The sequence below is a fragment of the Clostridium sardiniense genome, assembly GCF_016907995.1.
GTDB lineage: Bacteria > Bacillota > Clostridia > Clostridiales > Clostridiaceae > Clostridium > Clostridium sardiniense.
Map to the genome: position 1 here is coordinate 1 of NZ_JAFBDA010000016.1, position 57,671 is coordinate 57,671.

General features: G+C 25.2%; 52 protein-coding genes and 2 pseudogenes. 9 read left to right on the plus strand and 45 right to left on the minus strand.

The window, feature by feature from the left end; translation table 11 throughout:
- Positions 1–160: hypothetical protein (locus tag JOC62_RS19475; RefSeq protein WP_423883052.1), on the minus strand; the 160-nt coding region annotated here is incomplete at its 3' end.
- A gap of 270 nt (positions 161–430) precedes the next feature.
- On the opposite strand from JOC62_RS19475, the gene JOC62_RS12835 reads away from it, so the two are divergent.
- From JOC62_RS12835 to JOC62_RS12845, 3 genes are all read left to right on the plus strand, one after another.
- Positions 431–1,342: a hypothetical protein gene (locus tag JOC62_RS12835; protein ID WP_204595681.1), complete on the plus strand. Its 912-nt coding sequence runs from the start codon at positions 431–433 to the stop codon at positions 1,340–1,342.
- A gap of 11 nt (positions 1,343–1,353) precedes the next feature.
- Positions 1,354–1,851 carry a hypothetical protein gene (locus JOC62_RS12840; RefSeq protein ID WP_204595682.1) on the plus strand — a complete coding sequence of 166 codons (498 nt, stop codon included), beginning with the start codon at positions 1,354–1,356 and terminating at the stop codon, positions 1,849–1,851.
- A gap of 483 nt (positions 1,852–2,334) precedes the next feature.
- Positions 2,335–3,207, plus strand: coding sequence for an Rpn family recombination-promoting nuclease/putative transposase (locus tag JOC62_RS12845; protein WP_204595683.1), 873 nt, complete (start codon positions 2,335–2,337; stop codon positions 3,205–3,207).
- Between the two features lie 221 nt (positions 3,208–3,428).
- On the opposite strand, the gene JOC62_RS12850 is transcribed toward JOC62_RS12845, so the two are convergent.
- The 3 genes from JOC62_RS12850 to JOC62_RS19370 all read right to left on the minus strand — a co-directional run bounded on the left by JOC62_RS12850 (position 3,429) and on the right by JOC62_RS19370 (position 7,002).
- Positions 3,429–5,453 carry an FtsX-like permease family protein gene (locus JOC62_RS12850; protein ID WP_204595684.1) on the minus strand — a complete coding sequence of 675 codons (2,025 nt, stop codon included), beginning with the start codon at positions 5,451–5,453 and terminating at the stop codon, positions 3,429–3,431.
- Entirely contained in the window at positions 5,443–6,210 is a 768-nt protein-coding gene (locus JOC62_RS12855; protein WP_204595685.1) for an ABC transporter ATP-binding protein, read from the minus strand. The genes JOC62_RS12850 and JOC62_RS12855 overlap by 11 nt, the downstream gene beginning before the upstream one ends.
- Before the next feature lie 666 nt (positions 6,211–6,876).
- Complete coding sequence (locus tag JOC62_RS19370; RefSeq protein ID WP_279381519.1) at positions 6,877–7,002, minus strand: hypothetical protein; 126 nt, start codon at positions 7,000–7,002, stop codon at positions 6,877–6,879.
- A gap of 435 nt (positions 7,003–7,437) precedes the next feature.
- On the opposite strand from JOC62_RS19370, the gene JOC62_RS12860 reads away from it, so the two are divergent.
- The gene (locus JOC62_RS12860; protein ID WP_204595686.1) at positions 7,438–7,689 is read left to right on the plus strand and encodes an AbrB/MazE/SpoVT family DNA-binding domain-containing protein; all 252 of its coding nucleotides are present in this window, start codon (positions 7,438–7,440) and stop codon (positions 7,687–7,689) included.
- A gap of 611 nt (positions 7,690–8,300) precedes the next feature.
- Here JOC62_RS12860 and JOC62_RS12865 read toward each other — a convergent pair.
- The 7 genes and pseudogenes from JOC62_RS12865 to glmU form a co-directional block, all read right to left on the minus strand.
- Positions 8,301–8,513, minus strand: a complete 213-nt coding sequence (locus JOC62_RS12865; protein ID WP_204595687.1) for a hypothetical protein — start codon at positions 8,511–8,513, stop codon at positions 8,301–8,303.
- Positions 8,514–9,158: 645 nt separating this feature from the next.
- On the minus strand, positions 9,159–9,536 hold the full coding sequence (locus JOC62_RS12870) for a YxeA family protein (RefSeq protein WP_204595688.1): 378 nt from the start codon (positions 9,534–9,536) through the stop codon (positions 9,159–9,161).
- A gap of 286 nt (positions 9,537–9,822) precedes the next feature.
- Complete coding sequence (locus JOC62_RS12875; RefSeq protein ID WP_204595689.1) at positions 9,823–10,017, minus strand: hypothetical protein; 195 nt, start codon at positions 10,015–10,017, stop codon at positions 9,823–9,825.
- Positions 10,018–10,110: 93 nt separating this feature from the next.
- A complete protein-coding gene (locus JOC62_RS12880) occupies positions 10,111–10,323 on the minus strand; it encodes a hypothetical protein (RefSeq protein WP_204595690.1) in 213 nt (70 codons plus the stop codon).
- Entirely contained in the window at positions 10,313–11,458 is a 1,146-nt protein-coding gene (locus JOC62_RS12885) for a leucine-rich repeat domain-containing protein (RefSeq protein WP_204595691.1), read from the minus strand. Before JOC62_RS12885 ends, JOC62_RS12880 begins: the two co-directional genes overlap by 11 nt.
- 1,235 nt (positions 11,459–12,693) lie before the next feature.
- On the minus strand, positions 12,694–13,458 hold the full coding sequence (locus JOC62_RS12890) for an EAL domain-containing protein (RefSeq protein ID WP_204595692.1): 765 nt from the start codon (positions 13,456–13,458) through the stop codon (positions 12,694–12,696).
- 123 nt (positions 13,459–13,581) lie between these two features.
- Positions 13,582–14,879 (minus strand): annotated as a pseudogene (glmU, locus tag JOC62_RS12895) (bifunctional UDP-N-acetylglucosamine diphosphorylase/glucosamine-1-phosphate N-acetyltransferase GlmU).
- Positions 14,880–15,125: 246 nt separating this feature from the next.
- On the opposite strand from glmU, the gene JOC62_RS12900 reads away from it, so the two are divergent.
- Positions 15,126–15,497: a hypothetical protein gene (locus tag JOC62_RS12900; protein ID WP_204595693.1), complete on the plus strand. Its 372-nt coding sequence runs from the start codon at positions 15,126–15,128 to the stop codon at positions 15,495–15,497.
- A gap of 37 nt (positions 15,498–15,534) precedes the next feature.
- On the opposite strand, the gene JOC62_RS12905 is transcribed toward JOC62_RS12900, so the two are convergent.
- The 6 genes from JOC62_RS12905 to JOC62_RS12930 all read right to left on the minus strand — a co-directional run bounded on the left by JOC62_RS12905 (position 15,535) and on the right by JOC62_RS12930 (position 23,781).
- Positions 15,535–18,441 carry an RCC1 domain-containing protein gene (locus JOC62_RS12905; protein WP_204595694.1) on the minus strand — a complete coding sequence of 969 codons (2,907 nt, stop codon included), beginning with the start codon at positions 18,439–18,441 and terminating at the stop codon, positions 15,535–15,537.
- A 254-nt stretch (positions 18,442–18,695) separates the two neighbouring features.
- Complete coding sequence (locus JOC62_RS12910; protein WP_204595695.1) at positions 18,696–19,130, minus strand: hypothetical protein; 435 nt, start codon at positions 19,128–19,130, stop codon at positions 18,696–18,698.
- Between the two features lie 168 nt (positions 19,131–19,298).
- Positions 19,299–20,615, minus strand: coding sequence for a glycosyltransferase family 2 protein (locus tag JOC62_RS12915; protein WP_204595696.1), 1,317 nt, complete (start codon positions 20,613–20,615; stop codon positions 19,299–19,301).
- A gap of 306 nt (positions 20,616–20,921) precedes the next feature.
- Complete coding sequence (locus JOC62_RS12920) at positions 20,922–21,293, minus strand: RrF2 family transcriptional regulator (protein ID WP_204595697.1); 372 nt, start codon at positions 21,291–21,293, stop codon at positions 20,922–20,924.
- 889 nt (positions 21,294–22,182) lie between these two features.
- Complete coding sequence (locus JOC62_RS12925; RefSeq protein ID WP_204595698.1) at positions 22,183–23,073, minus strand: LysR family transcriptional regulator; 891 nt, start codon at positions 23,071–23,073, stop codon at positions 22,183–22,185.
- A 549-nt stretch (positions 23,074–23,622) separates the two neighbouring features.
- The gene (locus JOC62_RS12930) at positions 23,623–23,781 is read right to left on the minus strand and encodes a hypothetical protein (RefSeq protein WP_204595699.1); all 159 of its coding nucleotides are present in this window, start codon (positions 23,779–23,781) and stop codon (positions 23,623–23,625) included.
- 301 nt (positions 23,782–24,082) lie between these two features.
- Here JOC62_RS12930 and lepB point away from each other — a divergent pair, with 301 nt between their 5' ends.
- Together lepB and JOC62_RS12940 are read left to right on the plus strand one after the other, a co-directional pair.
- Positions 24,083–24,631 (plus strand): signal peptidase I, encoded by a 549-nt coding sequence (gene lepB / locus JOC62_RS12935; RefSeq protein ID WP_204595700.1) that lies wholly within the window; start codon positions 24,083–24,085, stop codon positions 24,629–24,631.
- 151 nt (positions 24,632–24,782) lie between these two features.
- Positions 24,783–24,965: a peptidoglycan-binding domain-containing protein gene (locus tag JOC62_RS12940; RefSeq protein ID WP_204595701.1), complete on the plus strand. Its 183-nt coding sequence runs from the start codon at positions 24,783–24,785 to the stop codon at positions 24,963–24,965.
- Positions 24,966–25,894: 929 nt separating this feature from the next.
- On the opposite strand, the pseudogene tnpA reads toward JOC62_RS12940, so the two are convergent.
- The 5 genes and pseudogenes from tnpA to JOC62_RS19195 form a co-directional block, all read right to left on the minus strand.
- Positions 25,895–26,293: pseudogene (tnpA, locus tag JOC62_RS12945) on the minus strand (IS200/IS605 family transposase).
- 57 nt (positions 26,294–26,350) lie between these two features.
- Positions 26,351–26,668, minus strand: a complete 318-nt coding sequence (locus JOC62_RS12950) for a hypothetical protein (RefSeq protein WP_204595702.1) — start codon at positions 26,666–26,668, stop codon at positions 26,351–26,353.
- 297 nt (positions 26,669–26,965) lie between these two features.
- Positions 26,966–27,880 (minus strand): polysaccharide deacetylase family protein, encoded by a 915-nt coding sequence (locus JOC62_RS12955; RefSeq protein ID WP_204595703.1) that lies wholly within the window; start codon positions 27,878–27,880, stop codon positions 26,966–26,968.
- Positions 27,881–28,269: 389 nt separating this feature from the next.
- Positions 28,270–31,107: an RCC1 domain-containing protein gene (locus JOC62_RS12960; protein WP_204595704.1), complete on the minus strand. Its 2,838-nt coding sequence runs from the start codon at positions 31,105–31,107 to the stop codon at positions 28,270–28,272.
- A 606-nt stretch (positions 31,108–31,713) separates the two neighbouring features.
- A complete protein-coding gene (locus tag JOC62_RS19195; RefSeq protein ID WP_341534811.1) occupies positions 31,714–31,989 on the minus strand; it encodes a tyrosine-type recombinase/integrase in 276 nt (91 codons plus the stop codon).
- Between the two features lie 526 nt (positions 31,990–32,515).
- On the opposite strand from JOC62_RS19195, the gene JOC62_RS12970 reads away from it, so the two are divergent.
- Positions 32,516–33,067: a recombinase family protein gene (locus JOC62_RS12970; protein ID WP_204595705.1), complete on the plus strand. Its 552-nt coding sequence runs from the start codon at positions 32,516–32,518 to the stop codon at positions 33,065–33,067.
- A 232-nt stretch (positions 33,068–33,299) separates the two neighbouring features.
- Here JOC62_RS12970 and JOC62_RS12975 read toward each other — a convergent pair whose 3' ends face one another.
- From JOC62_RS12975 to JOC62_RS12985, 3 genes are all read right to left on the minus strand, one after another.
- On the minus strand, positions 33,300–34,046 hold the full coding sequence (locus tag JOC62_RS12975; RefSeq protein WP_204595706.1) for an ABC transporter ATP-binding protein: 747 nt from the start codon (positions 34,044–34,046) through the stop codon (positions 33,300–33,302).
- A 437-nt stretch (positions 34,047–34,483) separates the two neighbouring features.
- Positions 34,484–34,792: a hypothetical protein gene (locus tag JOC62_RS12980; protein ID WP_204595707.1), complete on the minus strand. Its 309-nt coding sequence runs from the start codon at positions 34,790–34,792 to the stop codon at positions 34,484–34,486.
- On the minus strand, positions 34,792–35,157 hold the full coding sequence (locus JOC62_RS12985) for a YtxH domain-containing protein (protein ID WP_204595708.1): 366 nt from the start codon (positions 35,155–35,157) through the stop codon (positions 34,792–34,794). The genes JOC62_RS12980 and JOC62_RS12985 overlap by 1 nt, the downstream gene beginning before the upstream one ends.
- Before the next feature lie 2,451 nt (positions 35,158–37,608).
- Between JOC62_RS12985 and JOC62_RS12990 the strand changes: the two genes are divergently transcribed.
- Positions 37,609–38,139, plus strand: coding sequence for a VanZ family protein (locus JOC62_RS12990; protein ID WP_204595709.1), 531 nt, complete (start codon positions 37,609–37,611; stop codon positions 38,137–38,139).
- A gap of 223 nt (positions 38,140–38,362) precedes the next feature.
- On the opposite strand, the gene JOC62_RS12995 is transcribed toward JOC62_RS12990, so the two are convergent.
- The 20 genes from JOC62_RS12995 to JOC62_RS19375 form a co-directional block, all read right to left on the minus strand.
- Entirely contained in the window at positions 38,363–40,561 is a 2,199-nt protein-coding gene (locus JOC62_RS12995) for an ImmA/IrrE family metallo-endopeptidase (protein WP_204595710.1), read from the minus strand.
- A 169-nt stretch (positions 40,562–40,730) separates the two neighbouring features.
- Complete coding sequence (locus tag JOC62_RS13000; RefSeq protein ID WP_204595711.1) at positions 40,731–40,937, minus strand: hypothetical protein; 207 nt, start codon at positions 40,935–40,937, stop codon at positions 40,731–40,733.
- A 187-nt stretch (positions 40,938–41,124) separates the two neighbouring features.
- Entirely contained in the window at positions 41,125–41,226 is a 102-nt protein-coding gene (locus JOC62_RS13005) for a putative holin-like toxin (protein WP_204595712.1), read from the minus strand.
- Between the two features lie 101 nt (positions 41,227–41,327).
- Positions 41,328–43,076 (minus strand): MobP2 family relaxase, encoded by a 1,749-nt coding sequence (gene mobP2 / locus JOC62_RS13010; RefSeq protein WP_204595713.1) that lies wholly within the window; start codon positions 43,074–43,076, stop codon positions 41,328–41,330.
- Positions 43,069–43,488: a hypothetical protein gene (locus tag JOC62_RS13015; protein WP_204595714.1), complete on the minus strand. Its 420-nt coding sequence runs from the start codon at positions 43,486–43,488 to the stop codon at positions 43,069–43,071. The genes mobP2 and JOC62_RS13015 overlap by 8 nt, the downstream gene beginning before the upstream one ends.
- On the minus strand, positions 43,481–44,116 hold the full coding sequence (locus JOC62_RS13020) for a hypothetical protein (protein ID WP_207758193.1): 636 nt from the start codon (positions 44,114–44,116) through the stop codon (positions 43,481–43,483). The genes JOC62_RS13015 and JOC62_RS13020 overlap by 8 nt, the downstream gene beginning before the upstream one ends.
- Positions 44,117–44,388: 272 nt before the next feature.
- The gene (locus tag JOC62_RS13025) at positions 44,389–45,249 is read right to left on the minus strand and encodes a hypothetical protein (RefSeq protein WP_204595715.1); all 861 of its coding nucleotides are present in this window, start codon (positions 45,247–45,249) and stop codon (positions 44,389–44,391) included.
- Positions 45,250–45,310: 61 nt separating this feature from the next.
- On the minus strand, positions 45,311–45,466 hold the full coding sequence (locus tag JOC62_RS13030; protein ID WP_204595716.1) for a hypothetical protein: 156 nt from the start codon (positions 45,464–45,466) through the stop codon (positions 45,311–45,313).
- A 54-nt stretch (positions 45,467–45,520) separates the two neighbouring features.
- Positions 45,521–46,711, minus strand: a complete 1,191-nt coding sequence (locus JOC62_RS13035; RefSeq protein ID WP_204595717.1) for a C40 family peptidase — start codon at positions 46,709–46,711, stop codon at positions 45,521–45,523.
- A 13-nt stretch (positions 46,712–46,724) separates the two neighbouring features.
- Positions 46,725–47,357, minus strand: a complete 633-nt coding sequence (locus tag JOC62_RS13040; protein ID WP_204595718.1) for a hypothetical protein — start codon at positions 47,355–47,357, stop codon at positions 46,725–46,727.
- A gap of 4 nt (positions 47,358–47,361) precedes the next feature.
- A complete protein-coding gene (locus tag JOC62_RS13045) occupies positions 47,362–49,260 on the minus strand; it encodes a VirB4 family type IV secretion system protein (protein WP_204595719.1) in 1,899 nt (632 codons plus the stop codon).
- Between the two features lie 19 nt (positions 49,261–49,279).
- Positions 49,280–49,885, minus strand: a complete 606-nt coding sequence (locus JOC62_RS13050; RefSeq protein WP_204595720.1) for a hypothetical protein — start codon at positions 49,883–49,885, stop codon at positions 49,280–49,282.
- Between the two features lie 41 nt (positions 49,886–49,926).
- On the minus strand, positions 49,927–50,214 hold the full coding sequence (locus JOC62_RS13055) for a DUF5592 family protein (RefSeq protein WP_204595721.1): 288 nt from the start codon (positions 50,212–50,214) through the stop codon (positions 49,927–49,929).
- Complete coding sequence (locus tag JOC62_RS13060) at positions 50,214–52,358, minus strand: pLS20_p028 family conjugation system transmembrane protein (RefSeq protein WP_204595722.1); 2,145 nt, start codon at positions 52,356–52,358, stop codon at positions 50,214–50,216. Before JOC62_RS13060 ends, JOC62_RS13055 begins: the two co-directional genes overlap by 1 nt.
- Before the next feature lie 2 nt (positions 52,359–52,360).
- Positions 52,361–54,988 (minus strand): VirD4-like conjugal transfer protein, CD1115 family, encoded by a 2,628-nt coding sequence (locus JOC62_RS13065; protein ID WP_207758194.1) that lies wholly within the window; start codon positions 54,986–54,988, stop codon positions 52,361–52,363.
- 42 nt (positions 54,989–55,030) lie between these two features.
- Positions 55,031–55,255, minus strand: a complete 225-nt coding sequence (locus JOC62_RS13070) for a hypothetical protein (protein WP_204595723.1) — start codon at positions 55,253–55,255, stop codon at positions 55,031–55,033.
- A gap of 29 nt (positions 55,256–55,284) precedes the next feature.
- Positions 55,285–55,461: a hypothetical protein gene (locus JOC62_RS13075; RefSeq protein WP_204595724.1), complete on the minus strand. Its 177-nt coding sequence runs from the start codon at positions 55,459–55,461 to the stop codon at positions 55,285–55,287.
- Between the two features lie 330 nt (positions 55,462–55,791).
- The gene (locus tag JOC62_RS13080) at positions 55,792–56,331 is read right to left on the minus strand and encodes a hypothetical protein (RefSeq protein WP_204595725.1); all 540 of its coding nucleotides are present in this window, start codon (positions 56,329–56,331) and stop codon (positions 55,792–55,794) included.
- Positions 56,332–56,410: 79 nt separating this feature from the next.
- Positions 56,411–56,956: a hypothetical protein gene (locus JOC62_RS13085; protein ID WP_204595726.1), complete on the minus strand. Its 546-nt coding sequence runs from the start codon at positions 56,954–56,956 to the stop codon at positions 56,411–56,413.
- Positions 56,957–57,177: 221 nt separating this feature from the next.
- A complete protein-coding gene (locus JOC62_RS19375) occupies positions 57,178–57,300 on the minus strand; it encodes a hypothetical protein (protein ID WP_279381520.1) in 123 nt (40 codons plus the stop codon).
- Between the last annotated feature and the right edge of the window lie 371 nt (positions 57,301–57,671).

The window sequence follows — 57,671 nt, forward strand, 5'->3', positions numbered from 1 at the left end:
CTCCCATAGAACTAGCTATAATTTTTGTATTTTCTCCGATTTCTCCTTTTCCATTTATTTTTGTTGGAGTATTTCTATCAGTTCCAGTTCCATCTCCTAATTGTCCATAAGCATTATGTCCCCACGTATATAGATTTCCTTCACTATCTACTGCTGAAATAGTCTCACTTCTACAAAGTTTTGATACCTTTTACTTATGGTTGATTATATTTTAATTAAGTAATATTTATAATTTTTCCATTAATATAAATAATTATTAAAATTTACCTTGTAAACGTTTGATGATATAATCATTATATTAAGAGGTTGTCCTATAAATATAGTTTATTATAGCTATTTGAAAAATATTTTCCATAAAATCACCTCTTAAAATAATTGTATATGGGAGGAATTTAAAATTAAACAAATATTAAATTAAGGGGGAATTGATATGAAGAATTTTATAAAAAAATTAAGTTTACTAACTTTAATTCTAAGTTTTGCTTTATTGTTCAATGGTATTACTACTTTTGCAGATAACATAAATACCGATATAAATACTATTAAAAAAGTTTATGATGATGGAGTTAATAAGGGAAAAGTTAATCCAAATAAATATACTTTTAATGCTTTTGAAGAAAATTATAAATTGGGAATTAATACATATAATGAAATGAAAAATACAGTTGGACAGGGATTAAATTATAATGATTGGTTTGATCAAGTATTAAATTTTGGAGCTTTTCCAGATGGAGAAGGTCATGCTCCAAGTGAGAAGAAAAAACCAAGGAGAGTAAAACGTAGTCAAGAGGATAATGCAGAAAGATTTGAACGTGATTTAAGAAAAGGAGACATAATAATAGTCCAAGGAAGTCCAGGACATGCAGCAATAGCAACAACGGATAATTATATATTAGAAATGACTGGTGGAGGGAATATTCTAAATTGGACAGCGACAGGAATAAGCAACAATAATAATCAATTTAGTAAGCATAATTGGTTATGGGGTATTGAGGAGCAAGGGGTTAAAAAATCTGAACCAGAAATAAAGAATTGGTTGCAGATATGGCGTATACCAGATAGAGATATAGCTAATAAGTGTGCTAATTATGCTGATAGAACATTTTGGAATTCTTCAGGAGGTTATCATAAAAATAGATATATAGATTACAGAGTTACTTCAGGATTAAGCACTAAAAATCCTAATTATTGTTCAAAATTAGTTTTTCAATCATACTACTGGGGAAGTGGTGATGAACCTGTTATGAAGCCTAATATGATAAATTTAACTTGGGTATTGCCATGGGCATTACCTAATGTATTTGCAAGTAAATATGAACCTTATAAAGTTGGAACGTATTAGGAGTATAAAATATGAAAAAAAAATTATTAAGACTTAGCATAATAATTGTTACCATTATAGTTTATTTTTGTGGTAAGTATCATTTTAATATGATTGATATGGAGAAAAAAATAGATAAATTTATTACTGAAAAAGCTGGAATCCCTTCAAGTGAAATATTAGTGATTGGACAAATAGAAGCATTTGGAATGATTGGAGAGTCTGATTCTAATAAGAATTATGTAAAAACTTTTACAACAAAAAAAGATTTTGAAAAATGGAAGGAAAATTTAAAAAAGGAAGGTAAAAATTATAAAGATGTAAAAGTTAAAGATTGCGAAATAAAATATTATTGCACGTATACGCCAAAAGTTCCTAAATATAATCAAACAAATGTATATGATTTTCAGTATAGTTTATATGGAGGTAGTGTTTTTAGCTTTAAAAAAATAGAAAATAATTTTGCATATCCTCCAAATGAATTTATAAAAAAAATTTTAGAAAAAATGCATCCACCTGAATATAAATAAAGTCAATGGCTGAAAGTGATGTTATAGATACAAAAATTTAGATAAATAAAAAGAGTTCTAAAAATTTTCTTTAGAACTCTTTTTAAAGTGACAAAACTATCAACACCTAAAAAGGTTGCTTAAATATATTTTAAAAGAAAAATTTAGTAATAACAACCAAAGTTTTAATAATTAACAATTCAACATCTTAAATGAAAATAAACAATATAAAAAGAATCGTCAAGTCATTAATCGGGATTGTCTATAATGGAGGCTTGTTTCACGACATGGTATATCTTTATATAGATTTTTTGATTTGGTATTTATATATTGATTGTAAGAGTTTTAATGGAGTTTCCCCATCCATTGTACTATAATTTTTATAAAGTCTTTATTTGGAGTTAAATAGGGAAAAGGATATATTGTTTTTTTGAATAAGACAATACAAATATTGATTATAGTATATAATTAATATAAAGAATAAAAAATTAAGAGGTGTTGTATATGGTAATTAGAACGTTATTAAATCCACAAATAGATTTTATATTTAAGAAAATATTTGGAACAGAAAAGAATAAACCTATACTTATAGATTTCTTAAATGCAGTAATAAAGCCAATAAGTCCAATAAAAGAAGTTGAAATAAAAAATAATGATATAGATAAAGAATTTATAGAAGATAAATTTAGTAGATTAGATATAAAGGCAATAACAAATAATAAAGAGCATATAAACATAGAGATACAAGTTAAGAATGAATATAATATGATACAAAGGACTTTATATTACTGGAGTAAGATGTATTCAGAGCAAATACAGAATAGAGAAAACTATAATAAGTTAGAAAGAACAGTATGTATAAATATATTAAACTTTAAGTATTTAGATAATGACAGATATCATAATGCATATAGGTTAAAAGAAATAACGACAAATGAAGAATTAACAGATATAGAAGAAATACATTTTATAGAGTTACCTAAGTTCAATGAAATAGGAAATAAAAATAATGTAGATGATATAGAAAAAATAGACGCCTTAGAAAAATGGCTAGAGTTCTTAAAAGAACCCGAAAGCAATGTCGTAAGACAATTGGAACTAAATGATGAAGGAATAAGATTAGCCAAGACAGAGTTATATAGATTAAGCATGGATAGTAAAGAAAGAGAAAGATATAACATGAGAGAAAAAGCTATATATGATGAAATATCAGCTTTGGAAAATGCGGAGCTAAAAGGATTAAAACAAGGATTAGAACAAGGCGAGAAAAAGAAAAGTGTTGAAGTTGCAAGGAAGCTTTTAATTGCAGGAGTTGATATAAGGACAATAAGTGAATCTACTGGATTAAATGAAGATGAAATTAAAAAATTTAGATGAAAAATAGGAGTTCTAAAATTTTTTTAGAACTCCTATTTTATTTTTAGTTATATAATAATTTAAATAGGGAGTAACTCCAACAGGCTCATAGCCTATTTTCTATGGATTCAGGTTTGGATTTAATCCAATGTATAGATCGATAACAAAGATTTCAGTTTGATACAAAAGAAAGTAGTATTCTAATATAAGAAAAGTAACTTATAATAGAAAGGTAGTTATTTTTATTTTAAAGAATTTTTTACTATTGTTTTATATCCAGTATATGTTGAATAAAAATATCCTCCATAAACAATTACTAGCATTAAAGCTGTTACTAAGGATGATGACACTATATCAGGTTTATTAAACATAATCAAGAATTTATTTACAACTTTTATAGCAACCGCTGAGTGTATTAGGGATATAATTAATGGTAATCCAAAATAGATACTTATTTGTGTAAATATTGATTTATTTATACTTTTTTGAGATACACCAATCTTTTTTAACAATTTATATCTTTCAATACTATCGCTAGCATCTGATAATTGTTGGAGTGCAAGTATAGCAGCACTTGATATTAAGAATATTATTCCTAAATATGTACCTATGAATATTATTAGAGCTATAAGACCAGTAGTTTCTTCATATAATCCGTTTCTAGTATTTATTGTTAAATAACCATAATCGCTAGTATTATCTAACCTATTATATAATCCAAATATATCATTTAAATTCTGTTGATTTTCATTTGAATTCTTAGAAAAATTCACATCTAGTTTATTTGCATAAGGCTCTAAATTAGCAACTATATTATCAGGAACTATTAAAGTTATTGTATTAGTTTTTAAAACATCATTTTCATGTGCCTCACTTATTATTTTTTCGTTTCCAATTAATGAATTATTTGCAACTTCAAATTCTTTATTATTAAACTTTATTTTACTATTATTTTTAATGATTTTTTTTAATGCAGATTTTAGTTCATCGGTATTTGAGGATATTAATACTTGGTTATCAGACAAAGTTAATTTTTTAGCTCCAGTTAAAGCTCGTATATTATTATATGAACTAATACTTATCATTGGAATATCACTTACATAAGATGATAGTTTTTTATTTTTAAGATTTTCTTCTAACAATTCTTCAAGATTAGAATTTGATAAAGTATATTCATTATAAGAAACAGTTTCTGCATCAGAATTAAATTTAAATCCTAATGAATTTAATACTTCATCAATATTTTTAATTTTACTGTTTTTTTCAAATTCATAAGAGATTGAAGCATCAAATGGAGTTGTAGTCTCTAAGTTTTTTTCTAAGGTGTTTTTTAAACTTAAATCGGTTGATAATGTGCTTATTGTTAAGAATAACATAAGACATATAACTGTCATTGATAAGAAGTTAGTATTTATCTTACTACATATTTGTCTTACTACAAATATGTTTAATCCTTTTAAGTAAATATTATTATTTTTTTGAATAATATATATAACAAATCCTGCTAAACTAAAGAATAAAAGTAATGTCCCTAGAATGCCTAATACTATTGAATATAAAAACATTATATCTGTAGGTTTAAGTCCAACTTTAATTACTAAAACATAAGAACCTACTAGTAATCCTAAAGATAGTAAGAATATTATTGTTGTTATTATAGGATTTTTGATTTTCATAGTTTCATTCTTTTTAGATGCTGTTAACATGTCTATAAGTTTATACTTTGAAATTATACTAGCATTAAAAAGCATGACTAAAATAAATATTATACCAAAATATAACACAGTTTTTACGATAGCATTAGATGAAAATAAGAATTTATAGTTGCTTAGTGGAACTTCAAATAATTTAGCTGAAAAAGCAGATATTACTTGAGAAAATATTATACCTACTCCTAGACCTACGATTAAAGATATAGATCCTACTAAAGTTGTTTCATATGTAAGTATCTTTGAAATATTATTTTTCCCTATACCAAGTGTCATATAAATACCTAATTCTTTTTTACGTTTTTTAACTATGAAATTATTAGCATAAAGAATTAATCCACCTAAGATACAAGATATAAATACAGAAATTCCTGATATTAAATTTTGCAACATTTTTATATATTCTGCCTGACTTAACCCTAATTCTGTAAAAGCTTTTTGATCCCCTATGGAGTTAAATGCATAGAATATACACACTCCAAAAGTTAATGTTAAAAAGTATATTGAGTAATCTTTAAAGCTTTTCCTAACATTATTAAAAGCAATTTTAAAATACATCTGTATTATCACCTCCAAGAAGTGCTATAATATTAATAATTTTGTCAAAGAATTTTTTCCTTGAATCTTTTCCCTTAACTAATTCATTGAATATCTTTCCATCTTTTATAAATAGAATTCTATGAGCGTAACTTGCCGTAAAGGCATCATGAGTTACCATAAGTATTGTAGCTTCTAAATTTTTATTTAAGCTTTCAAATGAGTCAAGAAGTATACTTGCTGACTTTGAGTCTAAGGAACCTGTTGGTTCATCTGCTAATATTAATGAGGGATCTGTTATTATAGCTCTAGCTGAGGTCACTTTTTGTTTTTGACCACCTGATATTTGATATGGAAATTTAGTTAATATTTTTTCAATGCCTAAACTTTTTGCAACATTTTTAATAAGAGTATCTATTTCCTTCGGTTTTCTATCTTGTATAGTTAGTGCTAATGCTATATTTTCATATACTGTTAAGGTATCTAGTAGATTAAAGTCTTGAAATATAAATCCCAATTCATTTCTTCTGAACGTTTCTAATTGTTTTGACTTTAATTTTGTAATATCTTTTCCACTAATAATAATGGTTCCGTTAGTAACAGTATCTATAGTTGATATACAATTAAGCAATGTTGTTTTACCGCTTCCGGATGCTCCCATTATTCCAACAAACTCACCTTTAGCAACTTTAAAATTAATATTATCTAGTACTTTTGTTATATTATCTTTATTTCCATAATATTTTTCTATATTTTCGACACTTAAAATGTTTTGCATATTTTAGACCTCCTTATTTTATCTTATAATGTTACTTTATTCCATTTAAGATAAATCACATATTTATTTATCTTTCATATAGATTACAAAATTGTAAGGTTTCTATATCAAAAACAAGAAAATAGCATTAAAAGAAAAATAAATAGTTTATTAAGAAATAGAACTAAATATAGTAATTGTTAAAGAGATAAAAGAAAGGTAAAACTAAATAATTTTTTAAGATGGTAGTTAATGAATTATTTAGTAATAACAATTAAATTTTTAAAAATTAACATCTTAAGTACTATCCTCGTAAATGAAAATAAATAATATAAAAAGCCGCTCCAAAATCACTAAGAAGGATTATCTCTAATGGGGGCTTGTTTCACGACATGGTATACTTTATATGTATTGGTTGATTAGGTAATCTATAAATTGATTATTAAGAACTTTAATGGAGTTCCCCCACCATTTTACTATAATTTTTATAAAGTCTTTATTTGGAGTTAAATAGAGGGAAGTTTAGCCCCTTGAGGGGTTGGGGTGATTGTTTTTTGAATTCTTTAGAATTCTCCTTTGTTTTTTAGGTTATTAATAATCATTTACGAGGATATTGTTTAAGAGTATTAATATATTTTCTTTATTTCTTTTTAAATGTATCTCCTAGTTTTATCGGAACTAAAATCTTTACACCTTGTTTACTTGAAGTTCTTTTGACTTCCAAAATACATAAAAACCTACTGCGATAGCTCCTTTAAATTGTTTATCTATAAGCGTTGAATTTCTAATTGAATAATTATAAAACTTACTCATAAATTCACTCAGATCTTTTATTTCCTCTGACGTATCAAAACTTCTCTATTTTCTTTTCAGCATTTTCTATTAATATATCTACTTCTTTTTTCTTTCTATAATTTTTCATGAAAAATCCCTCCTTATAAATAAAAAAACACCAGGATTAAAATCCTGGTGAAATTGATTTCTTAATCTATCTATATTTAGAATCCTACTAAGGCTAAAAGCCTTGATACATCTAGCTTCATAATATTATATTTGCAATGAGGTTTGTTTTAGGTATTTAATAATCATTTACGATAATATTACTTAAGTATATTCTTCTAGACTTTTATCTTATTGAGGTTTTTTATTCATATTTTTATAAGAATTTATTAATAATTCCTTTGTACGATATAAATATATTATTACTACAATTAATATTATCTACTTACAACTAAGGAGGTTTTTCAGATGAAAAGCAACAAAATTATTAAACGCGTTGATCTATTAGGACGGATCTATTTACCTATGACTTTCAGAAGCTTATTGGATATCCCTCCAGGAGAAGCAGCTCAATTAGCATTTTTTATAGATAATAACAACCTTATTTTAACTAAATATGATGTAAGTTGTATTTTTTGTGGAGAGTGTAAATCTCTAATAATTTTCGAAGATAAAAATATTTGTTCAAATTGTATTGATAAATTAATATCTACTATCTAAATAATAAAGTCTATCATCTTCATTTTCCTATCCCTATGGAGACAAACTTTACTGTCTCTTTTAATTTTTATTTAGGCTTTATGAAATACTTTATATGTTATATATTTTAATCCCTATAAATGTACTATTTGCGCTTATATTAATTATGCTTCGTAAATCACTAAAAGATATTAGATTTTTCTTCCCAATCATTTATCTAATATCTTTTATTTGTTCAAATTTTTGTAATAATTTATTTAACAGTAATTGTACTCTATATTTTATAATTTAATTAACTATTTTATAATTTAGCAATTTTCTATTATTAATTTTAAAACCTGTATTTTTGAATAATTTTATAATAGTTCTTATAAAAAACCTCACAAATTATTACGTGAGGTTTTTTACTTTATATATAGATTTATTTGATGAAAACCATATATTTTTTTAATATTAGTTTTCTATTCTCTAAAAATATATCTTTTTCGTTTGGATTTATATCTACTCCTATTAAACCAAGTAATTTTTTTGTTTTGTAAGTTCTATTCAATACTCCTTATACTTCTAATAAGTCAAATTTCAAATGCAATAAGCATATTTTATTCCTATAGACGCTCCTAATACCTTATGGATCATACCTTCTTTAATCTATGATATAGAATAACCCAACCTTTAACCATAATCATAATAATACCCATAACAAAAAATATAAGGCCGCTAGCTGAATACCCAAAACCTTGTTCTATAACATCTCCATTAACAAGTACTATATCAGGTACACCTCCTCTTATCATAAATAAAGAAACTCCTAATATAAATGGTAAAATATATATTATCTTTTTCATATTGCTACTCCTTTCTAGTTTATTAAAATTATATTATCATATAGTTTTAACAAAAACAATTTTATTTTATCGAAAAACAATATATAATTATTCTTTTTAAATAAATTATTGAAGTTTAAATACTAAAAATATTACTTTCTTTTTAATATTTAGGTACTTATTTTTTTAAGAACTATAACATAAACTAATATTTTATTAAATAACAATTAAAGTATTACTAAAATATAACTATTTAAAAATAATCTAAAAAGCCTCTTCTATAGAAAATAGAGTCACAGATTTTTATTTTTATAGCATCATATATAAAATAATTTTTTTCTTATAGTTCTAATTTTTGTATTAAAAAATATTTATTAATGAATACCTTTATTATTTATATCACAATTCTTCATTCTTATTTTTTTACATATTGATTTCCGGTTTATTTTTGTATGCAAGTTTTACTTAAAATAATTAAAAAATATGGCAAAATCATTATAAATATACAATACTTTAGTAATTTATTAATAAAAGAATAAAGCAATTTTATATATTTATAAAAAATCAACAAAGCTAATGAGCCCTGCTGATTTTTAATTAACCTTAAATTTAAATAAATATTTTATATATTTGAACATTTCTAATTGTAGTACTGTACCTTTAATTTTAAAATTTATTTTTTGCTTTTTCAGGGATTTTTGATATATCTACTTCCTCAAATCCTTGAATATCATTAGTGTTTTCAGTAGACGGATTTCTTACACTAACTTTTAAATATGCGTCTTTTTTTAATTCCTTATCTACTAATGTATTAATATTAACTAATATTTTTTCTCCATTACTATTATATGCTGGCACATTTTTATATTCATAATAATAATCAACAATTTTTGTATTATTATCTAAGCTTTCTTTTTTTATACCACCTCCATCTATTTTCACATAATATTTCTCAGTTCCTATTTCTCTAAATTTAATTGAACATCCATTTGTTATAAATACAATTGATACTAGTAAAAAACACATTATTCCTACTTTTCTCATAGCTATTCCTCCTGAAACTTTCAATTTTATAAATACTATATATTAAATCTATTTAATTATTATTCTAAAGACCTTCTACAAATCAAAATTTTATAAGATACCCTTCAAACTCATTTACTCCAATCATTACTATTACTAAACTGTTTCTCATAACTTCTGATTTAATTGATACTATATATTCATCTGTACTAAACTCTCTTGGAACTATAACTTCTTACAATACGCGAAGACTTTTACTTACTAGATAGCTTTAAAAACTTACTCAATTCACCCCATTTCTTTTTATTTATAAATATTTATCTTTATCACTAATTAAAATTATTGTACTATCCATATAAATAAAATGAAGTATCATAACAAAATTAGCAATATTATCTATTACTACTACACTATTATCATCATAATCTAAAATCAGTTCCTTACTGTCTAGCTTTAATGTTTTTTTTAAATATTTAACTATTTTTTTTTGATTATTTGTCATATACTATTCCTCCAAGCAATAACAATCTCATTTACAAATAATATTTATTTCTATACTTTGAAAGTTTATACAAATTCAATTTATTTTTAATATTTAATTATTTAAAAAATTATATCTCCATACTTCATAAATTCTTAAAGCATCATATTCATTCAATAAAAACATATCTATAATAATATCTACCGCTTCTTTTTTTGAAATTGTTTTTGCAGTATTATCTAAATATTCAAATATATATTCTACAAATAATTCATTTGTTAAAATTATCTCAGTCTCTTTAATTGTAAATACTTTTTTATTTGTCATAATAAACCTCTCCATTAAAATAAGCATTCATTTTATTTACTTTTATAGTTTTATTGAAGTAATATTCAATATTATTTTCAGTTTTTTTAAATACTATCATTTTTTTAATTTTGTCATAACTATAAAGATCAGGTGTACTAGTTGGTTCTAAAAATTCATTATTTAAACCCTGTATAATATTAGATACTTTTATTTTTAAATTATTTTTATTTATACCACCTCCATATATTGATTGATTAGATAAATATAGGTAATCTAATTTATTTAAATTTTTTAAAGCTGAAATATTCTTTATTCTATTTCCATATAAATTCAAATCTTTTAGCTCTATTAAATTTTCTAATGGAGTTATATCTTCTATAAAATTATTTTCTAATATTAAAGTTTCTAATTTACTTAAGTTTTTAATATCATTAATATTACTTATATTGTTATCACCTAAGTTCAACATTTCTAACTGCTCTAGATTTTTAATTGGAATTAGATCTGTTATTTTATTTTTTCCTAAAATTAAATAATTCAACTTAAGTAAATTTGTTAATGGAGTTAAATCAGAAATATTATTATTCATTAAAATTAATACTTCTAATTCTTTTAAATTATATAATTCATCTATATTAACTAATATGTTATTACTTAAATTTAAAAGATTTAAATTTTTCAGATTTTTTAATCCTGATAAATCTTTAATATTATTTTCTGATAATGATAATGTTTGTAAACTAGTTAAGTCCTTTAACGGGTTCAAATCTGATATTTTGTTTTTATTTAAATATAATCTTTTTAAATTTTTACAATATTGAAGACCTTCTATACTTTCTATATTTAAATTAGATAAATCTAAATCTTCTTTAAATGATTCAAGTTCTTCCTTAGTTAAATTTTTTATATTAGGTCTATTGGGATCTATTTTATTATTTAATGCCTTTTTTAAATTAGAATCTTTCATTATTATTGGCCTACCTGAATTAATATTTAATAGCTTTTTTAAAAACATAAAAAAATCATCATTCTCCTCTGTACTTTGATTTAAATTTTCAGTATTAACTTCACTAGCTAAAACTGATATATTTGGTGTTATCAGTTGAAATAATAAAAAACAAACTATTGCCAATCCAAAAAATCTTTTTTTCATTAGGTATCTCCTTTTTAAATACTATAATTTACAGGTATGGGTTTATAGAAAATATATCTATTCCCTCATTTACTAAAGCTCTCATAATTATATCTACCGTATAATTTGAGTTTCTATATTATGAAGGAATACTAGTCTGTATTACAGATTCTGATTTATATTATGGTTATACTGCATCTGAAAATGTTGCAACATTTTCAGTATGAACTACTTGTCCATTTTTATCTTTAACTTTAAATGTTTTCTTGCTTCCTTTTAGATTAAATGGACCATCAATTACCCCATCAAAAACAAAACTATTATTTGAAGTCTTCTTGATGTCTCTGAATGAAATCCTAATAAATAATCATTTATATTATTAAAATCATTCATTTTTCGTAAAGTATTTTATTTTTTAAGTGCTAATATTTGAACTTTACCATTTTTAATAAAACTGAAACTCGTATCACTACTATCCCATTGCTTAAATAATTGATTATCATTATCATTTTCTGTATATATCGGTAATATTTTAACATTGCTTCAATCATAAATTTTACCTTTGTAATAATCTCACTTATATACCTTCTTAATAGATGGGATTGATTCAACTTGATTTTCTATGCTTACTCATCAACTATTCTTAGGAATAGTTAGTGTCTTTTCTGTCTTAGACTCATAATTAAATAAATTTAAAGTCAAATCTTTTAGGAAGGATAACTCCAAGTACTTGTCTTCCGCGGTAATTACCTCTGTTTAATACTCTATTAGACATATTAAAAAAATTACAATATCCATAATCTTAGTTACCTGTTTGTTAACCTTTGAATTTAAATTAGAACCTGAGTTAATCATCACTTTTATTGAGTTCATCATTAGCTTTTTTCTTTGATTCCGTGGATGGCTTTGATTCTATTTTATTATTTGCAAATACTATTACCGACCGTGATATAGTTTGAATTACTATAGCTCCCTATAATAATTATGTAATAGATTTCTTTTTCATAAATATACTCCCACATTTTTATATTAGACTAATATACTTTTATCACTATATAATAGTTGGATAAATATACTTAATATAATTCATAGCTTCACTTTTTATATATACCGAAATCATCATTTATATCTAATGAAAATTTATCTTCAATTTTTTAATAGTTCTTCCTCTGAGAATGCATTTGAAACATTATCTAAATATTTAAATATAAAAATAATTTAGTTATTAAAATCACATCACATGAACTAAAAAATAATTAAGCTACAATAAATACTTCTTTTGCTAATATATCTATTATCTGATTAATTGAGCATGGTTTCGATATATAAAAGCCTTGTCCATAGTCGCAGTTTAAATAATATAAAGCTTTATATGTAAACTTATCTTCAATTCCTTCAGCAATAACCTTCATATTTAAGGAATGAGCTAATTTAATTGTTTTTTCTAAGTACTTTAAACCTTCTATTGAAGTATTTTCTAATATAAAGTCAATTAATGATTTATCTAATTTTATATAATTTACATCATAAAAATGTATCACATCAATGGTATTATATCCTGAACCTACGTCATCTATAGATACCTTAAAGCCTCGGCTTCTTAAGAATTTTATACCTAATTGGAACTTTTCCAAATTTGAAACTTTATTGCGTTCTGTGATCTCGAATTCAATATATTTAATATATTTTTTATTATCATTATTAAATAGTTTAGTAATCCATGAAATTAAATTATCATTTTCAACTTCTACAGATGATATATTTATGGAAATATTAATTAACTTTCTATTTAAACTTTCTAAGTATTTTAAATCTATAAAAACTTTATTTACTACTGCAGTTGTTAATTCACACATCTTCTTATAATTTACTGCTAAACTTATTACTGATTCAGTATTTATAAGCTTATTATTTTTATCAGTAAACCTCGCTAACGCCTCAGCTCCTATAAATTCATTTGACTTTAAATCCACTTTAGGCTGATAAAATATTTCTAATTTCTTAATTTCATTTTTTTTCATTTTAATCCCCTTTTTAAACCAATTATTTTTTTATTAAGTTAATTTTCGTCTTAAATTACGTTTAAATTTTTTTGATGCCCCACCACTTACGTTAGTTTGCCTAGATCTAGCTATTGCCAAATCTCATTCTAAAACATCTTCAGTTATAGTAAATCCAGCAGCAATATATGTATTATTAGATATTTTTACAGGAGCAATTAAATTAGAATTACAACCTATAAAGCTAAAATCTCCTATAAATGTGTTATGTTTTTCTTTATCTGAATAATTAACAATTATAGAACCACATCCAAAATTACAGTTTTCTCCTACAGTTGCATCACCTATATAAGTTAAATGACTAGCCTTTGTTCCGTCTCCTATAGAAGATTTCTTCACTTCAACACAATTACCTATTTCACTTTTGAACCTATATTAAATCCAGGTCTTATATAATCAAAAGGTCCTACTGTTGTTTGACTACCAATTGTACTATCTAATATAATGGATGATTCAACTGTTACGTTATTATCTAAATTACTGTTATTTATTCTAGTGTTTTGCATTAATAAGCATTCTGACCCTATTACAGTATTACCTTCTAGTATTACACCAGGATAAACGATAGTATCTTTTCCTATTTCTACATCTATTCCAATATAAGTTGATGCTGGATCTATTAATGTAACTCCATTTTCCAAATGTTTTTTATTTATTTTATCTCTAAGAATCTTTTCTGTCTCAGCTAATTGAAGCCTTGAGTTCACACCAATTGTTTCATTGTAATTTGTGATAAGAGCTCCTATTTTTTTATTATTGTTCTTTAATATTTCAATTACATCTGTAAGATAATATTCACCTTGATTATTGTTATTTGATATATGATTTAATGCATTAAGTAAATCCTCAATATCGAAGCAATACATAGCAGAATTAATTTCTCTTACCATAGCTTCATCATCACTACACTCTTTATCTTCAACTATCTTTAAAACGAAATCACTATCATCTCGTATAACACGGCCATAGCCTTTCGGATTTTCTACTATAGATGTAACTAGTGTTGCAGAATTTTTATTTTCTTTATGTTGTTTAACTAAACTCTTAATAGTAAATGAATCAATTAGTGGAGCATCTCCAGCAAAAACTAATACACAACCTTTTTTATCTCTTAAAAATTCAGTTGAACACTTAACTGCATGTCCAGTACCTAATTGTTCATGTTGCATAGAGTATGAAACATCTTTATTTTCAGTTTTTTCTTTTACTAACTCAGCTCCTTTCCCAATTACAAGATTTATATCATTTATGCTAGCTTTTCTTATATTATCTATAACATGGTTAACCATTTCTTTTCCGCAAACCTTATGTAGAACTTTTGGACTATTAGATTTTATTCTAGTTCCTTGGCCGGCAGAAAGTATTATTGCACATTTATACAAATTTAATCACCTCAATTAATTACTATTAAAAATAATTTGATAGTAACAAATTATTTTCATAACTATTCTTATATTGCACAATATATAAGAATAGTTATAAATTCAATTTTTAAAAGTATAATATTATAAAATTATGGAAGTGTTGTATAATGATAATATCTTCTATATTTAAAGGAGGTGTCTATAATAAATAACTATGTGTATAGATGTTTAAATGAGTATGATGAAGTTATTTATGTAGGTAAATTGATAAGATTAAGTAACTATATAAAGGATTATTTTAAAGATGAACATAGTATACTTACTGATGATATTATTTTATGTACTTATAAAATAGAATCAGTAAAAGTAAATTATGAGATAGATGCTTATTCTATTAGCGCCTATTTAATAGATAAGTATAAACCTAAATTTAATCCTCAAAAACGTCATTATAAAAATATAAAATCGCCTAATATTTATAATGAATCTGATTGGGAATTAGTTAGAATAATACATCCTGATATAGTACCTATACAAGAAAACCTTTCAATTTTAGATCAATATTTTCATCTACTCATAATTTTACTAATACCAACAATTATCTTTGCTCTATATATTATTAAAGGAATTATCTGATTATATTAATCAGATAATTTCTTATATATAGCTTGTCTTAAGAGAATTTAGGTGCTGTAAATCTAGCCTTTTCAACATTATTTTTATCTTTTATAACTATGTCAACTGAATAGTCATCATTACTATATTCCTTTGGAACTATAACCTGTAATGCTGATTTAGGTGCTGCATCTTCAAATACTCCATCTGCAAAAGTTGCCACTTTTCCAGTATAGACAACTTGTCCATCTTTCTTTTTAACTTCAAACACATTATTTTGAGAATCACTCATATTAAAATCTTTAACCTTCACAACAACATCTAAAACATATTGATCTGCATTAGTTTTATAATATGAACGTATATTAAATCCTGAATCGTTTAGTGTGTTAGTTAATACAATATTTCTATCTTTCTTAACAATAAATTGAATTACACTATTTCCATATTCAATCTTAGGTAAATCTTGTATATAGTAATACTTTGATTGCCAACCTAAGTCAGTTCCAGGTTTTATTGCTGGAGGTACATTAGGTGGAGTAGGTACTACTTTTCCGCCACCACCACCGCCAGATGGTTTAGCTGTCTTAAAATCATAGTTTTTAACAGTTCCTTTATAATTAACTTCTATTTCAATCTTAGCATTTTCAATCCCTCCAATATCTGATATATCTTTTGTAGTTAAAATTGCTTGGAAACCTGAGTAGCCATTACTATACCAGTTAGTACTTACAATATCCTTTTTAAGCTTCACAGTTCCATCTTTATCTTTAATAACTAAATCCTTTCTTACAGTATTATCATATTTTTCATCTCCTGAAGTTTCCCCTTCAAAAATAATTCCATATGATTTAAAGTATGCTAACTTACTTATAGCCTCATTTTCTTTAGCTACAGCTTCAACTGTTACAGTTATTGTTTTAGTTGATTTTTCTCCCACACTATCTGTTACTTCATATTTCACTGTATAAGTACCAGCTTTACTTGTATCTACTGTATTTTCAATTACTTTAATATCTTTAGTAATATTTCCATCCTCTTTATCATTAGCCGTTACCCCATCTAATGGATTAAACTTATCTCCAACCTTTATTTTCTTGTTTTCAGCTGTTATTACTGGAGGAGTATTTGCTTTTAATGATAAGGTAACTGAATTATTTATATTATTAACAATAGAATCTTTACCATTTATATTTGCACCTAATTCAAAATGAATTGTCTTAGATTTAGTAGTCTTTGGAACTATTATTGTAGCGGTTTCATTAGTAACAGAAACATATTTAACATCTGAATAACCTTCAAGTTTATAAGCTAATCTAATTGCTGAATTAACATTTGGAACCTTAATATCAAAATAGAAATTATTGGTATCTTCTCGTCTTGTTATATTATCATAATCAATAGTTAATAATGTTTCTATCGGACTATATTTTGAAGTTGTTGTTCCATCTCCTAATTCTCCATCACCATTTTTTCCCCAAGTATATAAATTTCCTTCACTATCTACCGCACTACAAACCGTTCCTCCCATGAATACTGATACTATTTTTGTGTCTTCACCTATATCACCTTTTCCATTTATTTTTTTTGGTATATCTCTACCCGGTCCATTGAATCCATTTCCTAATGCTCCGTAATCATTAAATCCCCACGTATATAGATTTCCTTCACTATCTACTGCCGCTACATTCGCCGCCTCACTTGCATATGATGATACGGATATTGATACTATTTTTGTGTCTTCGCCTATGTCACCTTTTCCATTTATTTTTACTGGTTCATATCTTCTAGTTCTTGTTCCATCTCCTAATTCTCCATACTTATTCAATCCCCATGTATATATGGTTCCTTCACTATCTATTGCTGAAGTATTAAATATGCTCGTGGATATTGATACTATTTTTGTATTTTCCCCTATGGCACCTTTTCCATTTATTTCTACCGGTTCATATCTTGTAGTTGTTGTTCCATCTCCTAATTGCCCATAATTATTATTCCCCCATGTATACAGATTCCCGTCACTATCTACTGCTACACTATGCCCTTGAATACCATCTCCTTCTGTTGATGATGATACTATTTTTGTGTTTTCCCCTATATCACCTTTTCCATTTATTTTCACCGGTTCATATCTTGTAGTTGTTGTTCCATCTCCTAATTCTCCATAATTATTACTCCCCCATGTATATAAGTTCCCCTTGTTATCTATTGCACTTGAGTTAACATATCCAATGAATACTGATACTATTTTTGTATTTTCCCCTATGGCACCTTTTCCATTTATTTCTACCGGTTCATATCTTGTAGTTGTTGTTCCATCTCCTAATTGCCCACAATGGTTATATCCCCATGCATATATGGTTCCTTCACTATCTATTGCTAAAGTACCATGTCCGTTCGTGGATACTGATACTATTTTTGTGTCTTCTCTTATGGCACCTTTTCCATTTATTTTTACCGGTTCACATCTTCTAGTTGTTGTTCCATCTCCTAATTGCCCATAATAGTTACCTCCCCATGTATACAGATTCCCGTCACTATCTACTGCTGCACTACTATCGTCTCCTACTGATACTGATACTATATCTCTACCATTTATATTGTTAATAACACTGAAGTTATAAGTTTTATTTTCACTTCCATTTGATACCTTTAATATATTAACTCCTGCATCTGTTACTTTTGTTCCTGATGTTATTGTCTTTCCATCTAATGTTGCTGTTCCATTAAAGTTTAATGTTACTTCCTTTGGATAAATGTATTGATTTGGATTTTTTAATTCTTGAGTCATTGCTGAATCTGTATATACATTAGCAGTATTTGATTTAACCGAAGTATCCTTCGAAACTTTTGTAATATTTTTATTAGTAGTATTCATAGTATCTGCGAATACTACTGTAGTTGGAACAAATACCTGTGATGTTATTGCTCCTAGAATTAATAATGTTATTGCTTGTTTTCTCATATAAAAACATCCTTTTCCTAATTTAATTTGAATTTTTATAATTCAAAAATAGCTTCTCCAAAACAAGAAATTATTTTTGAATTATAAGGTTTTCTACTTAATTTTATTACCGTATATCCAGTTTATATATTTGTATTAAATTAGCTTTTTCAAGACCTTGTAACTAAGTTTACACCACCAACATAAAAAATATATTGGTGGTATAAATTTAAAGTATATGTTTATATAGATACCTTAAATTTATCTTTTAATTACTATTTCATTTCTATTTTTTCTTTTTTAATTTCTTTAATAGAACCATCCTTTAATAAAATCTCAAATTCATACTTAAACCCCTCGCTAAGGACACTAATGTCATAATGAGGATTCTTAGAATCATTTTTAAATTCTAAATTGGTTATAGTTCCCTTAGGAAGCTTCTTCATAATAACTTCCTCTACCTTATTTGCATCAACAGTTTTAGATCTATCAATTTTTTTAGATTCATCCTTCGGGTCTTTTGCCAGCTCCTTTTTATCATTTGATGATGCTTTATCTAATGTATTTTTATCTACACTTTCACTTGTTGATGAATGTGTATTAGACTTTGTATCTTGTGTACTTTTAAATTTGTAAATGTTATAACCTAATACAGAGACACCAATTATAACTATTACAATTAATATATTTCTTACAATAATTTTTTTCATTTTTAAACTCCTAAATATATATTTTAATTAAATGCCAACAATTCTTGAATATAACCTAATCTGGTAGACATTGAGTATACTAAACTAAATAATTACACTATACTTTTTTACTATCATAGCTTTAATTTTCCCCACCCAACATAACTCCTCCTAACCTTATATTTTGTACTAAATAACATCTTCGTCGTGCCAAACAACATCATCTTCAGTCATAGCATGTGATGTTTTTACCCAGTTATTTTGTGGTCTAAATGCAGTGAAAAAACCAACTAATTGAGCTGCTATGTATATTATTGATGTATAGAAAAATCCAACATATATTTGAATAAAATTCTTAATCTTTTCACCTACAGAAAATTGTTCTGAAAATGCTAATTTACCTTCGTTTAATATGTAATATATCGGGAATATAAAGTAATTACATACCTGACAAATCATCCATATAAGTAGCCATGACCATACTGAAGGTAAAAACTGTCTAACAAATGGTACGAATATTGCCAAACTTAATATAAACGATAAAACAATAGTTCTACTCATTGTATATGAATACAAGAATACTTCAAATCTATTCATTAGATCCCTTAAACTAGTTGATTTAAATAACCCTAATAACTGTTTAGGTGTTTTAGTTATAGCTACGTACCAATGCCCTTGGCACCATCTAGTTCTTTGTTTATGACTTGCTTTTACTGTAACTGGCTTTTCATCATATACTCTTGCGAAATGATTCCAAAGAGAACGCTCGCCCTCAATTGCTAATTCAACTTGCAATTCAAAATCTTCTGTATAGCTTCTAGGATTCCAACCTTTTTCTTTTATGTATTCACTCTTTAAAACAAAACCCGTTCCACCAATTGCAGGATTTAATCCTAATCTGTGTTTTGCATATTGAACTCCTCTATTGGCAAAGAAATATGAACCTGAATATCCACTTGAAACTAAACTTGAAGTAATATTTTTTATTCCTAAATATCCTTGAACACATATAATGTTTTCATTTTTATATCTTTCACATAATATCTGCGAATTCACTTCTTTTAAATATGATGAAGAAATAATATTATCAGCATCTAATATAACTACATAATCATAATTTTTCCATTCTATATTATTATCAAAATACTTTTGTAATACATATGGCTTTCCTTTAGGTTCATTAGCACCGAATTTAATATCTAGTGTCTTAACCCCTAAAGCATTACTCTTTTCATAAGTTGAATCTTTTGAATTGTTTACTAATGTTACAATATCAAATAAATTTCTATCATAATTTAGCATCCTTAAATTTTTCAACGTATCTTCTATTACATTTTCCTCATTGCATGCCGGTATTAAAAATAAAAATGATAGCTGATCATCCTTAATGCTATATTCTCTTTTTGGCTTTTTTAATCCCCAAAAAGCTAACCCAGTATAAAATAATAATTGAAATGCTATAAATATAACTAAACAGTTTAGAAATATTTTAAAAATTTGTTCCATGTTATCCCCCTTGAAAATTTAATTATTAAGTTTTGTAAATAATTTTTATAAAGCTAAATAAAATGTATTGACATAAAATAATTGTACTAAACGCTATTATAAAATTTAAAAAATTATAGATATTTTTATTGATCATAAAATTACTAACTCTCCATTTCCCAAAATCCCTAATTTAAAATATTTAAAATTAAGGCTTACTTACAGAAAGAAAAAGAGCCATTACTAAAGACATTACACCTAACATAAACATAAATAATTCTCTCAATTTACCCCTCCATTCTATTTGTATAATGTATAAATATTCCACTAAAGAATATCAATAAGTTTAATATTCCTTAATGCTATCTTTATACCATTATCGATTTGAGCAAATACATCTGAAACATTACAATTTTCACCTGATGTACAAAAATTTAATGATATATCACCTTCCATAAGAACTAATAAATCATATAATGTAAAACTGTCCAATTTTTTAGTAGCTATATAGCCCCCATTTATACCTCTTTCTATAATAACCAACTTTTCTTTGCTTAACTTTCTTAATATTGGATATAAAAATTTAACCGGTATATTTTCTCCTTCTGCAATTTCTTTAGCCTGTAATAATCTTCCATTTTCTTTATGTAAAATTCTAATTGCCTTAATTGAATACTGTGTTTCTTTTCTTAGCTTCATATTTTGTAAAATTTTTCTCCTTTCCTTAATGTGTAACTACTCTAAACTAAAAAATAAATTAGTTGACAATAAAATCATCAATAATATACGGGTAATGTAAACTTTAAGGCTAAAGCAATTATATTCAAAGTATCTAAAAGTGTAAAATAACTTTAATTTATATAATTATAAATTAAAGTTATACATTAATTTAACTGCATAGAACATGGATTAAATAGTAATATAATATGCAGGGTTAAGTATTAATAATAGAATAATTGCTAAATTATAAATTGAAAATATAGCTAGATTTATTTCAGTAGAAAAACTGTCCATATCGTACCTCCTAAATGAATTTACTATAATAAAGATAGCGAAACCGTTCCAAAAGGTTAGGGATGAGATAAATTACTATCTTTTTATGAATTTTATTTATTGATAAATCGAAAGATAGTAAATAAAAAAACGATTTCTTTAATTAAAGATTATATTAGAGTAAGGATATCCTCAAAAGATAAACTGTAAAATAAACCTAAAAAATTTCTTATCAAAATATGAATAAATAGCAGGAATCTACTGACCTTTAAATTGAGTGAATTAAATATACATAAAAAAGCCTCCGACATGTCGGAGGCTAATTGTTTTTAGACTATCATTTTTATATGTTGTATTTATACATTCATTTCTAATATCAATATAAAAATTTAATTCTATATTGATTGATTCTGTTTCAAAATCTGAGTTATTATTGCTTTTTAAAGTTCTATTGAATAACGTTTCAGTATTTCCTATTATCACCTTTTGATCAAAAGAAATTTCTTTTTTACAAATTTCAATTATGTTAATAAAAATAGTCTAAACTTATCTGTATTGAATTAATATTTTCTTTAGATTATTGTATGATCCACCTTTAGTTGCTACTTTTATTTTTATTATAGAAATTTTTAATAATAAATTCCTTTATTTTACGTTCTTTAATAGATAAGTATTTTGAATTTTTTGTAACTAAATATATATTTATATTTTCAACAGGTAAGTCTATTTTTTTTAATTTTTCAGAAGAATTAACTATATTATTAGCTAATTCTTCTGAAAAAATACTAATACCTATTCCCATTTCCAAAAAACTACTAGCTGTTTCAATATCTTGAACATAAATAACATTCTTAGGATTTATATTATATTTACTACATATTTTTTGAAAAATCATTTTATGTATATATGCAAATTCTAATATTATCCATGTCTCACTTTCTAAATCATCCCACTTAAAATTATCATCATAACAATAACGTACTTTATTTAAACAAAGCACAAATTTTTCTTCACTTAAATAATTAAAATCAAAATCTGCAACTTTTAATTCTGTTAATAAACAAAGTATAGCCATATCAATATCTCCAGTTAAAATTTTATCAAGTAGTTTCTCAGAACTTAATTGAATAATGTCAATTTCATTTAGTATAGTATAATTTATTAAGTTTTCTAAATATGATAAACGAATGATTGGAGGAATACCAAATTTGATCTTTCTAGCATTAAGTTTATTAATTTCAAATTTAATATTTTCAATTTCATTAATTATATTTTCAGATCCAACTCTTAAAATTTCTCCAGCTTTTGTAATAGTTAATTCTTTTTTAGCTAAATTTCGAGATATTAACTTTACACCTAATTCTTTTTCTAATTTAGCTACTGACATTGATACAGATGGTTGAGAAACAAATAAATCTTCAGCAACCTTAGTAAAACTTTTTACTTTACACAAGTAATTAAAATACTCTAAATCAGAAAAATTCATACAAAGCACCTCCTTAATACAATTTAAATATTTAAATTGTATTATTTTTCAGTACTAACTAATCGTACTATATTTTCATAAATTAGTTAAATACCCATAGTAATTATTAATAGATATAAAACAAAAGGATTATACTTGAAGAGTATTAGAACAAGTAAGTTCTTTTAGATGAATTGTTTATATCATAAAAAATTACTATCAATATAAATTATATAAATATATAGCTAATATAACAATATACATACTATGAAATAAAAGTAAATAAACTTCTTTCACCTTTGCATATTATAATAATAAAAATTTAAGTGAAAAACAAAAAATTAGCGATATAGGTTAAATTGCTTTTAAAAAAGAATTGTATAATATCAATAATATTTTTTTGTTATTTTTACTTTAATAACAAAAATAAGTCAGAGGTGAATATAAGTTATGAAAAATCTATTCCAGAAAAAACTTTAGACAATATCATAAACAATAATGTTTCTCCAATTATATTCATTATTTGGTCATTTATCTTATAAATTTTACTTCTATTTTTATTTAGAATTTTTATTTCTCTTGTATTTCAAATTCACATTCATGATCTCTATATTTATCATTATTTTTCTTTTCATAGTATTTCTTTATATCTGCTATCTTCCTTTCTTCATCTTGAAATATTTTATTAGCTTCCTTAAAGCTTATTATTTCATTTTCTAATATATTCACTTGTCCTATTTCTGTTTCTGTTGACTTTTCTTTAATATAATGTTAGTTAATTACAATAAAAGTTCTCAAATATAAATTAATAAAAGATAGTGAGTACAAACTAAAACCACTATCTTTATTATATAGAAAAAACCTATACATTAACCTAGCATTTAAGTATAGATAAAGTATTGAATAATACTTAAAAAATAATAAATAAACTATTAAATAAATGATAAAAATCAATCATTTATTAATATGTAATAGAGAAAATAGTTAGTTGGTAATATAATTTAATAAAATATTGTTGAGAGGGGGCTTAATGTTGGAAAAAAAGTCTAAGAAAATTATAAAAAATATAATAGAGATTTTAGGTGTTATAGTAATAGCTGTATTGATAAATAAGTTTATAATATTTACTGTATACATATCTAGTGAATCAATGGTACCAACTTTAAATTCTGGAGATAGATTACTAGTTACTAGAGTATACAATCCTAATAATTTAAAGCGAGGAGATGTTGTAATATTTAAATCTAATGAATTAAATGAGATCCTAGTAAAAAGGCTTATAGGATTACCAGGATATGAAATAGAATTTAAAGGAAAGTCTGTATATCCAAATGGTAAAAGGCTAGATGAAGCGTATGTTAAAAATTCGGTGGAGTTTGAAGGGAAATATAATGTTCCGAGTAATAAATATTTTTTTGATGAACAAGATACGGCAGGCCGCCATTATTTTATGTCTTCTAAGTATTTACATGTACCTTTAAGTAGTGAAAAGTATGAGGAACAAGATAATAAATATTTTTTTCAGGTGATAACAGGAATAATTCAAATGATTCGAGATTTTAGAAGGATCCGTATATAAGTGGAAGTGATATAATTGGAAAAGCACAATTTATAATATGGTCATTAAAGGATATTGGATTAGTGGGGAACTTTCAAAGAAAATTTCTGCTAGAATGACTTTAATATATAAGCTCCTATAGTAGTATTTTTGTATACTAAGCATATTTAAATTGCTTATAAATAAATTATATCATATAGATAATATATTCGTAAATGGCGCTAAGAATGTAGTTATTTCACTCCAAAAAGCAAATGGACTTGATCCAGATGGTATTATTTATAAAAATACATGGAAAGCTTTATTTAAGAAATTGAACTTAGATAAATACTCACAAAGCAATGATAAAGAGTAATGTTAGCTTTTTCCAGAAGCTTTGAAGAATTAGATAATGTACAAAAGAACTTACTTATGAAAATCAAAAGACAAGTAAGTTCTTTCCATTAATACAAAAAAGAAATCCTATGGACATTTTTAGTATAAATGAAAATGTTGAATAAAATATAAAATAGAACTTAAAAAAATATTATAGAAATATATATGAGTGTTTACACAATAAAAAAAGAAGTCACCTAACAAAAATATAAAAGGTGACTTCTTTTTCTGAGCAATTATGTATGATAAATAAATGAAAGTGTTAAAACTTACAATATAAATTATATTAAATAATTTAGTTATATGTAATATATAAGCTATGAAATAAACCTTAAGAAATAATTATCAAAAAATGTACAAATAAAAAAAGAATTATATATCTTAAATTAATTATAACTAAAATATATTAATCACGTATAGAATAACTTTAAAACTTATTACAAATATAAAAGAAAAACCTCGTTCTTTATTGAATGAGGTTTTTCTTTTAATTATAACACCTAAGTACAAAATTATTTAAATATTTTTCACAGGGTAATTATATTATAAATCATACCTAAAATGTATCAATAAATATAGTGTGAAATAAAACTTAATAATTTCTTATCAAAAGATAAATAAAAAAAGACAGTGAGATTCTAATTAAATATAGAAAGAGAGGTCACTGTCTTTTTATTAAATTATGAGCAATTTATATTTTAATTATAGCTAAGATATATTAATTAAATATAGAACACATCTTAAAATAATCTTATTATAAAGTGTACAAACAAATTATATGTTTTAATATATTATAACTAAAATATATTAAATAAATTAGAAATTACTATCTAAAACAATTAACTTATAATAAATAAAAACCACCAGCTTATCTGGTGGTTTTTATTCAATTGCCTGTGGAGATTGCGCCTAATGCGATAGGCTCGCCAGAGCAGAGCAATACCTTCTGTTACCTGCTCCCCTTTTGAAAGGATTCATATATTCTTTTATACTTATTTTATCTGCTATCATATCTTCTCGTTCTTGATTTCTTATAACTTCCATATTTATATTTTAAGTCAGAAAATCTTTCAAAAAACATTAAACTACTTTTACCTTCTAAAAAAAACTACAAAACCTGAAATGCTCATTTTCAGTGGAATTGAAACCAACATATGTATATGATCGACGCAAGCATACGCTTCGATTATTTCAAGGTCCTTCCATTCACAAAAATTGTATTAGTATCTTTCCAATTTCAATTTTCTTTTCTCCGTAGACTTCCTTTCTCCTGTATTTTCGCGCAAAAACTATGTGATAAAATGAAATAGTTTAATAAAGAAGGATTTAGAAAATATGAGATAGTATTATACCTATAAAGTATAACTAATTATATTTATAATTACAAAGAAGTTTAAAATCTAAAACAACATTATTTAATAATTTCTTTTGCAGTAAGTGTAATGTTTCAGGGTGATTTTGTTTTGAAATAAATTCTAAATACTCAAAAGCTTTTTTGTGACATTTAATTATTTTATCAATAATTTTATCTAAACATTCTCTATCATGAATAGATAAGTTATAATATCGTTCCTCTAGATTGTTTGATGGGAAGATGTTGAAATCAATTAATCCTATTAAATGAACGGAATAACATAAATTGAAAATATCTTTTTCAGTAAATATTTTTGAAAGATTTTTCATGAAATTAGCCTCCTTAATTGATTAAATTAATTATATATAAGTCTAATAGAAATTAATATAGATATAATATTAAATAAAACTTAAGGTCATTCTTATCAAAAATTTGCATAAAAAAAAGATAGTAGTAACTTATATTATGAAAGAGAAGCTAAACCACTATCTTTGTTGAATTTATGAACTTTATTCAATTATTATTATAACTAAAATATATTAATCAAACATAGAATAAATCTTAAAATAAGATTATAGAAATATTAATAAATAAAAAACATTCTAATTTTTATTATGTAATGATAATTATTTTATTGTTCTAAATTCAAAACCTTTAGACTTGAAAAAATCTATTATTTTGGGTAAGGCTTTTACAGTTTCAGCCTTTCCATATGTATCATGCATTAGTACAACAATACTATCTGCTTTTTCACCAAGGTTATTAACACTCTTCTTCAGATGATTAAATAATTCTTGAGAATCCTTCTTTGTCCCTTCAGCATCCCCATTTAAAGCATCCCAATCTATATTTTCAAGACCAAGTTCAATCATCTTGTCTTTTAATGGTTGTCTCCCATTCCAAGACCAGTACCCACCAGGTAGACGAATAGTTCTAGTATAAAAGTCATTTCCTAAAATACTTTTCATTAATTCAGAATTTTTATTTAAATCATTTATAACATTATTTACATTCATAGTTCTATTTGGATAAAGATATTTATAGTCATGGCAATATGTATGATTACCTATAGCATGTCCATTTTTAGCTATTTCTTTTAATAAATCTTTAGCTGTATCGTTAGCATCTAAGGATTTACCCATTACAAAGAATGTTCCTTTAATGTTATTTTTATCTAAAATTTCAAGAACCTTAGGGGTATTAGTTGTTGATGGACCATCATCAAAAGTTAAATAAACAACTTTTTTCCCATCTGTTCTAACAGGATATTTCTTAGTGCCTTTTATTAAATTATTTACATTCTCAGAAACAATTGAAGCATCATCTGCATTTGGATCATCTTTCAATAATAAATATCCGCTATTATCTAGTTTGGTTTCTGTAGTCTCGGTATGGATTTCTTTACTTCCGGCATTTGCAATTGTTGTGTTATTAGACTTATAAATTAGAACAATAAATAATAGTAGACATATTATTAATATAGATGTGAGAAATATCTTCTTTCGTTTTTTTGTAAAACAAGGGGTAGCGTTATTTCGCATTGTAAATCCTCCTATACCTAATTAAATAAATTAATAGTTAATATGTATTAAAATAATAAAAAATTTATTAATATTGAATAGAGAAAGGTAACAAGGAACAAGCTTGAAAGAATATGCACTTAACATAGATATATAAATAAATAACAAAACTTTAAGATTGTACAATAGTAACATCAATGCTATAAGTATCTAACCTAGTAGTAATTTTTATTTTTTATAAGAATTACTACTAGGAAATCAGTAATTTAGATTCTTCAAATTACTGACTTTTATTTATAGGTTATATTTTAAAATACTATTATCAATAATAAATATTATTTATTTCAGACTACTCTATTAAGCAGTTATATTATGATAAGCTTCTAAATTTAATCATAACTTTATTAGTATCAATATTTAGGTACTTTAAACCTAGCCTTTTCAATATTATTTTTATCTTTTATAACAATTTCAAAAAAATAATCATCATTGCTATATTCTATTGGAATAACAACTTGTAATGCTGATTTAGGTGCTACATTCTCAAATACTCCATCTTCAAAAGTTGCTGCCTTTCCTGTGTAAACTATCTTTCCTAATTTATCTTTGACTTCAAATAATTTTACATGTCCTTCATTTTCTAAGTTAAAATCTTTAATATTTATACTTGCATCAAATATATAGTTTCCAGTATTATTTTTATAATATGACAGTGTGTTAATATCAAATTTCTTTATACTATTACTTAATAATAACTGATTGTTTTTATCTACAGATATTGCAATGATGCTATTACCGAAATCACCCACTGGTAAATTTTCAATCTTATAGTAATTAGCTTCCTCATTATTAATTTCGCTTATTTTTACTATAGGTTTTTTAATCTTTGATAATAGTTCTGTTTTTTCAACAGTATAATCATACGTTTCTATCTTTCCATTACTATTTGTTTTTATAGCTATTTTTGCATTTTGTAAATCACCTACTCTATCTAAATCATCAGAGGTTATAATACCTTGGAATCCCGAATATCCATTTCCATACCAATTTGTATTAATAATATTTTTTTCAAATTTTATATTTCCGTCTGAAGATTCCACTACTAAAGTTTTCTTAACAGACATATCATATGGATTTTTTGTTTCTATAACTTCGCCTTCTAAAACAAGACCATATGTTTTAAAATAAGCTAATTTACTTATAGCAACCTTATTTTTTATATGGAGAATTAATTTATGCTTAATATAATTACCTTTCCTATCTATAATTTTATAATTAATAACAACATCCCCACTTTTACTAAGATTAACTTTTTCTTTATCTACATTAATAGTTAATCCATCATCAAAGGTATCGTCAGTTCCAATAACTTCAAATTTTTTCTTTGCAAAATCTATAGAATTAAATTCTTTTCCATGTTCAACTGTAACATTCGCTTCAGAAGGACCTTTTAACTTCATTACTCCAAATGATTTTATAATTGGAGTATTTATATTTTCAAAACCATATAAAATTTTTATTTTATTAGCTTTACTAGCTTTAGGTATAGTAATTTTATACTCGGCTAAATTTATTTGAGTCGCATAGTTAATACTTGTATCATCATCAAGTATATAAGTTAAACTTTTAGCACCCGTATCTAAATTTTCTGGGAATTTACAATTAAAGTATATATTATCTACATCCTCCTTTCTAGTGATATCTCCATACTTAAGTGTTAATATTGAAACTTTCGGAATAGCACAATGATGGTATGTTATTCCACTCCCTAACTCTCCGTATTTATTTGATCCCCATGTATATAGATTTCCTTCATTATCCGTTGCTGCGCTATGACATAACCCTAACGATATAGATACTATTTTTGTCTTCTCACCTATTGATCCGCTTCCATTTATTTTCACTGGCTTATATTTATTAATATCGGTTCCATCTCCTAATTCTCCATCACCATTCAATCCCCAAGTATATAAATTTCCTTCACTATCTACCGCCGCACTATGTGTAAGTCCTAACGATACTGATACTATTTTTGTATTTTCTCCTATATCACCCTCTCCGTTTATTTTTATCGGACTGTTTACACTATTTTCTTCTTTAATTCCTGGAATAATACCTAATTCTCCGTACTCATTCAATCCCCACGTATATAGATTTCCTTCACTATCTACTGCTGCGCTATGATATCCTCCTAATGATACTGATATTATTTTTGTTTTTTCATCTATTACCCCACCTCCATTAATTTTTACTGGACTATTTCTATTTATATTAGTCCCATCTCCTAATTCCCCATCACCATTTTTCCCCCACGTATATAGATTTCCTTCACTATCTACCGCCGCACTATGATACCCCCCTAATGATACTGATACTATTTTTGTATTTTCATTAATATCTCCCTTTCCATTTATCTTTACAGGACTATTTTTACTAACATAACTAGATATATCATTTTTATTCCCATTACCTAATTCCCCATATTCATTTGCTCCCCAAGTATATATTTTTCCTTCGCTATCTACCGCCGCACTATGCGTAAGTCCTAGTGATACTGACACTATTTTTGTATTTTCCCCTATGTCACCCTTTCCATTTATCTTTATCGGAACATCTCTATTTATATTAGTTCCATCTCCTAATTCCCCATCACTATTTTCTCCCCACGCATATAAATTTCCATCACTATCTATTGCTGCATTATGTGAATATCCTAATGATACTGATACTATTCTTGTACTTTCATTAATATCTCCCTTTCCGTTCATTTTCATAGGCAAAATAGAACCGTTTTTTCTTTTATAATCAGCCTTCCCCCACATATATAAGATTCCATCATTTGTTATTGAAGCACTATTACACTTACCTAAAGATATTGAGATTATATCCTTCCCATTTATATTATTAATAACACTGAAGTTATAGGTTTTTTTTTCACTTCCATTTGTTACATTTACTATATGAACTCCTGCATCTGTTACCTTTATTCCTGATTTTATTTCTTTTCCATCCAATGTTGCTGTTCCATTAAAATTTAAAGCTACTTCTTTTGGATATACATATTGACTTAAATTTTTTAATTCTTGAGTCATCGCAATATCTGTATATACTTTTAAACCATCAGATTTTACAATAGTTACATTTTCACTTCTAATTTTTTCACTTGAAAATGCCGTAATGCCAGTTCCTACACATTGTATAAGTATAGTGTCTAAAATTATTATCGCTATTGATTTTTTTATTTCCATATAAGCACATCTCCTAAATATTAAATTTTTAGTTTATGAAATTTATAATAACTATAAACTACTCATCTATATTTAGCTTATAATAAATTTTATTAAAATCTGTGTACTTTTATTGGTAAATTACTTAAACTTTTCTTATTATATTATAAATTAATTTGTTTTCACTTAGAAACTTTACTAAGAAATTTTTAAGGTTTATTTCATAGTATATTTATTGATATATTTCTATTATATTTTATAATTTAATTACCCTATAGTATTTAGTATATTTAAAAAACTATTTTGAATAACTTTGCACCTACTTAATAATGATTAAAACAAAGATCTCACTATATATTTAGTGAGATCTTTGTTTATCCATTATATTTTCTTTTGCTATTAATAACTCTTGAAACTTATATCTTTTTCATTATTCGAAATATATTTAAAATTCAATTAGCATAATAAAGTTCATTTTTAATCAATGCTATTTTATAAAAATGAACTTCTATTATAATCAAATAAATTTACTTATAATATACATATAAATTTTTTATTTTCTCAATAACTTTATAATATTACTTAATTATTCCTCAAATTTTTAATTTTTTATATAATTCATTAACATCATCCTGCTGTATTCCTAAATATCTTTATTGTAATATTTAAATTACTATGATTAAGTGTTTCCATTATTAACGCTGGATTAAATCCCTTCTTCCATGCAAAATATCCCCTTGTTTTTCTTAATGAATGTGGCCCGATATTACTTTCTATACTCACTGATATTGCTGCATTTTTAAAAATACTAAAAACTTGTTGCCTTGAAAGAGGTTTATTTTCACCCTCTCTACTTTTAAATATATATTCTTCTAGATCTAAATATTTATCAATACTTTCAATGCTTCTTTAACAGCATCATTTAATCTAATTTTTATATATTTATTTGTTTTACCTTCATATAATTCTAACTATTTAAAATTATAATTTTTTTCATCAATTACATCCTTCCATTTCAAACTTAAAAAATCTGATATTCTCAGAGCAACATTTATTCCTACTATAAACATAGTATATTATTTCATATCTTTTTTTAAATATACTTTCATTTTTTGAATTTTAACCTTATCTCTAATAGGTTCTACATTATTCATAAATAAGCCTCCTAAAATAACTATTTTATCTAGTCATTTTATACTTCAGTATTATTTTTATTATCACCCCTCCTCATAATCATCAATTCTTAACAATATATTCCAAATATTTTTTCATTATAGTTCTCCAAAAACGGTCGTTTTTGGAACTAAAAAACATATATATTTTTTTAGTACTTTATTTTATAATATACAGTGTCAAAACTATTATCAAAAACAAAGTATCTAAACAAATCCGTAATAACGTTTTTGGGAATAAAAATTGGAGTGATTATATGAATTTTGGATATGCACGTGTAAGTACAGAAGATCAAAATCTAGATAGACAAATAAATATATTAAAAAAAGCAGGATGTAATAAAATTTATACAGAAAAAATATCTGGAATAAAAAGTAACCGTATAGAACTTAATAATATGATAGCTCAACTCCGTGAAGGTGATCTAGTAATTATAGTTGATCTTACTAGACTTAGTAGAAGTGTTAAGGATCTTTTTAACCTTGTCGAAAAAATTGAAGAAAAAGGAGCTAATATAAAATCAATTAATGAGTCCTGGGTTGATACTACAACAGCTCAAGGAAAACTTATGTTTACTATTTTTGCCGGAATTAGTCAATTTGAACGTGACCTTATATCTCAAAGAACAATAGAAGGGCTTAATGCTGCACGTGCACGAGGAAGAAAAGGTGGCCGCCCTAAAAAAGATACTAAAGATATTACGTTAGCAGTCAAAATGTATAATAACAAAAACTATAGTATATCAGAAATTACAAAAGCAACTGGTGTTAGTAAAAGTACTCTTTATCGATACATTAATAAGAACTAGTAGCTTTAGTAGACTGCTAGTTCCAAGTGATGCTATATAATCAGCACTAAATACTAATTCCAACGCTTGAACGTATAAGTTTTAATCCAAGTGGTAACATAAAAAATATGTTAAAGCCTGTATAAATATCGAATCATTAATTAATTTCTTTGATGATATAATTCTTCTTATAGGATTATTATATCTATTCTAACTATTAAATGCTTCTTACCTAAATATTGTTAACATATATTTAGGTAAGAAGTCTAATAACTTCAATTATTCTATCAAAGAATTCTTTTCTAGACATTTTACCTTTTATTAATTCGTTAAATATATTGCCATCTTTTATAAATAGAATTCTTTCAGCATAACTTGCTGTAAATGGATCATGAGTTACCATAAGTATTGTAGATTCTAGTTCCCTATTAATATTCTCAAAACTTTCTAGAAGGTGTCTTGATGACTTTGAATCTAATGCGCCTGTTGGTTCATCAGCTAAAATTATTGAAGGATCAGTTACTATTGCTCTTGCAGATGCAACCCTTTGTTTTTGTCCACCAGATACTTGATACGGATACTTATTTAAAAGCTCAGCAATACATAATCTTTTGGCTATATTTTTAACTAGAGTATCTATTTCCTTTGGCTTTCTATTTTGAATTGTAAATGCTAATGCTATATTTTCATAAATATTTAAAGTATCTATGAGATTATAATCTTGAAATATAAATCCTAGCTCATCCCTTCTAAAGTTCTCTAAATTTTCCCCTTTAAGATTTGTTATATCTGTTCCCTTTGATAATATTTTTCCTGTCGTTACATTATCTATTCTTGAAATACAATTTAAAAGTGTTGATTTACCACTTCCTGATGGTCCCATTATTCCAACAAACTCACCTTTTTCAACATTAAAACTTATTCCATCTATAACTTTTGTTACATTATCTTTATTAGCATAATATTTTTCTATATTCTTAACTTCTAATATTTTGTTCATATAAATCCTCCTAAATTAATATATTATATTTAAAATATATTATATTAATTTATATAGTAATATTTATTTAAATTACATTACTCTTACAAATTTGTAATAGTGTTTAAGAAGATTCTTCTTGATTTATCATAATATATTCTTTATAATCTATAATTTTCAATCCAATATTATTAAATACAATATACTATAATGATATGTAACCATAGGATTATTAAACTAAAAAAGAAACATAATATACAAATTTTCTAAGAAGTCTACTACTCAAGTTTCAGATAGATTGGTGAACTATTCACAACTTATAGAAGGTGGGAGAATTCCCCACGATTAGTTAAATACTGAATTCATAGAAATAGGTAAAATAAAAACCCCATTCTTTACTGAATGAAGCTTTTAGTAATTATAAGTTAATGTTAATTTCAATCTATTTACTTATTATTTTAAAAAACATCAATAGCTATTTGTACTATGTCCTTTATATTATTTAATCTATTAGTTATATTTTCTTTTGCTACTATAGCATCAGCTGTAACCTCCGTTGCAACGTCACTTAGATCTTTTATATTTCCTGAAATCTCTTTAACATTATTCAATGTTATATTTAAATTCTTTTTATTAGTTTCTAATAAACTATCAACTTTAATTAATACTCTAAAGATTTTTAATAAACAAATTATTAATAATCCTAATAATACAACTAAGAGTAACATAATACTAAACCAGAATAAGTTATGTACACTGACATACATTAATTATTTTCCTCTGAAACTTCTATTTTCTCATCAACTAATTTTTCTATTTCTTTTTCATTGGGTAATTTACACTTCACTTCAGATGTTGTTTTTTTATTTTTTAAGTAATCCTTAATTTTTTCTCTAGCTTCAGAAATATTATTTTTAGCTACTTTTGCTTTATCTTTTAAACCAGTTCCTCTTGTTAGATTCTTTAAGTCCTCAATATTCTCACTTCCAGATTTAGGTGCAAGTAACACCCCACTTATTGCCCCTGCAATCGCACCAATCGTTACACCAAAAACTAATGTTTTAGTAGTCTTTTTTTGTGCTTGTCTTTTTTGTTCATTCCTTTTTTTTTCTATTAAATTTAATAAACCCATATTATAACCTCCAAAATTTTTATTCTTTTATTAAATATAACTATATTTAATATTCCTTTTTCAATACTTATTGTTTGTTTTAAGAATATATTAAGATTGTATTTATATTTTAGTAATATTTTTTAATTGATATATTGTATAACATAATATTATTTCTTGCTATATCCTTCCTAGTTCTTTATTTATACATATTTATATAATGTTATTTTAAGATTTATTTCATATTACATTTACTTATCTATTTTAAGTATGGTTTATAATGTAATTAAGCTTCAACTAATTTTATAGATTAATTTTATAGATTTTTTAAAAGAACTTACTTGTTTTTTTGTATCTTCAAGTAAGTTCTTTTTCATTTAGGAGGTATTATGAAACAAGATTCTCCAATCCGTATTTTTATCATATTAGCAAGTGCCATTTTAACCTTAATCATATCATTAATCTTTAAATTTTATTAAGTCAAATTATTTTTAAATGATATGGTTTTTATTAAATAAATCATAAATCACTTTTATAATTAAATTACTCTTTTGAAATACCATTCTCATCGAATAATAAAAACTAGCAGAACTTTAATTACTCCGTTCTTCTAATTTGTCATTTATACACATTTCTATAATAATATCTTAAGGTTTATTTCATAGTATATATATCGCTATAAATACACCTAAATTATATAATTAATTTATAAACTACAATATTAAATTCTTTGTAGCTTATTTCCTTAAACATTATAGTCTAAGGATCTACTTGTTTTCAATACCTCAAGTAGGTCCTTTTTTGTTTTCTTCATACTAAGAATTTCTTAAGACTTCATTTTGTTTTTATTATAATAAGTTTATGCATTAACCTTAATTATAATAAAGACAGTAATTCGCTCTCCTCCTATCGAGATAAGAATTACTGTTTTTTATTTATATGCTTTAAATAAAATTTTAAAAGGAGTGATTTTTTTAATGAACTTTAATTTCAAACATCCTATTATACTCGGTATAATTATAGGTTTCATAATGAATTTTCTATTAGATTTACTATTGAAGCACTACTTTGGAGTTGTGACTATTAATTTTAGAATTTTTATTTTTGTTCTAATTATTTTACTTATTATAGTAATATCATTGATAAAAAATAATTTAATAAAAAGATCTTAGCCTGATTTATTTGTACATTCTCCACTAAGATTATTTTAATATTTATTTACTAGTCTATCTATTACACATATAATCCATATACTAATATTAAATTGTAGTCTTTTAATACTTTAAAATATAGTATGCAAAAAAAAGAAATCTCTCATTTTTATCTTTGTTGGGTGATTTCTTTTTTGTTTATACATATTTTTATAAGAATTTCTTAATATTTATTTTACAATATATTATTTGTATATAATGTTACTTTAATTTAAAATTATAATTCAATGTTTTTTTGGTTTCTTCAATAAATAAAATTCATAAAAAGATAGTAACTTTCTCCTCCCCTTAACCCATTGGAGTTATTTTTACTATCTTTTTTATATACTATGAAATAAAATTTTTTAATATTTATTTCATAGTATATATTATTTTCTATCATATTTACATATAATTAATTTACTCCATAATATATTAGATTTTGTAATCATTATACTCACTAAACCACACTTGATTATTTATTGTATTAGGATTGGTTTATTTGTATAAGTTAAAATTTATACATTTTTAAATAATATTTTCTTAAGTTATATTTTATAGTATATCTATATCAAATTTAAGTTAATTATATATAATTAACTTAATCCATATATATATTTTATTTGAATGACTTTGTGGTGATTATACCCAAAAGAAACCTCTCACGCTTTATTGAATGAGAGGTTTTATTTATAAAATACGTTTAGTATTTCTTAATATACATAATATAACTATTTAGTTTGTTATGTCCTAGAAATATTCCTATTAATTTTTATACTCTTATTGTAATTTCTTCATTAATATATAAATATATTTTTATTTTAGGCGGTACTTTTCTATGAAACTAAAATTAAACTCTAAATATAAATTTGAATTATATTTGTTTATTATTCTTATTATTTTATGATTACTTTTATTTTTCTGATAGTTGAAATTATCATTCAAGAAATCTATTTCTTTTTCTTCTTTATCATTTATTCTGACTTCCTCCTCTATTAGAAATCCTTTTACTTCATATTGATTATTTGTATTTGATAATTCTCTTTCTAAAAAGTCTGCTAAATTATAAAACTCACCACAACCTATATCATATAAAAATACTAATTTTCTGTAATTTAAATTAGTATTTTGATGTATTACACCACAGTATATTTATATTATGTTATAATCCTATGTAACAATATATCCTTAAAGGCAAAACACCCTATCTTCAAGATAGTAAGGTTAATAGGGTTAATAATGTATAAAAAACATGACTTTTAATTATAGAAAGAGGTTTTATATGAATTTAAATTATTATATTTCAGATGCTATCCTTATAAAATGTATATATATTGGATTAACACTATACTCAATAGTCTTAGCTATATTATGGCTAACAAAAAAAAGACAAATATTTGAAATAAAACAAACTATATTTGAATATATGTTAGTTACATATATTATAACTCTATTGAAATTAACAGGGATAATAGGAATAAGATTTTATTTTTCAGATGTCATGGATGGAATGTATAGTCTGAGTCTTATCCCTTTTAAAGCTGCATCTCCTATAATGGTATTCTTAAATTTTTTATTATTTTTACCTTATGGATTATTATTACCATGTGTATTCGCAAATTTAAGAACTAGTGGTAAAAAAGTTTTACTTATAGGATTTATTACTTCCTTTTTGATAGAGTTATTGCAATTGTTTGGTGGTAGAGCCACAGAAATTGATGATCTTTTAGTAAACTCACTAGGAACATTTGTAGGATTTGTTATTTTTTCTTACGCTAATAAGATTATACAAAAAGTAAATAGTATAATATAAGGTTAGCGCCAATAATAAATTCTTCATCTTTTATAGTATAATTTTTATATCTTACAGAAATACATAAATTGAGAAAACAAAAAAGGAAAGTGTAATATGTATCATACACTTTCCTTTTTACTGTTCTTATTTTTTTTATATTAAAAAACATTTGCGAATTAACATATCTCTATGCAAGTAATTCTCTCATTTAATATTTTTTCATGGCCAACAATTTTGTTATTTATATCAATTCAAGTTCCTTCTCTTTATCCTTACTTTTATTTTTCTGATAGTTGAAATTATCATTCAAGAAATCTATTTCTTTTTCTTCTTTATCATTTACTCTAACTTCCTGCTCTATTAGAAATTCTTTTACCTCATATTGATTATTTGTATTTGATAACTCTCTTTCTAAAAGGTCTGCTAAGTTATAAAAATCACCACACCCTATATCATATCTAAATTCTAAATTTCTTTTTTCTGATATTCTTATTTCCCCTATAACCTTCTCATAAGGATAATATTTATCTTCCTTTTCATAGTCCTTCTTTATATCTACTATCTTCTTTTCTTCTTCTTGAAATATTTTATTAGCTTCCTTAAAGCTCATTATTTCATTTTCTCTAAAATAAGCATTTTCACTTTTTAATATCTTAACCTGTCCTATTTCTATTTCTGTTGATTTTTCTTTATATTCACAAATACTATTTTCACTAACCTTTTCTATATTATTTTCTCTTAGCTCTTTATTTAATCCTGTTTTTTTCACTATATCTACTCGCTTATTTACCTTAGTGCTTAATGTTTCAAGCATTCCATAGTATATTGTGCTATCTTTAGAATTTTCACCACTTACTTTAATTTCATCAACTAACCTTTCTTTTAATACTTCTAATTTATTTTTATCTTCTATCAAAATAGGTAATGATTTTTCTTTTATTATATCTATAAACTTTTCTTTATTTGTATTTGCAAGTTCATTCATACTTTTTCCGTATACTTCATCTATTTGCTCTAATTCCTCAAGACTTTGTTTTTCTAAATTTATATCTAAGTTTAATGTTGCTCTATCTGGCTCTATTCCTATTAATTTATAATCATCTTTTGATATATAGAAATTATTTTTTATTTCTTCCCCATCTATACCAAACATTTCAGCTAGCTCTTTCATTGCATTTTTTGAGTTAACGCCTTTAACTTCCTCAATTAATTTTATGGTATCGCCACCTTTACCTATTCCGTAATCATACCAGTAATTTTTATCTAAATTAATGCAACAAGAACTTGATTTTTCATTTCTTATTTTAGTCCAAAGTCTTTTACTACTTCCTCTCTTTAATTCTAATCCTAATCTTTCACATACTTCTTTTATTGGTACTTCTTTTAATTTATCCTTATTGTAATAATCAACTTTTTTTGTGTCAAAAAAAGAGCTATTAGTTTCTTTTTCATTAACTAATAACTCTTTCTGATTTATTTTATTTTTTTCAATTTCAATTATTCTTTCTTTTTCTTTAATTAATTCATATTCTATAGTTTCTATAAATTCTTTTGAAGTTTCTCTAATTTCTTCAACTAAATTTATCTTATCTTTTAATTCAGTATCTTTAGTCCATGATTTTATATATCTAAATGAATATTCTGATGTATCTATTCCGAAATATTTTGACACTATATATGCGGTCAATTCTGCTTGAAATTCCTTCTCATTTTTACTGTATTTATCATTATTTTCTAAGTCATGTATCTTAGCATGAGCTAGTTCATGTATTAATGTTTTTATATTGTGAAATTCGGTATTTCTAGGGTTTAATGCAACTTCTTTAGTTGATGTATATCTAACCCCTTTTACTAATCCTAACTCCCTTTTAGGAGCTATTATTCTAATACCATTCTTATCGGCTATTCTTTCTAATCCTTTATACATTGTTTTATAGTCCTTTACTTCTCCATCTAACCATCTATTAGGGAATATCTTAGGTAAATCACTACTTTTTGCATTTGTTTGCGATATATCGAAAACATAGCCTTGATTAAATACAATTTTCCCTTCTTTTAATTCTAACTCTCCTTTCTTAATTAAGTCCTTTTCTCGCTCACTTGCTTTACTTATTAAAATAGTTTCTCCATTCTCATTTATAAATCTATCACCTATCTTTGTAGGAACTAAAATCTTTATACCTTTCTCTCCTTTATTTACTTGAAACCCCTTTGACTTCCAAAATGCATAAGAACCTACTGCAATAGCTCCTTTAAATTGCTTATCTATTAGTGTTGAATTTCTAAGTGAATAATTATAAAATTTACTCATAAATTCACTAAGCTCTTTTATTTGCTCTGGTGTATCAAAATACTTCTCTATTTTCTTTTCAGCATTTTCTATTAGTATATCTACCTCTTTTTTTCTTTCTTCTTCTGTTTTCTTTCTATAATTTTTCATAAAAAATCCCTCCTTATAAATAAAAAATACCAAGATTAAAACTCTGGTAAAATTGATTTTTTAATTATAATTTATCCTGGATAAATTACCATGATAAATTTATTCAAAATTCTTTATATTTTAATATCATGCTAAGGCTACAAACCTTGATAACTCTAGCTTCTTAACCTTATATTTCTTTCATATCCTCATTTACTATATTAGTCTTTTTATCATAATATACTATTATAGTTTCATCTTCTTCTAACAAATCTTTTATATCTTCTACATATAATTTTGAAGCCGTTACAACTTTAGTTTCTTTAGTATCTAAAGTGTATACCTCTAACTCACTTTCACTTATAACTTTTTGAACCATTGCTAAATCATCAAACATTTTAATCTCACCTTTCTCTTTTACTTTTATTTTTTTATTGGTATAATAGAAATATAAATAGGATATAAATAAAAAAGTAGGGTACTGCTAATACCCTACTTAATGCATAAAATAAAGTTGCTTAGGCAACTGGTATCACTATGTTTTTAATAAAAAATAGTAGCACTCAATTGCTAGTTAGGGGCTACTATTTTTTTGTTATTTTTTCTATAAGTAAGATTATAAATGTTAATAATGCTAGTAGAAACATTCCACCAGTAAATAATAACGTTAGATTATCATTACTCATATGTACCACCCCCTTTCGTAAAAGGGTATGATACCAGTAGCCCATATTCAACTTAATTTATGCTATTTAATTTTATCATAATATCCTTTAATTTTCTATTATTATAAACTTAATCCATTATCATAATCCTTCTGTAATTCCATTCTTTCAAAATCTCTCATATTTAAATAATGTTGCAGTTCATTTCTCATACTTCTTTTAAGATTGTTGATTGATCCAGTTAAACTTACATTGCTATACCTATCTCTTGATTTGAGTTCTTTATTTAATTTATCATCATTAATAGTATTATTTATATTTTCATTTCCTTTATCTGAATTATTTTCTGATAATACTTTAGATGACTTATTTTCTATCGGAACAGTTTGCGATATATCAAAAACATATGATTTTTCAAAACTTTCTCTACCCTCAATCACATTTATCTTACCATTCTTAATCAACTCCTTTTCCTTTTTAGTTGCTTTCTTTACATTAGTTTTAATACCTTCATTATTCATGAAGTAATCTTCTTTTACTGGTAAGTAAATTTCAATTCCTTTTTCACCATCTTTAACCCTATATCCTTTTTCCTTCCAAAGAGAATCACTTCCGACTGATGTAGCTTTAGGACATTGCTCTCTTATTAACATTGAATTTTTAACAGAATAATCATGAAACTTAATATTTTTTATATCCTTAACTTTCACATTATTATTGTCCTCTTTTTCTTTTCCTGCATTTTCTTTTTTTAATTTTATATTATTATCTTTAATAACATTGTCTTTTGAAAATTTCTTTTCTCTATGATTTGAAGTTTTATATTTTCCCTTTTTAAACTTCTTTTTGTTCTTTAGATACTCTAGTCTTTTATTTTTATATTCTTCTTCTTTTACAAAATCTTTAAGTTCCTTTAGAATTGTATTACCCATTCTTTTATATAAATCTTTTTCTTTATAATGAGTTTCTTTTAATTTTCTAGTATCTTTTGGAACTCCATATATTTTTATCTGCTCTGCTCTATCTATTTCTAAAAGCTCATTAAAATTTTTTAAATCCTCTTTACAGAAATTATCTAAATAATATTTAGTAAGTGAATTAATGTATGGTTTAGCTTCTTTTATACGCTCATAATTCCATTGCCTTTTATCCTTTGGCATATACTTTAGCATACCTAACATCTTTTCTCTAAGGACTCTATCTTTCATAAATGAGTATTCTTTTTTAGAACCAATCATATTATCTCTTGCTAATACATCTAACTCTTTATAAAATTCATCTCTATTTCTCATTTCATTTATAAATTTACTTTTCATAGTTTTTAGTGTACTTAATTTTATTTTTCCTCTGTCCTCTACTGGTAGTTTTAAATTTTCCTTTTGGGGATTTAACTCAACACTTGCTACATGAATATGAATATGCTTAGTATTATAATGTATACTTGCTGACCAAATTAAATCATTACTTCCTTTTTCTTTAACTAGCTCAGACATACTTTTTCTTATAGCATCCCTTATTTTCTTTTCATCTAAAACCTTCGTTTTCGGATTAAAATACCCATGTTCTATTAACCAATCATTATTAAAACTAAATACATCTTGCCACATCATACTCTTTCTTTTTTGTGACAATTCAAATTTCTTTTTTAATTCTAACACTTCTTTTTTACTCATAAAATCTTTTTCATTAGTAAAAAGAGAACCCGACTTTTTCGGATTCCCCATGTAATCATTGTACAAACTAAACTCATCAAACTTAAAATTTCTAGTTGCTTCGTCCCTATCCATATACTTAATATAGTTATTAAACTTTGAGCCTTTAGGTGCTACCCATCTAACCCTATGCACTATAGCTGGACTTATTTTACTCATTTGATTTCATTACCTTTGCTCTATGAATTCTCTTTTTAACTTCACCTTCTGCAATTTCTAACGCTTCACTTTTCCTTGCAGTTTCAGTTGTAAGTCCAGTTGTTGTTACTATATTACCTACCCTATCTTTTATATATCTTCCATTTAACATTTCTATAAGTATCTGTGTGTTTCTATCTGCATTATTTATTCCAAGCTTTACTCCCTTTAATTGCTCTACAACCTTTTTACAAAGTTTATCTGAAAGTTCATCTATTTCTTTTGTTCTTGTTTCCATTAAAAATTGCTTATGCTCCTCTAATATCTTTTCTAATGCTATACTTTGAGATTGAATATGATTTACTTCTTTATATTCCTTAATATAACTTAATTCTTTTTCTCCAATCCAAAACCCATAACTTTTTTTACTCATAATAACATTCCTCCATTGATTCATAAAATTCACTTACATCTACTAAACAATTCTCCATAAATATACGTATTGTTTCGATATTTAAATCTAAAAGTTTTTCAAACTTATATGTTTTATATTCTTCGTCCATTTTAATATCCCTTATTTCATTTCTTATAACAAAACCTTCTAATAAATTTAATAAGAATTCATTTCTATTTTTAAATCTTGATTTCTCACATAGATAATCTATTCTTTTTAAAACTACACTTCTAACATTCCTTATTTTTATTTCTTCTTTTCCTACAACCTCTTTTGTATCATCTTTAAAATCCTCTATATCTTCTAAGAAATCATACTTATAATCATCTTCTTTTAGGTTTGGATTTTTGTATAAATCATCTACACAGAATCCATTAACTTTTAAAAACTCTGCAAGAATTTTTGTATTAGAATCAACTAAAGTTAGAATAGCTTCTCTCTTTCTTAGTTCCTTATCAACAAGTCTTTCTTCTTCTTCCTGCAATGCAATTTGATTTATTTTATATAATAAAAATTCATTTCTACTTTTAAAACCTTTATCTTTATAAAGTAAATCTAGTCTTTCTAAAATATCATTATCTACATCTCTTAATAAAATACTACTCACTTTAATACCTCTTTTCTTTTTATTTTTATTCTAAAAAAGGGCGTTGCCCTCACTACCGTTTCACCTATAAACTTTTTAAAAGTTTAATCAAATTACTTAATTTAAAAATTAAGTAAGAGCATAAAGGGAAAATGCTATCATAATTGATGATAGGCTAGGCAGTGCCTAGCTTTTCCCTGTCCCCTCATATAAACGTTTTTATATAGCTTTTATATAGGTTTCTATATAGGTTTTATATAGACTTTTTTAACGTATTTTTTGCAAAAAAATACTTAATGCTCTTCCTTTTTGTAATCTTCTTTCTTTAAATTTAGTTTATTTATTTTTTCATTTGAGGTTTCTATTTGCTTATTTATTTCTTCTATACTTACTTTTAAGTTTTCAATTTCAGACTTTAAACTTTCTATTTTTTGCTTTGTTCTGTCTGCTTCTTCTTTAATTTCATACTTAATATTTTCTTCTAATTTTTTAATTTCTTTTTCTGTTTGTGCAATTATTTTATTATCTTTTTCTATTTCTTTATTGTAATTTTCTATCTCTAAATTTATATTATTTATCTCTAAATCAACACTTTCTACTAAGTAATCTGTTAATGTTCCTTCTTGTAATTCATTATTTTTAGTACATAATTTTTCATCTATAAATACCTTTGTAGATGATGAATCAACTATATTTTTCTCTTTAATTTCTATAGCGATATTAGTCCATTTCTTAGGAGCTTGTATCAATAAAACATATTGACTTTCGTCTAATCGGATTGTTTTTACCTCTAAGTTTTTATTTAAATCAGCTCTTTCTATGGCAGTAACTTCTATATCATTTCCAAATAAAATATTCGTTTTCTCTATATCTAAATTTACTTGAAGTAATTTATTATTAGGATTATATTGTTCACTTTTTATCTTAACTATTGAATTTGTCATCTTGTTTTCTATACCTATTTCAGTTGATTTTCTTTCCCTATTGGTATCAAAAATATATCCACTAGAAAAGAAAACCCCATAACCTAAGAAAAAAATACAAGCAAAAATATAATACTTATAGGACTTTTTATATTTCATTTTTGCTTCAAATTTATCTTTTTTATCTCTAATTTTCTTAAATATATTCTTTATTTTTTTATTTTCTAACATAAAATATTTTCCCTCCTTTAATAAAAACAGTAAAAAAATAAAGCCTAATATTAGGCTTTATTCATAAATTTTTTCTCCATTCTTTATATACTTTTAATGCTTCATCTTCTGATAATACAAAGGTATCAACTAACCTTTTTATTACTTTTACTGGGGGTTCTAACTCTCCATATTTATTTAAAAGTTCTTCAATTTTTTCATAAATAACCTCATTCATACTCAAAAACCTCCCTTTATTTTATTTAATAATATAATTTTTTTCTAAAAAAATCTACTCAATATATCTCCTAACTTTTCCATTAAACTTACTTCTCCAATAACTATTAAATTCAGTTATTGTTACCCCTTGACTTGAACTATCATGCATAAATTTATTATTTCCAAGCCAAATACCTACGTGTCCGTCAATTGTATAAGTATCAAAAAAGATAACATCACCACGTTTCATATTCATTGGATTTATCTTTTTACCCATATTAACTAAACTAAAAGTAACACAAGTTGCTCTATCTCCAAGTTGTACTCCAGCACTTGCAAAGCAATAATGAATAAAGCTACTACAATCAAATCTACCTGCTATTACATCTGCTTCGGTTCGTCCGCCACCCCAAACGTAAGGTGATTTACCAACCCATTTTTGACCTGCACTTATTACTGTTTCTACATCTTTACTTCCAATTACAATATCACCTTCACCAAATCCATTATTCCTAAATTCCATTGCATATTGAAAAACCTTATTAGGGTAATTATGTTGTGCAGTATCTAAATTAACATTCATTCCATAGCTTGGACCACCATTATAACAAGCAAATATACGCCTTAATGTATCTCTAAAGTTATTATCATTTTCGTTTGCATTCCACTCTATAAGGCTCATATTTTCATTACTATTATAATTTAATTTAGGTACTATATTGTTTTTATATAAAACATAATTAGCATATCTTCTAAGCTCAAATCCACCTCCGATAACTTGTGCCTTAGTATCTTTTAAGAAAATGTCCCACATATCCTCATAGCTATTAAAACTATATCCATTCTCTTTATATACCTTTTCTAACCCTTCTCTCATAGCTCCTGCCCATAAATCACCGCCTGCTCCTATATCTTGCTTTTGAAATTGCATTACTCCATAAGCCCCATCTGATGATACACAATTAGGATTAAAATTACTTTCTTGCTTCGCTACGGCTGCAAAAACCCAGTTTGGTATATTAAATATTTTAGACCCTTCATTGAAAAATTCTACGTATTCAGAAGGTACACCAACTAATGCTCCATTAGAATTCTCATTAGGCATTTCATAACTTAATGCACCAAAAAAAGCAACAACCATGATACCTATCATGGTCATTGCTAATCCAAATGAACTGAAAAGAGTTGCTAAAAGAGTTCTTCTTATCTTCCTATTTAACTTTCTTTTCATTAATTTCTTTATTAAATTTTTGTTGTTACTCATATACTATCACAACCTATTTACTCTCATATTTATGAACTGAATACTCTCCAATTTTCCAAGTATCTTTATCTTTTACAAATAATAAAGTTATTTCTGAATGTTGTCGTTTGCCAATTAAGTCATTGTTATTTATAGCTTTTTCCCAAATATCATAATCCCAAGCTACTGTTCCATCTTCCATTTTTTTATATTGTACTGGTTGAAGTTCTTCAATTTCCATCTTCCTAAACCCAATACATGGTGCTGGTCTTAAATGTTTCAGTTGGTCTGATAATTCATCACCTAACCCCTTTGTAGTTAATTTTTTTATATTAATTGCAGTTTCATTATCTATACCTTTATCATATACATAAGGTCTAACATATTCTAAAAACTGTATTCCAATACCTCTTGTTTTAACTACTTCTTCCCTAGTAAAATTAAAATAATTATCTTTACTTTGGTCATACTTATCAGCTCTTTTATTTATATCTACATTTAAAGATTTCATAGTTTCTTTTTGTTTTTCTGTTACATCTAATTTACTAGCTTCTTCCTTTAAATATTTTTCTGTTGCTTCTTTTTTATTTTTTTGATGTATTCCTACTGCTATCACAATACCAATTGCTAATATTCCAATACAACCTATTAATAATTTCTTTTTCATATATTTAAGCTCCTCCTTTGAATAATTTCTTTTCTTCTTTTGTAAGCTCAAACTTCATTCTTATATTAGGCATACCATCTATAAACATAATTGCGTCACCTTTTTTAAATTTAGATACTTCTGATACTTGCTTATCACTTATTGAAGCTCCAAATATCTTTTTAAGATTTGCTTCTTCCTCAATCCCTTGTTTCATTAAGAATTTATATTGTGACATTGAGAAAATCTTTTTTAATTCTGATAAAGCTTCGCTACTTATACTCTCTGGAACATAATCATTAATACTATGATTTGCTATTAAAAGACCACCGAAATATTTTCTATTTTCTCTTTGAATTCTGTTTATATATCTTACAGTTTCTATTTGTCTTGCATTTATACATATATGAGCTTCATCTAGTATAATTAAAAACTTTTTAACATCTTCTATACTTTTCTCACCATTATCAAATTGCTCTTTTTCTCTCCTTCCTTGTACTAAAGATTGTCCCCAAATTGAAGTTAAAACAGAGAATATTTGACATAAAAATATTTTATCATCATACTGCGATATATTTTTAAAATTATAGGATATTAAATCTTCTTTTGTAACATCTTCTATGCTTGAATAACCATCAAACAAATCTCCATAATTTAATACTAAATCTTCTATTGTTAAAAGAATTTTATCAAGTCTTTCTTCTCTAGTTTTTAATAAATTATTCCTTACAACTTCTTTTTCTACATCTTTATAAAGTTCTCCTTTTACAAACTGTAAAAAGTCCGAAAAAATAGGATATTCTTTTGCTTTATATCTAGTAGCTTGTTTTCTATCTATTCCAAACGCTCTATAAAATTTATTTAAAAGTAATCCATATTCTCTAATTTCATCATCGCTTGCAGATGGAGAAAGTACCCTATAAATCATTGAAAGTTTAGAAATATGGCATGAATAACATTTATCTTCTAAAACTTCATTTGTTTTTTCGTCCATTACTGTTGGATAAATTTGTAGTGGATTTATTATCATACCAGTTCCATCTAAGGCTATTTCCTTTCCTCCTAGTTCTTTTACAAGTTCTTCAAACTCACCAGTTACATCAAGTATTCTTATAGAATTACCTAAAATATTATTGTTTAATAATATCTTTTTTAACGCTGATGATTTTCCAGAGCCTTGTTTTCCTATAAGAACCCCATTATATGATAACCTATCATCATCTTTGTGAAATAAATCAAAGATAATACTTCCACCAGTTGATGATGTTCCTATAAAAAGACCATAGGGATCGTCTAAGTAAGTATAATGGAATGGTAAGCTAGCACCTAAACTTAGGCTTGGTGCTCCCTGCCATTTTCTTTTATTTGAAAAATTCTGTTGAATTTTATAACTACTAAATAGACCTTGATAATCCATTTCTAACTCATTTAAATTTATAGCTCCTGCATAATTTCTGCCTTCTAATTCTTCTATTATAGATTTTATTCTTTCTTCCAATTTACTCTTTTCTTTATCTGCTAAATATATTCTTACTTTAAATAATTTTATAATTTCTCCACTTTCTAATACTAAATCTTGTAGCATTTTCATATTTTGAAATTCTTTTTTTGCTAAAGCTTGTTCTTCATAGTCATTAGAACTTCTAAATCTTGAAGCTTGTTCCTTCATAGCAGTTTTAATTTTGTCTTTAGCTTTTTTCTTATTTTCTGTTGCAATATCAAGAACTACTATTGCATTTTCTAAGTTCATTATTTTCTTTAGCCAAAATTCATCTACTTCTGTAGGTGTTCTATATACGTTTATACAAGTTTCATATCCATCACCTTTTATAAGCTTGTTTTCATCAGCTTTTATTCCCCCACAAGGTTGGATTTCTGTAACAAAAAAAGGATTTATTTTATGGTCTACTAAATTATCCTTCATCTAATCACCTCTAACTTTTCTATATTTTTGAATTCATATTATTTAACTTTTTCAATATTTTTATTTTCTTTTCTGTACTTATTTCATTTATTTTTATTGAAGCACAAGAATTAAAAAATGTTGTTTTATTTTTTTCTAAGTTATCCTCTGTATCACCATAAATCATAATATAGTACTCTCTATTACTTCTTATTCTTTCTATTGCTTCTAATTGTTTTTTTCTTTGATATAAAAATTTTAAATGAACTTCATTATTACAATTTTTAATTTTTTTATTTATATAATCTTGTTGTTTTTGTGTGTTAGCTGGAAAGTTCATAGATATAATCTTTATATCATCTAAATACATTTTTAACATATTAGTTAATGACAGTATATAAAGTCTAATATCATACTCATTCATTGAGTTTATATCCATACTTTCTATTTGAAATATATCTAAGAATTCTTCCTTACATTCAAAATTCTCATTTTCAGTAATAGCTAATAATGGCAATAACTCCTTTGTTTTATGAAAAACTTTTTTAAGTTCTTCTTTTTCCTTTTTAAGTTCTAATTTCTTTAACTTTTTTTCTTGTTTTCTTTGCTTTTTAGCTTCTTTTTTATCTTTTAATTTTTTTAACATAAATTCCTCCTAATATAAAAAGTAACTCACTAATTAGTGAGCTACTTTTCATTTTCATCTATTCTATGATAAGTACATGGATTTCTCATTATAGCTAAATAAACAGCTTCATAATTTCTCTTTCCTTTATTGGTACTTGATTTTAATACTAAAAAAAGCCACACTATAGCAGAAAATCCATAATAAAAAGGTTGTAATGCTGGCACTACTAAAAAATCTAAAGAAAAAGTTATTAATCCTGCTATTAGTAAAATTATAAAGTCTAAAACAAATAACTTTCTATTTATCGAGATTTCTGTTGAAAACTCTCTCGGTATTATAAATTTCATTACTTATCTCTCCTATCCTTTTTATTTATAAATTTCTTAATATCTCGTCCTGTATTTTTTCCTATTGTATAGTTTCTATCTAGTTTCATACCAAAATCATTTAAGCCACCTTTAGCTCTTCCTTTTAAGTTATCTTTAGCTATTTCAAATATATTTCTATCTTCAATAGGATTTTCATATCCTATATTCGGATTATTACTACAATTAGATTTTATTTCATTATTACTATCTATACTTTCTTTAGAGCTATCATTAGGTATACTGCTATTTATTGTTTCATCTTGAATATTTTTTGCTTGCATATTTTCCAATGGAGTATCTTCAATATTTTTAGTTCCTAATTCATCGGTATTCGGTATCTCATTACCTATATTTTCACCGATATCATCTCCACCACTTACAAGGTCGTTATTTGAAATATCATCAACACCATAATCTGAATCTCCACTTATATCATCAAATGCTCCCAAAGAATCATCTTCAAATGAACTATTAATATTTGAACTCATATCATCTTCTAACGACTGATTACTACTTTCGTCTATATTATTTTCATTGTCACTAAGCTCTTTATTACCATCAATATTATTATCTTCAATATTTTCATTTGAATTTTGTCCGTTTATATCATCTTCTAATGTTGATTGATTATTTTCTATATCCTCATCACCATTTTTATTTAAATTTTCATTTCCATATTCAGATTTTTCATTTTCTATATCTTCATCTAAAGTTGTATTATCATCGCTTAAATCTTCTTCACTGTTAGGATTATCAATATCATTATCTAGACTTGTATCACCATCATTACTTTCAATATCCTCATTATTGGTATCTCCTTCTTTTTTCATTTGATTATCTAATGGTTCATTCTTATTATCATCATTTTCTTTACTTGAATTTTCTTTATCCATTTCATCTTCTAAGGAATCTCTAACGCCTTCTGCCATTCCTTTTCCAAAAGCTAGTCCACCAAGTACACCAGCTCCTAAATCTTTCATTTTATCTACTGCTCCGCCTGCTACTGTACCCATTTTATTCATAATGTCTAAAGCACTATTAATTCCTGTTACTGCTCTCCAAACACTACTTAATCCTGCATCTATACCGAATATTTTCTCAATATAATTCGGACCATCTATAACAAATATTGCAGAAGCTAACATTGCTATAATACTTCCTATTGGACTTAATCGATCTGTAAAATAAGCAGTTGCTAGTATATATATCTTTAACATTAATGTAGTTGAAAATATTGCTACAAATATTGAAATTATCATATTTATAGATTGTCTAAGTTTTTGTCCACCACTTAAATCACCTACTGCAATAAATGTAGTCATTATCTTGTTAAATGCAAGTTCTATTGAAAGCTTAACTATCTTTACTGCCGTAAAAATTAATACCCCCGCAGTTATTAAAAGGGTACAAATTATAGTAAAGAAATTTATATTAAATCTGTAATACTCATCGTCCCATTTAAATAATCCATTTATTCTACTAAGTTCCTCCCCTCCATTCATATCTCTAAATATTTCATTTTCAAATACTTTTGTATTTTTGACCTTTCCCCTATCGATTTCTTCATTTGGCGTTATTTTTAATATATCGTTTCCTAAATTATTTTTAACCTTCATATCCTTAGGCTTATTATCTTCAATTGGAAAACCACTTTTATCAAGTAAATATAAGTCAGTTACATTGTTTGAAACAATCTGTTTTGACATACTTATATTTCCCTTTACTTCGTCCATTCCGAGTTTTGTTATCTTATTAAGTTTAGTCATAGCTATTGGTAAAACAACAACTACACATAAAGCCAATATTACATTCATAGGTATTCTACTTCTATCATACTTTTTATTAAGCATTATCTGATACCCAATAAAAATTATAGAAAATACTAAAAGTAGTCCTAATACTGGTTTAAACTTGTCAATAATCTCTTTAACTCCTGCTGAATTAAAAAATTCTGTTACCGATGTAACAGAATTAACTATATTTTCTAAACCTTCAACTAAATAAGTAAGTCCTCTAATTATAAGCCACCCTAACCATCTAAGACAGTTTATAAAGAAATCTGACTTAGTAAAAAAGTTATCGTATGCATTAAGTATACTTTTAACATTATCATCACCAAACAAATTTAATCACTTCCCTTCTTAACTATTTTTTTAATATTTTCATATTCTTCAAGGCTATTTATATCCTCTAAATAATCTTTAATTTCTTTTAACGTTGATTTAGATGTTAACTCGTTTAACTCTTCTTCCTTAAACATAGTGTTATACTTTATATATATTTCGCTACGTATATCATCTGTGATTTCTTCTTTTAACTCATTTTTTTCTTTTTGCATTTTTTCTACTTTTTGTCTTGCTATATTGTATCTCATTTCTTCTAATACTCGCTTTTCTAAAAGCTCGTCCATCTTTACTGCCATTAAATCTGCTATTTCATCTGTAAAATCTGCTTTTACATTCTCTAAATCTACATCCTTATGAGTGTTTTTTACAAGTACATATCGCATTGAAGGTTTTCCCTTGAAAGTATCTTGTAAATATTCATATCTAAATTTCATTTTAGTTTTTTCAGTATTATATATTGGATATGCTTTAATTGGCTTTCCATTTAAGTCTTTACGGTGCATTTGTCTAATTACAATATTTTCTCCAATTTCTAAAGCCATTAAATCATCATATTTTATTACTCTTTCCTTATCTAAGCTTTCAGTTATTTGCTTATTGAGTTCTAACACTTTTCCATTACGTGAATTTATAATCATTGTCTTATCACCAATTTGCTCTGATACCTCATTCGCCGTCTTACTATTTGTAGTTTTTAGATATATTGTAATACCACAAACATCTAATATAGTTTGATAACTCTCTCCATAAGAGTCTTTTAACTGTTGATATGATTGTATAACCATAAGGAATGATATTCCCTTACCTAAGCAAACAGATAATTTACTAGCGAAATCTTCAATTGGAACCATTGAACCTAATTCATCTAATAAAAACTTAACATCTCTATCACATCTACCATTTTCCTTTTGCTCTAATCTTTTTGATAAAACTCTGTAAAGTTGACTTATAAAAACAGTTCCTAAAATATGATTTGATTTATCACTATCTGGAATAGTTAAAAATACAGCAGTAGGATTACTATTCTTATCATCTGCAACCTCATAAATCACCTCATAAGTTCCAGAATCCCCCCAATAAACTCTCATTGAATTAACCTCAACCTTTTCACTGATATTATTATTTTTCAAATCACTTGCTAATACATTCTCAAGTAACATTTCATCAGTTAATATTTGATTTTTATAAATAATAATTTCATCTTTAATATTGTGTAATTCAACTTTGTTTTCAGTTTTTTCAAAATTATTTATATCTGATTTTTTACTTAAAATTGATTTAAAATACTCGTCATTATCACCTTTGTATTCTTCATCTAAAATTGTTACCTTTACCTTTTTAGTTGCTCTTTTATAAAAGCCTATTTCCTCTAAATCTATATCATTTTCGGCAGTAAACTTTGCAACCTTTTCGTAAGTATAAACTTGAAGTTTTTGAACTGCAGTAAACATTACACTTGCTCTTGTTCTTCCACTAGTAAATTTAACTGTATTATATTGCAACTTTGCTATTGATTTTTTAGATAAACTATCAAAATACAAGTCTAATGCAGTTCCTACTACAGTTTCATCACTTCCAAGTTCTGATAACATACAAGCTAAAGAATATAAGTTAACTTTACTTTCTTCACCCTCCCAATATTTCAATTCTTCCTCTGAAAAACTTTTCTTTTCTTCATCAGTTTTTATACATTTCTCACATAAAGCTAATATTAAAGCACTAGCAACGTCCATACTTGCGTTATCCCAAATCGGATCAGTAGATTTAGAATTATAATAAATTGAATGTACAAACGTCCTACATCTTAATTGAGCTTCTCCAAAATCTCCTTCCTTATAAGCTTCCTTAATTATTTCAAGTGGATTATATCCATCTGAATTATCCATTTCCATTAAATTAATAACTTTTACCTCATATCCTCTTTCTTCTAAAAGTTTCTTACTTAAACCACAAAGTTCACCTTTAACATCATTTATGATAATACTTGCTTTTTCTTCTGCCCTTGAAAGTATATCTATATAAACTAAAATAATCCCTTCACCCTTACCACTTCGTGATGTACCGATTAATATAGCGTGAATATCACTAGAATCTATATATATTAAATCTCCTACTCTTGATACTGGAATACCACCTTTTCCTTTAAAGAACTTATCCTTTTCAGGAATACTCGGATATTGCTCTTTTATTTCTTCTAATGTTGCTAATCTCATATCTCCCTTTTGACCTTTTTCTAACTCTCCAAAACTCGCTTTAATTGTAAATCTAATTTTTATATATAAAATCCCAACAACTATATAAGATATTAGATATAACCAAGAGTATTTAATAAATCTCGGAATTAAATATTCTAAAAAGAAATGTTTTTCATTTTTCAGAACACTTGATAACCCCAAACTCAAAAAATTACTTATTAAAGTAACTATTATTGTTGTAATAACAAATATACCTATTCCAATCCACTTTAATGTAATATTATCTGCTAATAATTTAGCTATTTTTAACTGCCTTATACTTTTATCATTATCATTTAATTCTTCAATTTTCCCTTTGTACTTTTCACTATATTTTCTAAATTTCTTTTCTAAATTTTTAAAATCTCTTTTAATTTCATTTTTTATATCCATTAAATCACCTATCTAAGAAAAGGAGCATTAAAGCTCCCTTTATTAAAATTTAACCATTGTTTGTATCCATTCACTTAATTTAAATGCACCTAAAACTAAAACAAGACCAAATACACCTCTAAGTAAATCCCCTTTAGCTTCACTAAAATGTTGTTTTTCTCCAAAACACTTATATCCTGCTTTAACTAAACAATATACAAATGCTATTCCGCCTCCTAATTGTGCCGCCGTTAAAATTGCCTTTCCAATTCCTATTAAACTTTCCATATAAACTGTTCCTCCTAAAATTGTAATTTTTATTCTCCTAATTCTTTTGATGTTACAAGTGAATTTATTAATAATTCCACATTTTCATCTATTACTTTTTGATACTGTTTTTCTTGCCACTCATCAAAATTAATTCCTTTATTTTCTAATATTTGTTTAGCAAGTTTTTGTTTGTTTTTTTCTTCTTTTACTTTCTTTTGAGCCATATTCTCACCCCCTTTCAAGTATTTTGGGTATAAAAAAGAACTTAATTTTTTAATTAAGTCCTTAAATTTCCAATTACTAATTTTTTATTTTTTTGATATAATACTCTAATAACTAATGCTTATATATTACACTTACATATAATATTTATAAGCATCTAAAAAGCGACTAATCTAGTCGCTTTTTATTTATTAATCTCTTTATTAACAGATGAGTTTTAATATAAATTTTTTATCAATCCATTACTTTTCTTATCATCACTAATATTATTAGAATTTTTAGAACTAAAAAAGAGGTATAAACCTCTTTATATCTATGTTGTAGTTACCCCATTACCCAAATAACCTATTCCTAGTTTTTTCTTTACCTTTTGCATTATTGATTTTTTTTTTGACTTCCTTAGACTTATCCTTTCTAGTTTGTCTAGGAATTATCTTATCATCACTATTTACTTTTTTCTCATCTTTAGTCTTAAACACTTTCACATCGTCAATTTTATCTTTCTTTAACTTTTTAGGTTGTTGTTCTTTTCTTTGATTTTCTATTACTTCCTCAATCTTTTCTAATACATCATTTTTTATATCAATTTTACTTTCTTCTATTGTTATTTCATTTATTTTATCATCACTATTAAGTGTACTTGCTAGATTTTCACTATAACTTAGAAGTTTCCTAGCTTCTTTTACAGTTTTTATTCCAGCTTCATCTAAGACCTTTCCTAGTCTTATTAATTGTTTCTTTTTAGTTTCTGATAAATTAACTACCTTAACCTTTTCCTTTTCTTTTTTAGCTTCTTCTATTTTTTTCTTTTGTTGTAATAACATTTCTATTTGTCTATCTATTTTTTCTAACCTTTTTTCAATTTTATACATTTGATATTCCCCTTTCAATTTCCCATATTATTACATTTCTATATTAATTGTCATTTTCCTTCTTTTCCCATTTTTTTATTTACCAAACTCCTCGAGAAATAAATATTAGATTTTTAGGTATGTATTCTTTCCATACATCTTTTAATACTTTGCTTATCTTTTTTTCTTCTTTCACTGCAAATATACAACATCTATTTAATATATTATTTTTCACACCATGACTTCTATCTCTGATAAAGAATGTTTTACATAAATCATTCTCACCTTTTGGTAATAGCTCTGTTTTTATTAAAGCTGAAAACGGTATTTTACTATTATACTCATCTTCTCCTATATGAATATCTACAATATCACTTAAAATACACTTACTTCCCTTAATCATTCCAAATGATTTATTAATATTAAATCTTATTTTTTCTATCACTTTTCTTTTTGTATATCCATTCTGACATATAATAGCTCCACTTATTATGTGATAATCCTTTTCTAAATCTGATACCTTATCAATAATAGCCTTTTTATTGATAAAATCCTCATATTCTCTGTAATCTATAATCCTTCTTTGCTTTTCAATATCCATAAATAAATATTGTCCTTTAACTTCATTTTTACACTTTAAGTTCATACTCTATCACCTTTTTTTCTAACTAAATTTTCTACTTTTTTATCTGAAATACTCACTACCTTCAATAATGAAAATGTAACAATATAAATTAAAATAATTCCAAAAATAATCACTATTTACACCACCTAAAAAACAATTTATAATACTCATAAGCGTCGTTAACTAATTATAGAAATCAAAAGAAAAAGAACTATGAAGTAAAACCTCATAGTTCTTTTTCTTTATGCTACTTTTTTATTAGATTCTCTTAACTCATTTAAAAATTCATTTCTTTTATTTAGAGCAAGTTTCATTGATAAATCGATTTTCTTTTTTTCTACATACTTTTTCTTATTACTACGCATTTTCAGTCCAGCCCTTAAGCAGACTATCGTAGTTCCTATAATAGCTATTACCACTTTTTCACCGCCTCACATAATTTATTATATAGAAAATCACTGTATCTTTAAAATGATGATGTAATTAACATGATTTTATTTTCTATAATAATTCTCTAAAAAAACATTTTTTAACTAGACACTTTATTAAGTGCCTAGTTTTTTTGTTTGTAATCCACTTATCCCAGGGGTTTTCCCTTCTAAAATTAATAGTATGAAAAATAAAGCCTATTTAAATAAGCTTTACTTTTCATACTATTAATTTTTTGTTATAATAACTATAAAATTTCTCGATTTATTAATATTAAAAAATAACTGAGTAATCACCCTTTACTCAG

Bases quoted from the DNA above. Each gene is read 5' to 3' on its own strand.
- JOC62_RS12995 (WP_204595710.1), bottom strand. From the start codon at position 40,561: ATGAAAAATTATAGAAAGAAAACAGAAGAAGAAAGAAAAAAAGAGGTA.
- JOC62_RS12870 (WP_204595688.1), bottom strand. From the start codon at position 9,536: ATGAGAAAAGTAGGAATAATGTGTTTTTTACTAGTATCAATTGTATTT.
- JOC62_RS12840 (WP_204595682.1), top strand. From the start codon at position 1,354: ATGAAAAAAAAATTATTAAGACTTAGCATAATAATTGTTACCATTATA.
- mobP2 (WP_204595713.1), bottom strand. From the start codon at position 43,076: ATGAGTAAAATAAGTCCAGCTATAGTGCATAGGGTTAGATGGGTAGCA.
- JOC62_RS13085 (WP_204595726.1), bottom strand. From the start codon at position 56,956: ATGAACTTAAAGTGTAAAAATGAAGTTAAAGGACAATATTTATTTATG.
- JOC62_RS13035 (WP_204595717.1), bottom strand. From the start codon at position 46,711: ATGAGTAACAACAAAAATTTAATAAAGAAATTAATGAAAAGAAAGTTA.
- JOC62_RS19370 (WP_279381519.1), bottom strand. From the start codon at position 7,002: ATGAGTAAGTTTTATAATTATTCAATTAGAAATTCAACGCTTATAGAT.
- JOC62_RS12950 (WP_204595702.1), bottom strand. From the start codon at position 26,668: ATGAAAAATCTTTCAAAAATATTTACTGAAAAAGATATTTTCAATTTA.
- JOC62_RS12860 (WP_204595686.1), top strand. From the start codon at position 7,438: ATGAAAAGCAACAAAATTATTAAACGCGTTGATCTATTAGGACGGATC.
- JOC62_RS13025 (WP_204595715.1), bottom strand. From the start codon at position 45,249: ATGTTAGAAAATAAAAAAATAAAGAATATATTTAAGAAAATTAGAGAT.
- JOC62_RS12885 (WP_204595691.1), bottom strand. From the start codon at position 11,458: ATGAAAAAAAGATTTTTTGGATTGGCAATAGTTTGTTTTTTATTATTT.
- JOC62_RS12955 (WP_204595703.1), bottom strand. From the start codon at position 27,880: ATGCGAAATAACGCTACCCCTTGTTTTACAAAAAAACGAAAGAAGATA.
- JOC62_RS13050 (WP_204595720.1), bottom strand. From the start codon at position 49,885: ATGTTAAAAAAATTAAAAGATAAAAAAGAAGCTAAAAAGCAAAGAAAA.
- JOC62_RS12990 (WP_204595709.1), top strand. From the start codon at position 37,609: ATGAATTTAAATTATTATATTTCAGATGCTATCCTTATAAAATGTATA.
- JOC62_RS12985 (WP_204595708.1), bottom strand. From the start codon at position 35,157: ATGGGTTTATTAAATTTAATAGAAAAAAAAAGGAATGAACAAAAAAGA.
- JOC62_RS13015 (WP_204595714.1), bottom strand. From the start codon at position 43,488: ATGAGTAAAAAAAGTTATGGGTTTTGGATTGGAGAAAAAGAATTAAGT.
- JOC62_RS12915 (WP_204595696.1), bottom strand. From the start codon at position 20,615: ATGGAACAAATTTTTAAAATATTTCTAAACTGTTTAGTTATATTTATA.
- JOC62_RS13075 (WP_204595724.1), bottom strand. From the start codon at position 55,461: ATGGCTCAAAAGAAAGTAAAAGAAGAAAAAAACAAACAAAAACTTGCT.
- JOC62_RS12920 (WP_204595697.1), bottom strand. From the start codon at position 21,293: ATGAAGCTAAGAAAAGAAACACAGTATTCAATTAAGGCAATTAGAATT.
- JOC62_RS13005 (WP_204595712.1), bottom strand. From the start codon at position 41,226: ATGAGTAATGATAATCTAACGTTATTATTTACTGGTGGAATGTTTCTA.
- JOC62_RS13065 (WP_207758194.1), bottom strand. From the start codon at position 54,988: ATGGATATAAAAAATGAAATTAAAAGAGATTTTAAAAATTTAGAAAAG.
- JOC62_RS12905 (WP_204595694.1), bottom strand. From the start codon at position 18,441: ATGAGAAAACAAGCAATAACATTATTAATTCTAGGAGCAATAACATCA.
- JOC62_RS12910 (WP_204595695.1), bottom strand. From the start codon at position 19,130: ATGAAAAAAATTATTGTAAGAAATATATTAATTGTAATAGTTATAATT.
- JOC62_RS12850 (WP_204595684.1), bottom strand. From the start codon at position 5,453: ATGTATTTTAAAATTGCTTTTAATAATGTTAGGAAAAGCTTTAAAGAT.
- JOC62_RS13055 (WP_204595721.1), bottom strand. From the start codon at position 50,214: ATGAAATTTATAATACCGAGAGAGTTTTCAACAGAAATCTCGATAAAT.
- JOC62_RS12970 (WP_204595705.1), top strand. From the start codon at position 32,516: ATGAATTTTGGATATGCACGTGTAAGTACAGAAGATCAAAATCTAGAT.
- JOC62_RS12880 (WP_204595690.1), bottom strand. From the start codon at position 10,323: ATGACAAATAAAAAAGTATTTACAATTAAAGAGACTGAGATAATTTTA.
- JOC62_RS12980 (WP_204595707.1), bottom strand. From the start codon at position 34,792: ATGTATGTCAGTGTACATAACTTATTCTGGTTTAGTATTATGTTACTC.
- JOC62_RS13070 (WP_204595723.1), bottom strand. From the start codon at position 55,255: ATGGAAAGTTTAATAGGAATTGGAAAGGCAATTTTAACGGCGGCACAA.
- JOC62_RS12865 (WP_204595687.1), bottom strand. From the start codon at position 8,513: ATGAAAAAGATAATATATATTTTACCATTTATATTAGGAGTTTCTTTA.
- JOC62_RS12975 (WP_204595706.1), bottom strand. From the start codon at position 34,046: ATGAACAAAATATTAGAAGTTAAGAATATAGAAAAATATTATGCTAAT.
- JOC62_RS12925 (WP_204595698.1), bottom strand. From the start codon at position 23,073: ATGAATTTTTCTGATTTAGAGTATTTTAATTACTTGTGTAAAGTAAAA.
- JOC62_RS13045 (WP_204595719.1), bottom strand. From the start codon at position 49,260: ATGAAGGATAATTTAGTAGACCATAAAATAAATCCTTTTTTTGTTACA.
- JOC62_RS12855 (WP_204595685.1), bottom strand. From the start codon at position 6,210: ATGCAAAACATTTTAAGTGTCGAAAATATAGAAAAATATTATGGAAAT.
- JOC62_RS12875 (WP_204595689.1), bottom strand. From the start codon at position 10,017: ATGACAAATAATCAAAAAAAAATAGTTAAATATTTAAAAAAAACATTA.
- JOC62_RS13080 (WP_204595725.1), bottom strand. From the start codon at position 56,331: ATGTATAAAATTGAAAAAAGGTTAGAAAAAATAGATAGACAAATAGAA.
- JOC62_RS13000 (WP_204595711.1), bottom strand. From the start codon at position 40,937: ATGTTTGATGATTTAGCAATGGTTCAAAAAGTTATAAGTGAAAGTGAG.
- JOC62_RS13040 (WP_204595718.1), bottom strand. From the start codon at position 47,357: ATGAAAAAGAAATTATTAATAGGTTGTATTGGAATATTAGCAATTGGT.
- JOC62_RS12960 (WP_204595704.1), bottom strand. From the start codon at position 31,107: ATGGAAATAAAAAAATCAATAGCGATAATAATTTTAGACACTATACTT.
- JOC62_RS13030 (WP_204595716.1), bottom strand. From the start codon at position 45,466: ATGAATGAGGTTATTTATGAAAAAATTGAAGAACTTTTAAATAAATAT.
- JOC62_RS12835 (WP_204595681.1), top strand. From the start codon at position 431: ATGAAGAATTTTATAAAAAAATTAAGTTTACTAACTTTAATTCTAAGT.
- JOC62_RS19375 (WP_279381520.1), bottom strand. From the start codon at position 57,300: ATGCGTAGTAATAAGAAAAAGTATGTAGAAAAAAAGAAAATCGATTTA.
- JOC62_RS12845 (WP_204595683.1), top strand. From the start codon at position 2,335: ATGGTAATTAGAACGTTATTAAATCCACAAATAGATTTTATATTTAAG.
- JOC62_RS12890 (WP_204595692.1), bottom strand. From the start codon at position 13,458: ATGAAAAAAAATGAAATTAAGAAATTAGAAATATTTTATCAGCCTAAA.
- lepB (WP_204595700.1), top strand. From the start codon at position 24,083: ATGTTGGAAAAAAAGTCTAAGAAAATTATAAAAAATATAATAGAGATT.